This is a genomic window from Curtobacterium sp. BRB10 (assembly GCF_031844325.1).
GTDB lineage: Bacteria > Actinomycetota > Actinomycetes > Actinomycetales > Microbacteriaceae > Curtobacterium > Curtobacterium poinsettiae_A.
Genome location: NZ_JAUZVA010000003.1, coordinates 287663 through 344283 on the forward strand (window position 1 = coordinate 287663; position 56621 = coordinate 344283).

A 56621-nucleotide genomic window follows, 5' to 3' on the forward strand; every position below is an offset into this window, starting at 1 on the left:
TCGCCACGATCGACGACCGCGAACCGCTCGTCGTCGTCATCGGCGACTGCATCCTCGACCGCTGGACGGTCGGCGAGGCCGAGCGGGTCTCCCGTGAGGCCCCGGCCCCCGTCGTCCGCGTCACCGAGACCATCGCGGTGCCGGGCGGCGCGGCCAACACGGCCGTGAACGCCCGGGCCCTCGGCGCCCGGGTCCGCATGGTGGGGCTCATCGGTGACGACGAGGCCGGTGACGTCCTGCGCCAGCGCCTCGAGGCAGCCGGCGTCGACACGTCCTTCCTGGTCGAGATCCCCGGAGCCCGCACCACGACGAAGTCGCGCGTGGTCGGCGGTGACCGCGTCGTGGTCCGGGTCGACGAGCTCGCCGCGACGCCGACCGCCGAGCACGGCGAACGCCTCGCCCGCTCGGTGGCCCGCGCCGTCCGGTGCGCCGACGCCGCCGTCGTGTGCGACTACGGCCTGGGTGTCCGCGCCGAGGACGTCGTGCCCGTGCTCGACCGTGACCGTCCCGGCGCCGTCGTGGTCGACGCCCACGACCTGACCCGCTGGGCCGCGCTGCACCCCGACCTCGTCACGCCGAACGCCGGGGAGACCGCCGCGCTGCTCGACACGGAGCTCGGAACGGGTGCCGACCGCGTCGGCACCGTCGTCGCCGCCCGTGCCGACGTGCTCGCCCGCAGTGGTGCCCGTGCCGCGGTGGTCACGCTCGACCGCGACGGCACGGTCCTGCTCGAGCCAGGGTCCGACCAGGGGTTCCGCACGCGGGCCACCCCCGCCTCGGAGCAGCAGGCCTCCGGCGCCGGCGACACGTTCTGCGCCGCCGCGACCGTCGCCCTCGCCGTGCAGGCGCCCCTGCGCGACGCCGTGGCGGTCGCCCAGGCCGCGGCCGACGTCGTCGTCCGCGAGGCCGGCACGTCCGTCTGCACCGCCACGGCCCTGCTCGAATCGGTGACCGCGCCGGCCGCGACCGTCGTGGACCACGACGAGCTCGCCACCGCGGTCGAGGCCGCACGCCGGGCGGGCCGACGCGTCGTCTTCACGAACGGCTGCTTCGACGTCGTGCACCGCGGGCACACCACGTACCTGCGGCAGGCCCGTGACCTGGGCGACCTGCTCGTCGTCGCGTTGAACGACGACGACTCGGTGCGCCGCCTGAAGGGCCCGGAGCGGCCGATCAACCCGGCCGAGGACCGCGCCGGCGTGCTCGCCGCGCTGGCCTGCGTCGACCTGGTCACGGTGTTCGCGACGGACACCCCCATCCCGCTCATCGAGCGGCTGCGCCCCGAGGTCTACGTCAAGGGCGGCGACTACTCCCCCGAGATGCTGACCGAGACCGAGGTCGTGCGCGGCTACGGCGGCGAGGTCGTCATGGTCGACTACGTGCCCGAGCACTCCACCAGCGCCGTCGTGCGCCGGATCCGCGAAGCCGCTGCGCGGCCCGAACCGGACCCGGCACCGTGACCGCCCGCTGGTCCGGGTCCTGGGCGAAGGCCCCCGATCCAGCGGACACGAGCACGGTCGACGTCGACGTGCTCATCCCGACCGTCGGCCGGCCGGCCGAGCTCGCCACGACGCTCGCCGGCCTCGCCGCCCAGACCGACGTCGACCTGCGCGTCGTGCTGAGCGACCAGTCCGCGGACGGAGACGCCGCCGGCGCGCCGGCGGTCGCCGCCATGCTCCGCGTCCTGGAGGCCCAGGGCCGATCCGTCACGCTCCTCACCCACCCGGAACGGCGTGGCCTGGCGGAGCACCGGCAGTTCCTGCTCGACCACGCCGAGGCCGCCGCGGTGCTGTTCCTCGACGACGACGTCTGGCTCGAGCCGGGGTCGATCGCGCGGATGCTCGACGCGCTGCGCACACTGGGCTGCGGGTTCGTCGGCAGCGCCGTGCAGGGCCTGTCGTACCTGCAGGACCGCCGCCCCCACGAGACCGCGGTGTTCGAACGGTGGGACGGCCCCGTCGTGCCCGAGGTGGTGCGCCGCGGCACCCCCGGCTTCGACCGCTGGTCGCTGCACAACGCCGCGAACCCGACGCACGTCGCCGCCGACCTCGACCTGCACCCCGGCGAGTGGGTTCCCTACCGCGTCGCGTGGGTCGGTGCCTGCGCGCTGTACGACCGCCGTGCGCTCGAGGAGGTCGGTGGCTTCCGGTTCTGGGACACCCTGCCGCCCGAGCACGCCGGCGAGGACGTCGTCGCGCAGTGGCGGGTGATGGAACGGTTCGGCGGTGCGGGCATCATGCCCTCGGGTGCCGTGCACCTGGAGGCCCCGACCACCGTCGTCGACCGCCGTGTGGACGCACCCGACGTGGTCTTCGCGGACGGGAACGTCATACCGCGGTAGGGGGTGGTCGAGACCACCGCGGGATGGCTGCGGCGCGCCGGATCCGTAGCGTCGTCCCCGTCGACGAGTTCCGTCGCCGGGAGGGAGCACCCCGTGTTCGACCAGATCACCCCGCTCGTCGTCGAGCTGGCCGCGAGTCCGCTCGTCTACGTCGTCCTCTTCGCCCTGTGCCTGGTGGACGGCTTCTTCCCGCCGGTGCCGAGCGAGGCCGCCCTCGTCGCGATCGCCGCCATCGCCGCGACGTCTGGACAGCCCGTGCTCGCCGTGGTGCTCGTCGCCGCCGCCCTCGGAGCGATCGCCGGCGACTCGATCGCGTACTGGATCGGGCGCCGGATCGGGTTCGCTCGCCTGGCCCGGTCGAAGCGACCACGGATCGCGGCGGCCTTCGCGTTCGCCGAGCGGCAGATGCAGCGCCGCTCCGCCAGCCTCATCCTGACCGGGCGCTTCATCCCGGTCGGCCGGGTCGCCGTCAACACGACCGCCGGCGCGACCCGGCTGTCCTACCGCCGGTTCCTGGCGATCAGCGCGATCGCGGGGCTGGCGTGGTCGGCGGTGTCGATCGGGATCGCCCTGGCCGCGTCGAGCGTGCTGCACGAACCGATCGTCGCCGCCCTGGTGTCGATGGTGGTCGCCGCCGGGCTCGGGATCGCGGTCGACCGGGTGCTCGGTACCATCAGCCGCAGGCGCGAAGCCCGCGCCACAGCCACAGCCACAGCCACACCCGCCACAGCCACCGCCCCCACCCCCGAACCCTGCCTCGCCCGAACCGGAGAGACCGCCCGCCCGTGACCGTCGTCCCGAAGCCCCGACCCACCTGGGTCCGGCCTGCCGCGCAGATCGGCTTCGTCGGCGTCGTGGTGTCCCTGTTCGCCGTCGCCGCACCCGTGACCGCGGTGTTCTACGGCGTCCCCGTGCCGCTCGCGTTGCTCGTGACCGCGGTGCTGTCGGCGAGCATCGGCCTCGCACCGCTCTTCCCCCGCACGGCGTCGGGCGCGCACCTCGTCGCCCTCGCCGGCCTCGGCATCCTGACGGCACCCGGCACCGTCGGGCCCTGGCCGGTCTCGGTCACGAGCATCATCGGCCTGAGCGTGCTGCTCGTCGTGCTGGGTGTCCGCACCACCTGGCGGCTCACCGCGGTGGTCTGGGTCGCGGCGACGCTGCTCACCCTGCTGCTCATCGGCGTGACGCCCGACCGGTGGGGGCAGGTCGACGTCTGGGCGACGAGCTTCGTGGTGAGCGCCGGCGACACCCTCGTCGTGGCGGCCGCCGCGGTGGTCATCGGGCAGCGCCGGACCGTGCGCGAGGAGCTCGCCGCCGCCCGCCGCGACACCGAGCTGGAGCAGGCCCGACGCCGGACGGTCGAGGAGCGCTCCCGGATCGCCCGTGAGCTCCACGACGTCGTCGCCCACAGCATGTCCGTCGTGCACATGCAGGCCGAGTCCGCCCCGTACCGCGTCGCGGACCTGCCGCCGGAGGCCCGGACCGAGTTCGCCGCGATCGCCGAGACCTCGCGCACGGCCCTGCGGGAGATGCGGCAGCTGCTCGGCACCCTGCGTGGCAACTCCGACGCCGAGCGTGCGCCGCAGCCGCGGCTCGCCGACCTGCACGCGCTCGTGCAGGCCACCCGCGCGGCCGGCATCCCCGTCGAGCTCCGACTCGACGAGGGGCTCGACCCAGACCTCGACGACGTCGACCGGCTCGCACAGCTCACCGTGTACCGGGTCGTGCAGGAGGCGCTCGGCAACGTGGCCCGGCACGCGCCCGGTGCGACCACCGTGGTGACTGTCGGGAGGCACGGGCCGGCCCTCACGGTCGAGGTCGCCAACACCGCGCCACCGGTCGGCAGCGTGCCCGGTGCGCCGCCGGACGACGGCGGCTTCGGCCTGGCGGGGATGCGCGAGCGCATCGCCGCGCTCCGCGGCACGATCGACCACGGGCCGGACCCGGACGGCGGCTTCCGCGTCGCCGTGCGCCTGCCCATCCGGCCCGCCGCGACCACGTCGCAGCCGACGGGCGACGGGGCGAGCCGATGACGCGGGTGATGGTGGTCGACGACCAGCAGATGTTCCGTGTCGGACTGCGGGCGATCCTCCAGGCCCAGGACGACGTCGAGGTCGTCGGCGAGGCCGCGAACGGGGCCGAGGCGGTCGTGATGGCGATCCGGCTCCGGCCGGACGTCATCCTGATGGACGTCCGGATGCCGGAGCTCGACGGGATCGAGGCGACCCGGCGGATCACCGCGGCGCCCGCGGAGTCGCCCGTCCGCGTGGTGATGCTCACGACGTTCGACATCGACGACTACGTGTTCGACGCGCTCCGTGCCGGGGCGAGCGGGTTCCTGCTCAAGGACGCGAGCGCCGAGGAGCTCGTGCAGGCCGTGCGGACCGTCGCAGCCGGCGACTCCCTGCTCGCACCGAGGGTGACCCGGCACCTCGTCGAGGCCTTCGTCGCCGGTCCGCAGCCGACGGCCCCGCGGACCGAGGTGCTCGACGTGCTGACCGACCGGGAGCGCGACGTGTTCCTGCTGATGGCGCGGGGGCGGTCGAACGGGGAGATCGCGGCGGAGCTGTTCATCGCGGAGCAGACCGTGAAGACCCACGTCGGTCGGGTCCTGGCGAAGCTGCAGCTGCGGGACCGGGTGCACGCCGTCGTGCTGGCCTACGAGAGCGGGCTGGTCACGCCGTCCGCGTGAGGTGCGGGCCCGAGACGTGACCGCAGACGGACGGGAGGCCCGGTGCCAGCTGGCACCGGGCCTCCCGTCAGCGGGTGGTCGCGACTCAGGCGGCGAGGTGCGCCTGCAGGAACCAGCGGTCCTTGGTCAGCGCGCGCTCGATCTCGATCGCGACGTCCTGGCTGTTGAGGTCGACCTCGTCGAGGCCGTCGACCGCACGGCGGACCTGCAGCAGCGCGGCGTCGATCTGGGCGATCACCTCGGTGATGGTGACGTCGGAGTTCTGGAAGCCCTGCGACAGCGGCGGCAGGGTGGTGTTCGCGGCGACGGTCGCGATGCGCGAGTCGACCGGCAGGCCGAGGGCGACGATGCGCTCCGCGGCCTTGTCCGCGTAGTCCTGCGCGTGCTCGACGATCTCGTCGAGGAGCTCGTGCACGCCGACGAAGTTGCGGCCACGGACGTGCCAGTGGGCCTGCTTGCCGTTGACGACGAGCGCCTCGAGGTCGATGACGACGGGGGCGAGGAACTGGGCGACCCCGGCGGCGAGCTCCGGCGTGGTCGAGAACGGGGACGTGGTGCTCGGGGTGGTGGTGCTGCTCTGCGTGGTCATGTCGTTTCCTCCTGCATCGTGGCTCCGCCCGATCGCTGGCCCTGTCCTGACCTGTCGGGTGCTGCCGATGGTCACAACCATGCCCGCCTCTTTTGCATGCCGCAAGGAAGAGCAGGCTGCCCTTACCCGCCGTACTCGACCTGGACCTGCTGGCCCGCGTCGGTGAGCTCGAGCTGCACCACGGATCGTGCACGCTCGATCCACGGGCTGTCCGCGCAGCCGATCCACACCGAGGTGCGGGGCTCGCAGCCCGTGACGCACCACTCGGCTGCCCACCCGGTCAGGGCGTGTGCGAGTGCTTCGCCGTGGTCGGCGAAGACCAGCGGGGCGACTGCCGAGCCGCGGGCGCTCCGGACCAGCCAGGTCACGGTGACGCGCGGCGGGGCCGGCAGGATGCGGATCTGCTCGTCGAGGGCGACCTCGACGAAGACCTGCCCGTAGGCGTTCTCCGGGAGTTCCTCGAGCATCCGGTGGATCTCGACGAGGTCCTCGGCACCGCCCGCGATGAGGATGCGTTCGCTGGGCTGTCGCCGGGTCCGTGCCATGTGGCAACGGTAAGGGAAGCCTTACCTCATCACAAGGGGGAACGACCGGTTCCGGCGATGTCCACAGCGGGCACACCGAGTTCGTGCGACAGGAACCGCCACATCCACGACAGCGCGACGGTGTTCGTGAGCCCCGGGACGCCCTGGGCGATCTGGGTCGCGACGCCGTCGCTGTACGCGGCGAGCTGCAGTGCGACGGTGTCTGCGTCGACGTCGACGAACACCCCGGCCTCCACCCCGCGTCGGATGACCCGCACCAGGCACGCCTCCCAGACGCGGATGCGTTCGGCGTACTCGGCGGCCACCTCGGGCCGCCGGACCACCGCGGTCCAGTAGTCGGACCAGATCCGCCAGTGCTGCCGGACCTGCTCGGTGTCACCGAACAGCGGGGCGACGAGCATCCGCAGCCCCACCAGCACGTCGGGTTCGGCGTCGACGGCAGCGACGATGGCGCCGTAGAAGCGCTCCGTCTCGAGCACGACGACCTCGTTCAGGATCTCCGCGACGCTGCCGAAGTGGTAGGTCACGGTGCCGACGGAGACGCCGGCCTCGGCCGCGATGTCGCGCAGTCCGGTGGCACCGACGCCGTTCCGGACGATCACCGCGCGGGCGGCCTCGACGATCATGGCGCGTCGGACCTCCGGCCGCTGCCGCACCCGTGCCGACGCGGTCACGCCGACGTCCGTGCGACGTCGTCGACGAAGGTCCGCTCGGTGACGAGCACCTCGGGTGCGTCGGGTCCGCCGTCGCGGGCCCAGGCGCGCACGGTGTTGACGACGTGGAAGGTGTCGGCGTCGGCGGTGATCTCGGACGTCGTCTCGAGGCGCGCGGCCCACTCCTGCTTCGTCAGCTCGATCGCCCAGTGGGAACTCGCCCGTGCGCTGGTCGGGTCGTCGGAGCGGATCCGGTACGTCTCACGGGCGTCCTCGGTGAACACCAGGCCGTCCGGGTAGACGCGCCCGCCGCCGTACCCGGGGTCGACGTCGAGCGTCCACTCCCCCGTCTCGACGTCGTGCGTCACCGTGCGCTGCGGCAGCGGTTCGGCCGGCGCGACGCGCTCGATCACGAGGGGCTCGGACCGTTCGGGCTCGGCGAAGACCACCCCGTCGTCGGTGGACCGGTTCCAGGTGGGCAGGGTGACGCTCGAGGCGGTCGGGTCGATCGTCACGGTGGCGTCGATGCCGTGCGGCCACACCCACGGCCAGTAGGACGAGGAGACCGCGATGCGGAGCCGGTGTCCGGCGGCGAACCGGTGTCCGGTCGAGACCAGGCGCACGGGCAGGTCGGCGGGCGTCCCGGGCACGAGCACGTCGTCGCGATCCATGCCGTCGCGCTTCGCGGCGTTCAGCACCCCGCGGGTGACGAGCGTCGACGAGCCGTCCGGTGCGACGTCGCAGAGCCGGACGGTCAGGGTGGCCCGGGGCTGGTCGCTCGTGACGGACAACCGCACGAGCACGTTGCCGAGCAGGTCGAAGGCCTTGCCGACCGGCAGGTCGAAGGTGACCGACCGGCCGTCCTCGGCGCGCTGGTCCGGCGGCAGGTCGGTGGCGTTGCCGAACGGGAAGAACCGACCGGCGTCCATCCCGGTGTGCTGCGGCGACCGTACGACGACCGGCCCGAGGTCGCCGCCCCGCAGTGCGGCGAGGGGCAGGACGCGCTCGTGGGTCGCGGCGGAGGGCCACGCCTCGGCACCGATCCAGCGACCGCGGCGATCGGCGTAGTACGGCGCGGGGGCTTCGCCCTCGTTGATCCAGGCCCGCAGTGCGGGGTCGTCCTCGACGCCGGTGTCCACCCCGAGCAGCCAGCGGTCCCACCACCGCAGGGTCTCCTGCAGGAACCCGATCGACGGCCCCGGTGCGAGTCCACGGTCCGGGTACTGGTGCGACCACGGGCCGACGATGCCCTTCACGGGGGCGCTGACGTGGTCGACGAGCCGGAGCACGGCGTCCCGGTAGGGGTCCGCCCAGCCACCGACGGCGAGCACCGCGGCGCGGATGCCGTCGTAGTCCTCGGCCGCGCTGCCGTGCCGCCAGTAGTCGTCGCGCTCCTGGTGCGCCAACCACACCGGCGTCATCGGGCGGTTCGCCTCGAGGCGTTCCCGCCAGCGGTCGATCCACCCGTCGCCGACGACCTCGGGCCGGGGCGGCCGGGAGTTGAAGGCGAACATGGTCGCGCCCCAGGCCGCCATGTCGATGCCGAGCACGGCGCCGCCGACGTAGTGCACGTCGTTGTCGTACCGGTCGTCCGTCGAGCAGACCGTCACGATGGCCTTGAGGGCTGCGGGTGCCCGGGCTGCGAGCTGCAGTGCGTTGAAGCCGCCCCACGAGATGCCGAACATGCCGACGGCGCCCGTCGACCACGGTTGCTCGGCGAGCCAGGCGATCACGGCTTCGCCGTCGAGCAGCTCCTGCTCGCTGTACTCGTCGTCGAAGAACCCGTCGGACGAGCCGGTGCCGCGGATGTCGACCCGCACCGAGGCGTACCCGTGCTGGGCGTACCAGGGGTGCCGCTCCGAGTCTCGCGGCGCGGTCCAGTCGTCGAGCCGGTACGGCAGGTACTCGAGCAGCACCGGCGTCGCACTGCTCGGGCCACCCGGGTGCGTCGGCGACTGCGACGGCGCCCAGATCCGCGCGTGCAGCCGCACACCGTCGGGCATCGGGATCCACTCGTCGCGGACCGTGACGCCGGCGGGCAGCGAGCCGGGGTCGCCGATGGCGGTGAAGGTGGCGGCGGTGCCGTCGTCGGTCGTCATGCGTCCTCCCAGTTGCGGGTGCGGTGTCCGTCGCCGTGGTCGGTCCAGCCGTCGGCCTGCCGCCAGCGCGGCACCCCGTCACCGACCTCGGGCAGGGTCGTGCTGCCGGGTTCGAGCGTCGCCGCGAGCAGCGTCGCCGTGTACGGGTGGTTCGGGCCGGTGAACACCCGCTCGGTCGGACCGATCTCGACGATCCGGCCACCGGTCATCACCGCGACCCGGTCCGCCACGCCCCGCACCACGGCGAGGTCGTGGCTGATGAACAGGCATGCGAGGCCCCGTTCGCGCTGCAGGTCGGCCAGCAGTGCGAGGATCCCCGCCTGCACCTGCACGTCGAGCGCCGTGGTGATCTCGTCGGCGATCACGAGCGACGGCTCGGCCGCGAGTGCGCGCGCGATCCCGACGCGCTGGCGCTGCCCACCGGACAGCTGCGCGGGCAGGCGGTCGGCGTACTCGGGGCCGAGCCCGACCTGGGTGAGCAGGGCCCCGACGCGCTCGCGCGAGGACGAGCCGCTGAACAACCGGAGCGGCCGCGCGACGGCTGCACCCACGGTGCGCCGCGGGTTGAGCGACGTGTCCGCGTTCTGGAACACGAGCTGCACGGCGCGCCGCAGGTCGGCTGCCCGTCCGGCGATCGGCTCGCGCAGGTCGCCGCGGGTCGTGCCGTCGTCGTACGTGAACGTCCCCGACTCGGCCGGCACCAGGCCGGCCAGCGCCGTCGCGAGCGTCGACTTGCCGCTGCCCGACTCGCCGACGACGGCGAGCGTCTCGTGCGCGGCGATCGAGAACGAGACGCCGTCGACGGCGGCCGGCAGGCCGCGGCCGTAGCGGACCACCAGGTCGTCCGCGGTCACCACGGGACGGGCGGGACTTCCGGGAGGCGCGGTGCGGGTGGCCGTGGAGCCGACCGGCCCGGGGACGGTCGCGTCATCGGGCACGTGCCCCGATCCTCCCCCCGTCGGCACGGCCGCCTCGCCGCTGGCGCGTCGAACCGGAACCGGCGACGTGGGCCCAGGCCGCCGCCCGTCCGGCACCGCGGCCAGCAGGGCGCGCGTGTACTCGTGCTGCGGCGCGGCGAAGAGCGCCGCGGTGGCGGCGTGCTCGACGACCTCGCCGTCGCGCATCACGGCGATCTCGTCCGCCATGGCGGACACCACCCCGAGGTCGTGGCTGACGAGCAGGACGGCCATGCCGAGCTGCCGACCGAGGTCGGCGACCAGGTCGAGGACCGCGGCCTGGGTGACGACGTCGAGGGCGGTGGTCGGTTCGTCGAGGACGAGCACCCGCGGCCGTGCGGCGACGGCCATGGCGATGGCGATGCGCTGCTGCTGGCCGCCGGACAGCTGGTGCGGGTACCGGCGGACGATCGCGTCGGGGTCCGGCAGCCGGACCAGCCGGACCAGCTCGGCGACCCGTTCGGGGCCGTCGGGCTCGCCGTGGGCGCGGAGGGCCTCGCGGATCTGCTCGCCGACGCGCATCGACGGGGTGAGTGCCTGTCCGGCGTTCTGGGCGACGACCGAGGCGGTGCCGCCGCGGAGTGCCCGGCGGCCGGCCGGCGACAGGGCGAAGACGTCGGCGCCGTCGACGCGGACCGTCCCGCCGTCGATCGCGGAGCCGGCCCGTAGGTGTGCGAGCAGTGTCCGCGCGACGGTGGACTTGCCGCTGCCGGACTCCCCGACCAGGCCGAGGGTGCGACCGGCCTCGATCGCGAACGAGACACCCCGGACGACGGGGACGCGTCGCTTTCCGGCGGCGTACGAGATGGACAGACCGTCGACACGGACGATCGCGTCGGGCACGGTCGTCGTCGCGGCGGACGTCGTGCCGGTGTCGGTGCGGGTCATGCGCTGACTCCCTGCTTCGCACGGTCGACACCGAGCGACTTGCTCAGGCCGTCGGCCGCGAGGTTCAGTCCGATCACCAGCGTGGCGAGCGCCACGATCGGGGCGAGGGTGCCGAGCGGCACCACGGTGAGCGCGGTGCGGTTCTCCTGCACCATCAGGCCCCAGTCCGGGGTCGGTGGGTTCGCGCCGAAGCCCAGGAAGGACAACGACGCGACGAGCAGCACGATCCACGAGGCCCGCATCGCGTACTCGACGAGCACGACGTCGAGCACGTTCGGCAGGATCTCGCGGAACACGATCGACAGCGGCCGCTCGCCCCGGGCGCGGGCCGCGGTGACGTAGTCCTGCGTGATCACGGTGCGGGCGGCGCCGCGGACGACCCGGGTCACCGCGGGGGCGTAGACGACCGTGACGGCGAGGACGATGACCCAGAGGCCGGCGTCGAAGACCGTCACGACGACCAGGAGCGCGAGGATTGACGGCACGCTGAGCAGGGCGTCGACGACGCGCATGACGACCTCGTCGAACCAGTTGTCGGCGTAGGCCGTGACGCAGCCGAGCACGGTGCCGACCGCGACCGCGATCGTTGTGGCGAGGAAGGTCACGGACAGCGCGTACCGGCCGCCGTTCAGGGTGCGGGAGAGCACGTCTCGGCCGTACTGGTCGGTGCCGAGCCAGTGCGTCCACGTCGGACCGGCGAGCACGTCGCCGGCGTTCGTGGCGAACGGGTCGTGCCCGGCGATGACCGGCGCGAGCAGGGCGAGGACCACGTGCAGGGCGATGAGGCCGAGGCCGATGCTCAGCGCCGTCGACCCGCGCAGCGGTGCGAGCGCGCCGGCGAGCACGTCGCTTCCGACGCGGCGGCGGGGTGCGGTGGCGGTCATGCGGCGGCCTTCCTGGTGCTGCGGGCGCTGCGGGCGCTGCGGGTGCGCGTGCGCGGTCGTCGCTGGCGGGTCCGCAGCTTCGGGTCGAGTGCGAGCCCGACGAGGTCGGCTGCCAGGTTGCACACGACGTAGATCAGGGCGCTCAGCAGGGCGATCGCCTCGATGGTGGGCAGGTCGCGGTTGAACACCGACTCGAGCATGAGCTTGCCCATCCCCGGGTAGTTGAAGACGTTCTCGACCACCACGACACCGCCGAGCAGCCACGCGACGTTGAGCGCGACGACGTTCAGCGTCGGGAGCAGGGCGCTCGGGACCGCGTGCTTCCAGACCACCCGGCGCATCGTGAGGCCCTTGAGCTCGGCCGTCGTGACGAACTCCGACGCCATCACGTCGATGGTCGACGAGCGGGCCGTCCGCACGATGTAGGCGGCCATCGCGAGGGTCAGCACGATGATCGGCAGCCAGATGGTGGGCAGCAGCTCGGCGACGGTGGCGTCGCTCCCCCGCAGCACGACGGCGGGGAAGACCGGCAGGCCGATCGCGAACAGCAGCACCAGGACGGTGGCGACCATGAACTCCGGCACGCTCATCACGACCAGGCTGACGATCGAGATCACCTTGTCGCTCGGACGGCCGCGGCGGACACCGGCGACGACCCCGAGCGTCAGGGACACCGTGACGCCGACGAGCATCGCGGGCACGGCGATGAGCATGCTGTTCCGGAAGGCCGTGAACAGCGTCGGGGCGACCGGTTCGCCGCTGACGAGCGAGGTGCCGAAGTCGCCGTGCACGGCGCCTCCGAGCCACTGCAGGTAGCGGAGCCAGACGTTCTGGTCGAGACCGAGGGTCTCGCGGAGCTGCTTCACGGCGTCGGGGGTGGCGTTCTGCCCGAGCAGCTGCTGGGCGACGTCACCGGGGAGTGCCTGCACCGCGAGGAACACGAAGAGCGAGGCGAGCACCACGGTCAGCACGGCGATGCCGATGCGGCGGAGGACGGGGACGAGGACGTCCGACGGCGTGTTCGTGGTCGTCATCGGCGCAGTCCGATCCGCAGGTAGTTGAACTCGAAGCCGTACTCCGAGTAGTTCACGACGTCGCGGGACAACCCCACGAGCCGGTCGCCGAACATCGGCGTCATGTCGGCACCGTCCTCGACGACGAGCCGCTGGGCGTCCTGGTACAGGGTGAGTCGCTTCGCGTCGTCCATCTCGGCGCGGGCGTCGTCGAGCAGCCCGTCGAAGGTCTCGTTCGACCAGGCGCTCTCGTTGTACGACGACCCCGAGCGGAAGATCTGGTTGAGCAGCTGGTCGATCGGCCGCCCCGTGAACCAGTAGCTCACCATGAGTGGCTTCTGCATCCAGATCTGCGTGTAGTACGAGTCCGAACTCGCGTTGCGCACGGTCAGACGGATGCCCGCGTCGGCGACGGCGTCGCGGTAGGCGACGGCCATCGGGGTGAACACCGACTCGTAGCTCGACGTGTAGATCGCGGCGCGGAAGTCCTCGCGCCCGGCCTGCTTGAGCAGCGCCCGGGCCTTGTCCGGGTCGTACTCGCGGTGGTCGTCGACGAACGCGGCGAGCTGCGGCGGCACGGGGTTGTCCCAGCCCGCCGAACCGGTGCCCTGCAGCGCGGTGTCGACGATCTTGCGGGGGTCGTAGGCGAGCTTCATCGCCTGACGCACCCGCGGGTCGCTGAACTCGTCGCTCGTGGCGAGCATCGGGATCGTGTACCACTGGGCGTTCTTCGACCTCGCGACGGTGGCGCGGTCGGACGCCGACACCACCCGGGCCGTGGCGAAGTCCAGGTTCGTCTGCGAGATGAGGTCGATCTGCCCGGCGAGCAGGGCGTTCACCCGCGCGGTGGTGTCCTGGATCGAGTAGAAGTCGATGCCGTCGAGCGCCGGGCGGCCGGCGAAGTGGTCCGGGAACGCCTCGACGCTGCCGGCACCGGCCGGGGTGAACGACGACAACCGGAACGGCCCCGTCCCGATCCCGGTGCGGCCGATGTCGGCGATCGCGTCGGCCGGCACGATGTAGCACTGGTAGGCGGTGAGCAGCGACGGGAACTCGGCGTTCGGCTTCGTCAGCGAGAAGCGCAGCGTGTACGGGTCGACGGCGCGCATCGAGTCGGCGTCCATGACCTCGCCGAGCACCCCGGCCTGCGGGCTGCCGGTCTTCTCGTCGAGGATGTGCCGGATGCTCGCGATGGCGTCGTCGGCGGTGAACCGGGACCCGTCGTGGAAGACCACGCCCCGGCGGAGCGCGAAGGTCCACTCGGTGCCGTCGGCGTTCGCGGACCACTCCTCGGCCAGGTCCGGCACCGGGGTGCCCTGCTGGTCGAGCTTGACGAGCCGGTTGTACAGCGCGCCGAGGTACTCGTAGGCCGACAGCGAGCTCGCGGAGTCGAGGGTCTCGGCGGCGGACGCGGCGGGCCGTGCGATGCGCAGGCGCCCGCCGCGACGTGCGACGCCGGTGGCTGCGGCCTCGGGGATCGTGGGGGTGCCGGCGGACGCGCCGGAGCTGCATCCGGCGAGGGTGAGCAGGCCGAGGCCGGCCAGACCGGCGGCGCCGGTGATGAGCGCCCGACGGCTCGGACCGTGGGCGCCTCGGGGTTCGGGGACGATGGGCTGCATTCGGGGTGACCCCTCCTGTAATCGTTCCGGTGAACGATAGAGGTCCCGGGCCGATCCCCCAAACCCGCTCCCGACGCGCGGGTCACCACCGCGTCCGACCCGATCGGCGAGCCCACGCGGATCCGCCGCCGCGCACGACCGTTCCGTCCACACGTGGAACGTTTACCAACCCGTTACACGGGCGCGCCCGGTTCGCGGCATGATCGGGAACGACTGACGTCCGACGAGGAGGACCATGGCCACGTTCACCCGCGGGTTCGGCGGTCGACGCGACGACCGCGACGACACCCGCATCCCGCCCGGTCAGACCCTGGTCCGCGACTGGCCCGTCCTGTCCGCCGGGGCGACGCCCGACATCGAGCCGACCGACTGGGCCTTCTCGATCCGCACCGAGTCCGGCCTGCACCAGTGGACCTGGGACGAGGTGCACGCGCTCGGCGTCGAGGACGTCACCGTCGACATCCACTGCGTCACGCACTGGACCAAGCTCGACATGCCGTGGCGGGGTGTCCCGCTCGACCGCCTGTTCGCGGACGTCGAGACCGATCTCGACTACTGCATGGTGCACAGCTACGGCGGGTACACGACCAACGTGCCGCTCGACGAGCTGCTCGACGGCAAGTCCTGGATCGCGTTCGAGGCCGACGGCGAGCCCCTGACGCCCGAGCACGGCGGACCCGCCCGCCTGCTGGTCCCCCACCTGTACTTCTGGAAGAGCGCCAAGTGGGTGCGCGGCATCGTCATGCAGTCCGACGACGAACCCGGCTTCTGGGAGAACGCGGGCTACAACCTGCACGGCGACCCGTGGAAGGAAGAGCGGTACTGGTGACGCTCCCCGACACCGGCCTGGAGGCACGGATCGCCCCCCTCGCTCGTCCCGCCACGCGCCGACGGCCGGCCTGGCACGCCGCCACCGTCGCGTCCGTCGGCCGCGAGACGACCAACGCGCGCCGGATCGTCCTCGACGTCCCCACCTGGCCGGGCAACGACCCCGGGCAGCACCTGGACCTGCGGCTGACCGCCGAGGACGGCTACCAGGCACAGCGCTCGTACTCCATCGCGTCGGCCGGCCCCGCGACCGACGTCGTGCTCGCGGTCGACCGGGTGGACGGCGGCGAGGTCTCGCCGTTCCTCGTCGACGCCATCGAGGTCGGCGACGCGCTCGAGGTCCACGGACCCCTGGGCGGTTGGTTCGTCTGGCGGCCGGCCGAGTCCAACCGTCCGGTGCAGCTCATCGCCGGCGGCTCCGGCATCGTGCCGCTCGTCGCGATGGTGACCGCCCACGCCGAGGCGGACGACCCGGCGCCCTTCCGGCTCCTCGCGGCCGTCCGCACACCGGACGACGTGTTCTTCCGTGCGGAACTCGACCAGGCGCTCGCGAGCCGGGCACCGCTCGAGGTGACCCACGTGTACAGCCGCACCGCGCCTCCAGGCTCGACCGTGCCGGCCGGCCGGTTGACGCGGGACGCGCTCGCTGCGGCGGTGTTCCCACCGGACGCGGGCGCCCTGGTCTACGTGTGCGGATCGACGCCGTTCGTCGAGCAGGTGCTGCGCTGGCTCGCCGAACTCGGGCACGACACGAGCGACGTGCGTGCAGAACGGTTCGGGGGCAACTGATGGTCGTCGTGGACGGCAACGCGCTGGCGGGGACCCTGGCGCACAGCCTGGGGCCCGAGCCGACCGCGGTCGCCCTGCGGTGCGCCGGGTGCGGTTCGCTCGGGGTGCTCGGGCAGACCACCGTCTACCGCACCGCGATGGGATCGGTCGCGCGCTGTCGCGGGTGCGACACGGTGCTCGTCACGGTCGTCGAGTCCGGAGCCCGGCGGTGGGTGGGGTTGCCCGGCGCCCGGACGATGTCGGTGTCGGTACCGGACGGCATCGAGTAGCACAAGGCTCCCGCGGCGCGTCGTGCGGGTTTCTTGCGGGTTCCCGCAACACTGGATCCGGTTCCCACCCGACCGGCGGACGGCTCCGGATACATCCTCGGAACTGCGTCAGGCCACCCACCCGGCGCGGACCAGTGGGGGCAGGGTCGCCTCCGCGCCCGGTGGGCGCGGGTACCCGAAGCCTGCGCTCGCCGGGCCCCCACCAGACACGACAGAACCCCCGGTCGCTCTGGTGAACGACCGGGGGTTCCGGTGCTGTTTGGTTCTCGCTCTCGGTCGTGTCAGACCCGAGCGGATGACGAGATTCGAACTCGCGACCCTCACCTTGGCAAGGTGATGCGCTACCACTGCGCCACATCCGCATTCGCACGCCGTGCTGGCCGTGCGGGGATGACTCTACCCGATGACGGGCGGCATCAGCGGTTCCGGTCCTGTTCCGGGCGTGTCCGGCGCGGCGCGGGCGGTCCGTCAGGTCGACGGAGTTCGATCGGACCATGAGCTACGTGCACGACAATCCCGGCGGGACCGAGGCCCACGGCGTCGACCTGGTCGACGGTGACGCCCCCGCGATCCGGATCCTGGTGCACGGCGACCTGCCGACCACGATCGAGCACGAGGGTCGCACCTGGCTCGCGACGGGCGACGCCCACGACGCGGGCGACGACGACACCCCGCCGATCGCGATCTACCGCCCGGTCTGAGCCGACCCAGGGCGGCCCAGTCAGTGACCGCGGACGTCACCCGTCAGGATCGCGTGCTCGACACCCGCTGACAGCTCGTCGTGCAGGGCGTCCGCGAAGAACTCGCCGGCACCGAGGCTGATGAGGTGCGCGACCGCGGCCTCCGCAGCCGGGAACCCGGGCTCCCACTCGTCGTGCAGGAACGCGCGGACGTGTCCGGACTCGTGCACGACGACCACGCCGATGTGCTCGTGCCGGCTGCCGTCCTCGAGCACGGCGTCGAAGACGATGGGCTCGGTGTCCTCGCCGAGTTCCTCGAGCAGGACGGTGCCGGTGCCCGGCCACTCCGTCCGGTACGGCGGCAGGTCGGGTGCGTGCAGGTGCCCGGCGAGCTCGTCCGACGCCGATTCGATGTGCCCGGTGGACAGGTACTCGTCGACGACGTCGTGGATGCGGGCGTGCAGGTCCGGCTCGTACTGCCACCAGCGCTGGTGCACGGTGCGGAGCCACTCCTGGGTCGCGGCGTCGGCCGAGGCCGAGATCCCCACGAGCTGCGGTGCGGTACCGGGCGAACCGACGACCTCGAGCTGTTCGTCGTGCGTCTCGACCGTGATCGACCCGGTGGTCTCGTCCGCGTGCACGCCGTGGACGTCCTCGGGCGCGGCGGCCCAGATGCTGGCGGGGAGCTTCGGCGGCAGGTCGAACGGCACCGCGATCGCCGGCTGTGTCATCGCGTGGTCGATCGCGTCGCCGAGGTGCACCTCGTCCGACCGGGACCCCATCACGATGCCACCTGTCGGCGGCGCGAGCGACAGGCGTTCCAGGTCGTCCGGCGCGGCGTTCATCGAGGTGAGCACCGCGGTGTCGGCCCACTGCACGAACGCGCCGGCGGACCGGTCGTCCTCGCCGAACGGCACGTCCCACGCCGTCGGGTCCGCGAGCACCCACGATGCGGTGCGACCGGCAGGACCGCGGCGGACGGCGTCGACGATCGCGGGCAGCAGTCCGGGCAGCCCCCGGTACGCGGGACGGACCGTGAGCCGGTCGACGGCGAGCAGGTCGGGCTTGCCGAGCATCTCGGCGGCGTGGGTCTGCAGCGAGAAGAACGTCTCCCCCGTCGCGTCCTGCGCGGCGACGGCGGACGCGAAGGACCCGGCGACGTCGGAGACCTGGTAGCCGAGCACCAGCGCCTCGAGCGACTCCGGCGCACGGCTGCTGAACGCGGTGACCTCGGCGACGGAGACCGCCTCGGTCTCGTCGTCGTCGGTGATCGGGACGCGGACGTCGATCACCCAGCGGTCGACGTCCTGCCCGGGGTAGGCGTCACCGTCCTCGTCCGAGATCGTGATGTGCACCAGGCGCAGGGAACCGTCCCAGGCGTCGTGGACGTGCTGGGCGATGGCGGCATCGGGGTCGTCGTTCACGGACGCAACGGTACCGGTGCCACGAGCCGTGCCGCGGCACCTCGGTACGCTGACCGGTGGACCACGAGCAGACGGAGGACCACGATGCCCGCACTCGGAGACGGCCGCGCCGACGGCGTGTGGTGCACGCTCGGCGAACCCCGAACCACCGCCCAGATCGCGCAGAACGGGTTCGCCTGGCTCGGTCTCGACGCCCAGCACGGCGCCTTCGACGACGCCACACTCCTGGCGACGATGCCGGCGCTCGCCGCGGTCGCACGGCAGGTCCCCGTGGCCGTCCGGGTCGCCGAGGGCTCGGACGCCGCCATCGGCCGTGCGCTCGACCTCGGCGCCGACATCGTGATCGTCCCGATGATCGAAACCGTCGAGCAGGCCGAGCACGCCGTCCGTGCCGCGCACTACCCGCCGCGGGGCCGACGGAGCTGGGGGCCGATGGCGGGACTCTGGGGCGGTGCGGCACCGTCCGCCGCCGCTGCCGACCCCGAGGTGTGGGTGATGCTCGAGACACCCGAAGGCCTCCGTGCCGCTGAGCAGATCCTGGCGATCCCGGGCGTCACGGCGGTGTTCGTCGGTCCCTTCGACCTGTCGATCGGACTGGGCATCGAGCTGGACGCACTGCTCGCAGCCGACGACGGAGCCGTAGCTGCCGACGACCTCGCCGACGGCCAGCACCGCCCGGCCGCACTCCCCGCGATCGTCGCCGCAGCCCGCCGCGCGGGCAAGCACACCGGCGCCTTCGCCGGTGACCTGGACCGCGCCGAACGGCTCCGCGCACTCGGGTTCGACCGCGTCGCCGTCGTCACCGACGGGACCCTGCTCGCCCACGGCGCGGCCGCGGTGCTCGGCGAAGCGGCCACCGGTCGCACGTCGTACTGACGGGTCGTCGGCGGCGGACGCAGCAGGGAGCGGTCCTCGTCCTCGTCGCCGAGCCGACGCGGGGCTCGGCATCACCCTCGACGAGGTGCGGGACCTCCGCTCGCCACCGGGGTCAGGCCGACTCGGGCGCGTCGAGGTCGCGCAGGTCGAGCACGAAGCGGTAGCGCACGTCACCGCGCGCCAGGCGTTCGACGGCCGTGGCGACGGCGGCGGCGGGCAGGACCTCGACGTCCGCGACGATGCCGTGCTCGCCGCAGAAGTCGAGCAGGTCCTGGGTCCAGTGGTGGCCGCCGCTGCCCGCCGACGCGAGGCGCTTGCGCCCGATCAGCAGGTCGGTCGTCGCGATCGTCACCGGGCCGAGGTGTCCGAGGCTGAAGAGCGTGCCGTCGAGGTCGAGCACCCCGAGGTACGGGCCCAGGTCGTGTTCCACGGCGACGGTGTCGAGCACGACGTCGAGGGAGCCGCGTGCGGCGTGCATCGCCGCAGCGTCGGTCGACACCACGACGTGGTCGGCCCCGAGCCGCTCGGCGTCCGCGGCCTTGGCCGGCGTCGTGGTGAACGCGGTGACCTCGGCGCCGAGCGCTCGCGCGAGCCGGACCGCGAGGTGCCCCAGACCGCCGATCCCGATCACGCCGAGGCGGGTCCCCGGGCCGACCCCGACGGAACGCATCGGTTCCCAGACCGTGATGCCGGCGCACATCAGGGGTGCCACGGACGCCGGGTCCAGCGCGGCCGGACGGTGGTACACGAACCGGTCACGCACGACGTACCGACCCGCCCAGGCACCGGCTGTGACGGAACCGTCGACACGGTCGCGCCCCGCGTACGTCAGCGTCGGGAACTCGACGCAGAAGTTCTCCTGGCCTCGGCGGCACATCGCGCAGGTGCCGCACGAGTCGACGATGTTGCCGACCGCGACGGGGTCCCCGGTGCGGAAGCCGGTGACCGCCGCGCCGACGGCGACGACCTCGCCGACGAACTCGTGGCCCGGCACGAGCGGGAAGGTGCCGCCCTGCTCCGGTGGCGTGGCGAGGGCGTGCAGGTCGCTGTGGCAGACCCCGCAGAACGTCACGCGGACGTCGACGTCGTCGGGACGGAGGTCGCGTCGGAGGAGCGGGGCCGGGTGGAGGGGATCGTGGAGCGAGTCGGACACGAGTGCGGTGGTGAGCATGGACTCGATACTACCTACTAGTTGGTAGACGCCTAGGATCGATCGTGTGAGCACCGCAGACGACACCCGCGCACGCATCCTCGACGCGGCCACCACCGAGTTCGCGGCGCACGGCATCGCCGGCGCGCGGGTCGACCGCATCGCCGAGCGTTCCGGCATGAGCAAGCCGATGATCTACACGTACTTCGGCGCCAAGAGCACGCTCTTCGACGCCGTCTTCCGCGCCCACGTCCTCGGCAACGGCGACCGCGTGCCCTTCGACGCCGCCGACCTGCCCGGGTACGCGGCCCGGTTGTACGACGACTACCTGGCCGACCCGGCGCTCGTGCGACTCCTCATGTGGAAGCGCCTCGAGCAGGACGGCGCCGGGTACCTGTACCCGGGGTTCGAGGAGCACGACGAGCAGCACCTGCGGGAGATCGCGGCCGAACAGCGCGCCGGACGTGTGCGAGACGACCTCGATCCGGTCGACCTCTGGGCACTGCTCATCGCCAGCGCGGCGACCTGGGCCCAGGGGTCCATCACCGTGGTCGCGACGGCGGAGGACTCCCCTGCCGAGCACGACCGGCGGCGGGATGCGCTCGTGCGTTACGTCGAGGGCGCGCTGCGACCGCCCACCTGAGCGGGGCCGACCGCCGCGCCCGGTCCGACCGGCGCCGCTGCTCCGATCGCGGTCGCGAAGGCGGCGACCTCGTCGGCGAGCGTGCGCGGGACCTGCCACGCGGTGAAGTGGCCACCTTGGTCGAGGTCGTGCCAGCTCCGGACGTCGCGGTACGTGCGCTCCCCGTACGACCGGGGCAACCCGCGCTCGCCGGTCTGCACGGCAACCGCGACGGGCACCTCGACGATCGGAAGTTCCGGCTGCCGCGGGTGGTCGAGGTACGGCCGGAAGGACGACCCCGTGCTCCGGGTGAACCAGTAGAGCGAGACGGTGCGCAGCAGCTCGTCGTCGGTCCACCACGATCCCTCGCCGGACCAGGCGAGCAGTTTCTCGGTGATCCACGCGGCCAGGCCGAGCGGCGAGTCCATCAGGGCCGCTGCCAGGACCTCCGGCCGGGTCGCCTGCACCTTCGCGTAGCCCAGCGCACTCGCCCACTCGGCGTCGTGCTGCCGCAGCCATCCGGCTTCCTCGTCCGTCAGGTCCTGTGCGCGTGACGGCGGCGGGAACGCGGCATGGGTCGCGAAGAGCCCGATCACCGAGTCCGGGTGCAGCGCGGCCAGCCAGTCGCTCGTCGTCGACCCGACGTCCTCCCCGTAGGTCACGCCGGTCGTGGTCGAGCACCTCCGTCATGAGCGCGTGCATCAGCTCGGCGACCACGGGGCCTGTGAACGGGCGTCCCGCAAGCGGAGCCGAGGCGCCGAAACCGGGCAGCGACGGGACGACGACGTCGAACCCCGCGGTCCGGCCGTCAGCGAGCCGGACGATGCGTCCGGAGAGCGCACGGGCGAACGGGAGCATCTCGACGAACGAGTACGGCCAGCCGTGGAACGCGATCACCGGGATGTGCACCGTCGGGTCCCCAGCCGCCGTCAGCCGGGCGAAGTGCAGCTGCTGCCCGTCGACCTCCGCCTGGAACTGCGGCACGGTAGCCAGCTCGTCCTCGGCGCGACGCCAGTCGAACGCGGTCCGCCAGTGCTCGAGCAAGCCGGCCAGGCGCTCCATCGACAGCGCGCTGCCGGCTGCCGCATCGCTGATGAGTCCCGGAACGCTCGCCCGCTGCAGACGGGCGTGCAGGTCGTCGAGATCGGCATCGGACACCTGGAGGCGGATCGGGCGCATGTGACGGACGCTAGCGGCGCCGACCGACACCGCGGGGAACACCACCACGACGGGGTACTGCCCAGCCGGTCCTCCTCGCCGTACGCTGGGCATCGGGCCCGGCCCACCGGGCTTTCCTCGCCTCCCTGAACGGACCACCGACGTGACCCACACCGCACCAGCCGCCACTCCCGCTACGGCCCCGGCGACGACCACAGCGGTTGCACCGCTGAGCCTGCTCGCGGTGGTGGCGATCGCCCTCGCGTTCGTGGCACCGATCGGTGGGCTCGTCGTCGGGTTCCTCGCGCGGCGCGACGTCCGACTGACCGGAGACCGGGGCGACGGGATCGCGTTCGCGGCGATCCTGATCGGGGCGACGCTGACCCTGTTCGGGATCATCGTGCCGCTGTTCCTCGGCGGCGCGGGGGTCCTCGACCTCGACCTCCGGCTCTGAGCGCCAGCGGCCGATCGCTACCCTGACCGTGTGGGCAACGAGGATGACGTCACGACGCTGATCCGGCCGGCGACGCGCGCCGATGCGGATGCGATCGCCCACCTGCACACGGTGTCGTGGCGGGAGACCTACGGACGGTTCGTCGACGACCCGGACGCGAGCCCGTGGTTCGACGCGGGTCGCCGGGTCGACATGTGGCGGTCGACGCTCGCGAGCCCTGGTGTCCGAGGGAGCGTCCGCGTCGCCCTGGACCGCACCGGACTCGTGGGGTTCGCCGCAGCGCAGTCGACTCCGGAGCCGGATGCCGTCCGCCCCGAGGAGCTGACGACGCTCTACGTCCTGGCCCGTGCGCACGGGACCGGAGCCGCCCAGGCGCTCCTCGACGCCGTGCTCGCCGATCGTCCGGCGTCGCTGTGGGTGGCTGCGGACAACCCGCGTGCGCACGCCTTCTACCGGCGCAACGGGTTCGCACCCGACGGGGCCGAGTCGGCGTTCGGCCCCATCCCGCGGACCGTCCGCCTGGTTCGCTGAAGCGTCAGTCCACGGCCGGCGCGGAGATGTCCCACACGGTGGTCTCCTCGTACTGCTCGGACCACCCGCGGCGCATACGGGCGGCGGCGCGGTCGAACGCGTCGACGACGTCGGTGTCCGTGGTGAGGAGCGCCTGCAGACGGAGCCCGTCGTAGAGGGCGAGGAGCTGCTGCGCACCGCGGATCGGGTCCATCGTGGCCGGCTCGCGCCCGGCACGGACGTCCTCCCGCAGTGCTGTCCGCACGGTCTCCCGGAACTGCCCGTACGCGGACCGGTAGTAGTCGGCGCCGTCCGTCGACGGGTCGGTCGAGATGGCGAGCGTCGCGGCGATCAGACGCATGAGCGCCGGGTCCTCAGCGTGTGCGGAGAGCAGCGCGTGCAGGAACGCGACGGTGCCCTTCTCGCCCGCGAGCGGCAGCAGCGGGGCCGACACGGCGCGGGTCCACCGCATCACGGCGGCGGCCAGCAACGCGGGTTCGGACGGGAAGAGCTCGAGGATCTCTGCGGGTCGCATCCCCGACCGGGACGCGACGCTGTCGAGCGAGAACCGGGACAGTCCTCCGTCGTGGATGACCGCGATCGCACCGTTGATCGCTCGGGTGCGCGGAACCTCTTCATCCACGGCGTTCTGGTTCGTCAGCGGGGCCAGCGGGTGCTTCCGGAACCAGTCCAGCAGGGCACGCGCGCGCGACGCACCGAACGCCGGGTCGGTCGGACGGCCGGCGCTGAACAGGTCGCTGAACCCCGGGACGTCGTGCATGAGCGGGTCGAGGGACTGGAAGGCCATCGACCAGTCGGGGAACGAGCGCTGGGTGATCGGCTCGTCGAGCAGCACCCGGACGTTGGTGTGCCGCGGATCGGCTCGGACCTGCTCGAAGCGCTGCCGGACGACGTCGTCCTCGCCCTCGATGATCCCGATGCAGTTGTCGTCGCGGTGCGCGAGCATGCCCGTGACCCCGAGCCGGGTGTTCTTCTCGCGCCCGACCGCGAGGATCTGGGCGAGTTCGGAATCCGTGATCGGACGGGTCTGGGTGCTGGTGTAGACGAGCGATCGCATCGTGCTGCTTCCTGGTCGAGCGGTCCATCGGCGGGAGGGAGGCGCCGCCGTGTCGAACCCGAATCGACACGCCGGCACCTCGCGGTCACCCTAACCAGGGGTGACCGCCTTCACTGCGACGCGAGACGGTCCGTGGCTGCTCGGCATCCGGGGATGCCGACCAATGAATGGAACCACCCAGCCGTCGCCAGCGGTACCCCCACAACGGGGAACGCACGTTCTCCGGCTGTTCCACAGGATACGCGTCAGCGGGCGCGGTCGCCTGAAGGGGGCGTCTCGACGATGCGTTCACCGGTCGTCGGGTCCCACCCGACGGTGCGGGGCTCCGCTGCTCGCGTCCGCACTGTTCGTGTGGCTGGCGACGCGGATGGGACGAGGCTCCGGCAACGCGCGACTCTGGCTGGCCATCATCGCCGGGCTGACCGCCTGCAGCGCAGTGGTCACGATCGTCACGGACGGCGCGGACTGGGGCCTCGTCGATGCCGTGTGCATCGTCGTCGCGGCGGTGCTCAGCTACCTGCCCAGCGCTCGACCGTACTTCCCGCGCGAGGAACGACGCCCGGCGTTGGGCATGCAACCATCCAACCAGCGGTCTGGTGCGAGGCCCTAGGGGCGGTAGTCCTCGCGACGTGGCGGGACCTGCGCCGCGTGCGAATCGGTGAACGGCTTCGCGCCCCGCATCCCGCCCATCGTCTTCGCGATGGTCGTGAGCAACCAGCCCAGTGCCCGTGCCAGGATGCTCAGGATGCTCAGGATGCTCAGGATGCTCATGGTGCCCCCTCGTCGGACGAGCCGTCGCGGCCGTCGCTGAGCCCACGGTACTGCCGAGCGTTGCTGCAGGGCGAATGACCTCAGGCCTGCGATCGGTCCTGATCGGGGCCGGCTCCGGACGGCAACCGCGATGCCACGAGCGTCCCGACGAGTGCCACCACCGCGAACGCCGCGAACCCGAACGGCAGCCCGATCGTGCTGCCGACACCACCGACGACGAGCGGTCCGACGGCGTCCCCGGTCTCACGTCCGAGTTCCGCTGAGCCCATGGTGCGACCGAGGCGATCCGGCGGAGTCGTGCCGGCGAGGTGCGCGAACGCGACGGGTGTCAGCGTGGCGACACCGGCTCCGGCGAGCAGGGCCGCGATGAAGACGGCCACCGCCGATGGTGCGACGGCGACCACCAGGAACGCAGCGGCCACCGCGGCCGTCCCGGCCACACCCGCCACCCCGGTGCCGAGACGCCCGGCGTCGTGCAGACGTCCGGCGACGGGCTGCACGAGCGACGACGTCACCGCGAGGACGGCGACCGCGAGCGTCGACACCAGGAGCGGGATGCCGACCTCGGTGCCGAGCGCGGGGAGCATCCCGGTCAGGGCGCCGATCGCAGCGCTGCCGACAGCCAGGACGACGACCGGGATCAGGAACTGGCGGTCCGTGGCCGCTCGGACCATGACGGCGAGCGTGGCCCGCTGCCGGGGCAGTGGCACGATCGGCTCGACGGCGACGAACACTGCGAACGCCGTCACGAGGGCCATCACGACGAGGATCCCGAAGAGCCACTGCGTGCTGCCGAACTGCACCACGACTGCACCGATGACCGGCCCCCCGGCGTAACCGAGACCCTTCCACGAGCCGTACCGACCGAAGTACGTCCCGCGACGGTGCGCCGGCACGAGGCGGGCGACCGCGGCGGACGACGCCGGCGAGAACGCGGAGGCTCCGGCACCCTGCAGCAGACGGGCGAGCCCGAGCCAGAACGGACCGGTCCCGAAGACGCCGATGAGTGAAGCTGCCGCGAACACCACGAGTCCGCCGACGATCACCGGTCGTGGGCCGATGCGGTCGGACAGGGCACCGAAGACCGGCTTGAGGATAAGTTCGGCGACGTCGTACAGCGCCAGGAAGAGCCCCAGCCACGCGAGCGTCAGGCCGAGTTCGAGGTGCTCGCCGCCGACCGCCGCCGCGATGCCGTTCGCCCCGAAGGCGGTCACGAACCCCGCTGCGTACAGCGGAGCGAGCCGAGGGGGCGTGGTCGTCGACAGGGCGGTCACGTGACCACCCTGGCCGACCGCGCTCTGGTCCACCAGCTCCTCGTGGTCGACACGCGGGCCGGCGAACACCGCGCGCCCTGCGGTGAGGCCGGTCGGCTCGATCTGGACCATTCCGGTCGGCACCGGGCCCCGTCGCTACCGCTCGCGGCGGCCCGGGCCGCAGCGTCGCAGGCGTCCACGCACCATCGCGGGCCGGAATGACCGGGAACGCCAGCAGCCGGGGACGAACGAAGCCCCCGGCCGGACCTGATGGTCCTGCCGGGGGCTTCGTGGTGGTGGGCGATACTGGGATCGAACCAGTGACCTCTTCCGTGTCAGGGAAGCGCGCTACCGCTGCGCCAATCGCCCAAGTCCCTGCGTGGACCGGGGTCCATCAAGGTCTTGGAGGGTGGATCTGGAGGTGGGGACGGGATTCGAACCCGCGTGGACGGCTTTGCAGGCCGCTGCCTAGCCTCTCGGCCACCCCACCATCGAGGTTCACGTCTCCGTGAGTACCCGAACGGTGGGATACCCTCTGGTGAGTCGCGGGCCTTCGAGAAGACCCACACTCGAGCGGATGACGAGATTCGAACTCGCGACCCTCACCTTGGCAAGGTGATGCGCTACCACTGCGCCACATCCGCACTTGTCGTTCCGCTGTCGCGGCGACGACGTAAACTCTATACGCACCGGGGCACTTCCGCCAAAATCCTCCCCGTTCACCGGGCGTGTCCCCCGAGTTCATGCGGATCGGGGCGGTTCGACACCCCCTGGCGGCAGCGCGCCACACCCGGGCCGCGCGATGTGTTCGATGCACCGCCGGACTTCCGCTAGTATCGATCCGCACGAACAGTGCAGGGGGCGATTGGCGCAGTTGGTAGCGCGCTTCGTTCACACCGAAGAGGTCATCAGTTCGAGTCTGGTATCGCCCACGCAGCAAGAAACACACCACTGACAAGAGCCCGACGCAGCAGCGTCGGGCTCTTGTCATCTCCCCGGTCCGCCGCTCGCGGGCCGGACCACCAGCACGATCGGACGAAGGGGCGCATGACCGACGTCGACCTCGAGTTCGCACGGGTCCGAGCGGTCCTCGACCGTCCCACCCTGCGGCTCATGTCCCGGCCGACCAGCGCCACCGTCCTCGCCGTCTTCCGCACGGTGTTCGACCGAGACGTGCAGTACGTCCCCGCCGACCGCATGCACCTGCAGGTCGAGGAGCACGTCGCGCGTCTGCAGGCCGCGGGTGCGCGGGTCCCCGCGAGCGAGCAGAACGAGGGCGACGATGAAGCCCGACCGAACGGTCGCGCGCTCTGCCGCGAGTGGGTCGCGGCGCAGTGGCTCGTCCGCTCGAACTCCCCCGACGGCGACGAGCAGTACTCCCTGACGAGCCACGCCCTCGAGGCGCTGAGCCTCGTCGACGCCCTGTCGGCCGACCGCGCCCTGATCAGCGAGAGCCGGCTGGCGATGATCGTCGACGCGGTGCACCGGTGGGCGGCACGCGCCGAGCCCGACCCCGACGTGCAGATCCGCCGGATCGACGCCCAGATCGCCGAACTGCAGGCCGAACGGGAACGCCTGGAGCACGGCGACGACGTCGTGGCCGTCGACGACGACCGGATGCGCGACGGGTACACGAACATCTCCGACCTGATCCGGCAGCTGCCGAGCGACTTCAAGCGCGTGGAAGAGGCGGTCGCGACGATGCACCGCTCGATCGTCGAGGACTTCCGGCAAGAGGTCCGCCCGATCGGCGAGATCCTCGACGACTACCTGGCGCGCACCGACAACCTGATGGAAGCGACGCCCGAGGGCCGTGCCTTCGAGGGCGCCTTCGAGCTCCTCCGCGACGACGCCCTGCTCCTGCGGCTCCGCGACGACATCGCGACGATCCTGGCGCACCCGTTCGCGCAGGGCCTCGGCGCCGGCGAGCGTCGTGCCTTCCGCAACACGGTGACGATCCTGCGCCAGGGCATCGAGGACGTGCTCGCCCAGCGCCGTCAGCTGACCGCCACACTCCGCGACCAGATCGTCGCCCACGACGTGGTGCGCGACCGCGAGCTCGACGCGGTGCTCCGCTCGATCAACCGCGGCCTCGCCACCCTGATGGACCAGGGCGGTGCGCGCGACCGCATCCCGCTGCCGCTCCTGCCGGCGGCCGCCGAGGTCGGCACGCTGCGCGAGCGCTTCTACGACCCGGACGCCGAGTCCGTGCCGCCGCCCATCGAGGAACCCGACGACGACGTCTTCGAGGACCTCGACGTCGAGATGCTCCGCAAGCACGGCGGGCCACTCCTGACCGAGCTGCGCGCGGCGCTCCGCTTCGCCGAGGCCGACTCCAGCGTCGACGCGTTCCACGGGCTGCCGCCCGAGCAGCGCCGTCCGGTCGAGCTCTTCGGCCTCGCACACCTGCTGACGGGGCGCGACGACTTCGAGTCGGCCGCCCACGTCGCCGAGCACCGCACGGTCCGCCCCGACGGCACCACGATCACCTTCCACATGCCCACCGCTGCGCTCGACGACGAGCACCGTCCGGTCGGCGACACACACGACGAGAACGCACAGGAGGCACGGTGAGCGACACGACGCCGGCACCGGTCGACGACACGGTCCCCTACGACGACCCCGCATCCGTGATGCAGGACGACGAGCGCGACGAGTCCAGCTTCGCCCTCTTCGAGGGCGACGAGGGCCGGCTCGACGAGCACCAGCGCCGCGCACTGGTGGCCCTGCTGCGGCACTCGTACGTCAGCTCCCGCACGCACCCCGACGAGTGGCGTGCGGTCCTCGACGCCGAGTACCAGCTGCGGTCCCGCCTGAACGACCTGTTCCTCGAGCTCCACGTCGACCGTGACCGCGAGGTCGCCTGGAAGCGCCAGGCCCGGTCGGAGAGCCAGCGCCGCACGTTCCCGACCCTGCTCCGCGACCTGCCGTACACCCGCGAGGAGACGATCGTCCTCGTCTACCTGCGGATGCGACTGCGCGCCGACGCCCGACCGGGCCCGGACCAGGTCGTCGTGGACCGCTCCGAGATCCTCGGGCACGTGGCGGGCTTCCGTCCGGCGACCGCGACCGACCGCACCCGCGACGAGGGCCGGGTCGCCAAGGCCATCGAGCGCCTCGTCACCGCGCGCATCCTCATCCGCACCTCCGACCCGGACCGCTTCCGGGTGGCGAGCGTCGTCGAGGTGCTGCTCCCCCTGGAGCGCCTGCTCGAACTGGACGCCTGGTTGCGGACCACCACCGCGCAGGGTGAGGCGACCGCCCCGGGCGGCGAGCCGACCGACGGGGACGACCCGCGCCTCCCGGCAGACGGCGAAGCCGAGACCGACACCGACGACGAAGGCGAGACGGAAGCGTGAATGACACGTTCGAGATCCCGGCGCTCTTCGACACGGTCGCGCAGTGGCGCGCCGAGTCGATGCAGGTCGTCAACTGGGGTGGGTTCCACGGCCACCGGCAGGTCGAGCTGTCCGGCACGGCGACGCTCATCTCCGGCGCCTCGGGCACGGGCAAGTCCACGCTGATGGACGCCTACCTGGCCGTGATGATGCCGTCCGACGTGCCGTTCAACGGCGCCTCGAACGACGCCACCACCGGGCGCGCGCGCAGCGCCGACCAGCGCAACCTGCTCACGTACCTGCGCGGCAAGGTCGACACCCGTCGCGACCCGGAGACCGGCAGCCTGCGCGACGTGAACCTGCGCGGCGACGACCAGACCACCTGGGGCGCTGCGGCGGTCACGTTCCGGAACGACGACGAGCGGCGCTTCACGGTGCTGCGTGCGTACATCGTGCCGAAGCGCGCCCGCGGGGTCGGCGACATCCAGATGACCATGGCGACGGTCGACGACACGTTCGACCTGCGCCGGCTCGAGGAGTTCGTGCCGTCGCGGTTCCACCACCTCGAGCTGACCGGCCGGGTGCCGGGGCTCGTCATCCGCGACACCTACCAGGAGCTCGCCTACACGCTGCAGACCCGGCTCGGCATCGGCGACTCCGGCGGCGGCAACCGAGCGATGCGCCTGCTCGCCCGGATCCAGGCCGGCCAGCACCTGCCGACCGTCGACGCGCTGTACAAGTCGCTCGTGCTCGAGACCCCCGGCACGTACGAGGCGGCCGACCGGGCACTCGCGCACTTCTCCGCCCTCGACGAGGCGTACGAGGCGATGGACACCGAGGAGCGCAAGGTCCGCATCCTCTCCCCCATCACCGACCTGCACGACGAGATCGCGCGCGCGACCGAGGCCGCAGCGGCGCTGGACGGCATCGCGACCGGCGCCGAGGTGTCGCCGTTCGCGCACTGGACGGCCTCTCGGAAGCGCGACCTGCTCGACGCCGAGGTCGCGCGCAACGCCCGGGAGCGCACGGCATCGCGGGCCGAGGTCGCCGCGGCCGAGGCCCGGCACGCCGCCGTCGAGATCGAGCTCCGCGACGCCGAGGCCCGGCTCCGCGACCAGGGCGGCAACGCGCTCGCCCAGCTCGAGGACCGCATCGAACGGCTCACCCGTGAACGCGACGCGGTGGTCCGCACCCGCGCCACCTTCGACGAGCGCACCGCCGTGCTCGGGCTGTCGGCGTCGCTCTCGTCGGAAGCGGGCTTCACCAGCGCGCAGCGGGCGTCCCACGACTTCCTCGGCACGTACGCGGACGCACGCTCGTCGTTGGACGACCGCCGCGACGCCCTGACCCGCGAGGAGTACCCGCTCCTCGACCGCGAACGGTCCCTGCGGCAGGAGCGCCAGTCGCTCGAGCACCGGCAGGGCGCCATGCCGCTGCCGATGCACGAGGCCCGGCTCGCGATGGCCCGCGCCGCCGGCATCGACCCGACCGAACTGCCCTTCGTGGCGGAACTGCTCGACGTGCTGCCCGGCGAGGAGCGCTGGCGCACGGCCATCGAGTCCGTCCTGGCGCCCGTCGCCCGGACGCTGCTCGTCGACCAGGACCGCCTCGGCGACTTCAGCGAGGCCATCGACGCACTGCACCTGCCCGTCCGCGTGCAGTTCGAGGGTGTGCCGACCGGCCCGCACCTGGACCTCGACGGCGACCCGGCGATGGTCTCCGGCAAGCTCGCCATCAAGCCGTCGCCGTTCAGCACCTGGGTGCGCGAGCGGATCGAGTCCGACCGCACCGACGCCCGCTGTGTCGCCTCGGCGTCGGACCTCGGCGGTGGTGGCCGTCGGGTCACCGAGTCCGGGCAGCTGCGTGACGGCCGTCGTGGCGCCCACGGTGACCGCCGGCAGTCGAACGTCATCGGCTTCACGAACGAGGCCCGCGTCGCCGCGGTCGAGCAGGAGCTCGCCTCGATCGCGCAGGACCTCGCCACGCTCGAGGCCCGCCGCACCGACGTCGCGCAGGACCTGACGGCGCTCGACGTGCTCCGCGCCGCGCACCAGCACGTGGTCGACGCCACGTGGGCCGCGATCGACGTCGACGGGCTCGGCACGTCCCTGGCCCGGCTCGACGAGGAACGGCAGGCGCTGCTCGCCGCCGACGACGGCCTCCGGACGCTGCGGGCCTCGGTCGCCCGGCTCCGGAAGTCCCTCGACGAGGCGGCCGACCGTCGCTCCGCGGCGCGGCTGTCCGTCCAGCGGCTCGAGGAGCGCCACGCGGTGCTCGTCGACGGCCAGGACGCCGCCGCCGAGATCCTGGAGCGCTTCGAGTCCTCGCCCGGTTCGCTGCCGGACGACCAGCAGGCCCGCCTGCTCGAGGAGACCTTCGAGGAGATCGGCGCCCCGGACGGCGTCGACGGCTTCGACGACGCCACGCGACGGCTGAAGCGCCGGCTCGAGGAGCGGCTCACGCAGGCGCTCGACGGTGCCGCGGCGGCCTCGACCTCGTTGACGCTGACGTTCCAGCGGTACCAGGACGCCTGGCCCGACCCGAACCTCGGCACCGGTGTCGCGTCGTACCCCGATTACCACGCGATCCTCGACCAGATCGTGGCGACCGGCCTGCACGCACGTCGGAGCGAGTGGCGTCGACGCCTGTCGCAGTGGAGCGGCGAGGACCTCGTCCCGCTCGCCGGCGCCTTCGACCGCGCCGTCGTCGAGATCGAGGAGCGCCTCGAGCCGGTGAACGAGATCCTGCGGGAGCTGCCGTTCGGTGCCAACCGGGACCGTCTGAAGATCCAGATCCGTCGGGTCACGCGCGAGGACGTCACCGCCTTCCGCCGCGAGCTCCGCGCCCTGTCGGCGTCGGTCGACACCGAACTGACCGACGACGTGCTCGAGACCCGGTTCCGCAGGCTCCGACGCTTCATGGCGGTCATCCGCCCCGACCCGGACGCCGCCCGGGGCCGTACCACCCAGCGCGACGCGGTACTCGACGTCCGCCGGCACATGGAGATCACCGCCGTCCGGTACGACACCGACGGCAACGATCTCGGCGTGTACTCGTCGCTCGGCGACAAGTCCGGTGGTGAGACGCAGGAACTCGTGGCGTTCATCGTCGGTGCCGCGCTGCGCTACCAGCTCGGCGACGAGACCCGTCCCCGGCCCCGGTTCGCGCCGGTGTTCCTCGACGAGGCGTTCATCAAGGCGGACTCGGAGTTCGCCGGCCGCGCGGTCACCGCGTGGCTCCGGCTCGGGTTCCAGCTCGTCGTGAGTGCGCCGCTCGACAAGGTCACGGCGCTCGAACCGTCGATGGAGCGACTCCTGTCGATGCGCAAGCACCCCGAGACGGGCCACTCGTCCATCACTGAGATCGCCCGGGCGGAGCCGGCCGCCGTCTGACGCGGCCGGGTCTGATCGTGCGTGTCGGCTGGACGTGCGTGTCCGCTGGTCGAGGCACCCCGCTCAGGTTCGCCGAGGGGTCACGAACCGTCGCCTGGCGGCGCCGCCGCCGACAGTTCGCGACCACCCGACGCGCCGCAGGCGGGGTGTCCTGACCACCCGGTCAGCGGCCTGGAGGCGCGGCGCGGGCCCGCCACGGGCCTCCCGGCCGTCGTCTCGCCGGTCGCAACACCCCGCTCAAGTTCGCCGAGGGGTCACGACGCGTCGCCTGGCGGCGCCGCCGCCGACAGTTCGCGACCACTCGACGCGCGCAGGCGGGGTGTCCCGACCACCCGGCCCGCGGCCTGGAGGCGCGGTGCGGGCCCGCCACGGGGCTCCCGGCCGTCGTCCCGCCGGTCACAACACCCCGCTCAAGTTCGCCGAGGGGTCACGAACCGTCGCCTGGCGGCGCCGCCGCCGACAGTTCGCGACCACTCGACGCCCGCAGGCGGGGTGTCCCGACCAGCCGGCGGCCGGGCCGTCAGCGCGTCGACAGGTGCCGCACAGACGTTCCATGACCGCTCGCCGCTACGGTGGTGGCGTGTTCGGACGCCGCCGCTCCCCCAGTACCCGCCCCGACGACAGTCCCGGTCTCGGCATCGGGGCCCTCGTGCAGGTCGTCGACACCGATCGGGGTGGCGAGCAGTGGGCCGACGAGCCGATCGGGGTGATCGTGGCTCCAGGCGGCAGCCAGATCGGAGGGACGCAGCGCACGTGGACCGTCGCCTTCGAGGAGCCCGTGTACACGAAGGACGGCCGCGGCCCCTTCGAGCGCGCGACCGTCCTGAGTCGTCAGCTGGTGCCGGTCACGACCGACAGCGGCGAGTAGTCCGGGTCAGGGACTCAGTACTCCTCGGAGCCGCTCTTCATCATGGCCGCGACGGCCATGCAGCACCCGACGCCGCCGAGGACGCCGACGCCGATGATGATCCCTGCGATGAGTTCGAGCATGGGTGGTGACTCCTAGGTTGCGTCGGCGTGTGGCTCCGCCCAGGTTACCGGATGCCGCACATGAGCCGCAGCACCGGCTTGGCCAGGAGCAGCAGGACCACGCCCACCACGACGGCGACCAGGCCGAGGATCGTGAAGTACGGTGCCTCGTTCGCCGGGTCGTAGTAGCGGGACAGCACCCCGGTGACGGCGGTGCCGAGCGACACCGACAGGAAGAACAGCGCGACCATCTGCGTCTGGAACTTCGGCGGCGCGAGCTTCGTGGCGACGGACTGGCCGACGGGCGAGAGCAGCAGCTCCGCCAGTGTGAAGACCAGCAGGATGACGACGAGCGCGAGCAGGGGCGTGCCGTTCTCGCCCGAGCCGGTGAACGGCAGGAAGAGCAGGAACGCGAGCCCCATGATCCCGGTGCCGAGCGCGAACTTCGTCGGGGTGGACGGCTGGCGGTCGCCGAGCTTCGTCCACAGCGCCGCGAAGACGCCGGACAGCACGATGATGAAGACCGGGTTGATCGACTGTACCCACGAGACCGGCATCTCCCAGCCGAACAGCGAGCGGTCGAGGCGCTCGTCGGAGTAGACCGTCACGACGGTGAACTGCTGCTGGTAGAGCGACCAGAACACGGCGCTGCCGATGAACAGCGGGATGAACGCGAAGACCCGCGACCGCTCGTCACGGGTGATGCCACTCGACAGGATCACGACGAAGTAGCCGATGGTGGCCAGCACGACGACCGCCACCACGACGGTGGGCAGGTTGCCGACGGTGAGCAGGCCGGTCAGCACGGCGACGACGATGACGACCAGCGCGACGACCACGCCGGCACCGATGAGCGGCAGGCGGCGGCGGTCGACGGGGTTCGCCACCTGGCGGACGACCTCGGGCAGCTTCCGCCGCCGGATCGCGTACTGCACCAGACCAGCGGCCATGCCGACGGCGGCCAGACCGAAGCCCCAGTGGAAGCCGAGCGAGCTCTGCAGCAGCCCGGTGAGCAGCGGTCCGAAGAACGCCCCGAGGTTCACGCCGAGGTAGTAGAGCGAGAAGCCGGCGTCGCGGCGCGGGTCCTCGCGGCTGTAGAGGCCGCCGACGATCGTCGTGGCGGTGGCCTTGAGTCCGCCGGAGCCGAGCGCGATGAGCACGAGGCCGACCCCGACCCCGGCCACCCCGGGGATGAGCGCGAGGGCGATGTGCCCGAGCATCACGACGATCGCGCTGCCGAACAGGGTCCGGTCCGCACCGATCAGCCGGTCGGCGATCCACGCCCCGATGATCGTGAACAGGTAGACCGCGCCGCCGTAGGCACCCATGATGCCGGTGGCGATGCCCTTGTCGATCCCCAGGCCGCCCTGCGTGACCGTGTAGTACATGTAGATGAGGACGATGCCCTGCATGCCGTAGAACGAGAACCGCTCCCAGAGCTCCACGGCGAACGGTGTCGAGAGCTCGAACGGTTGCCCGAAGAAGGTGCGTCCGGGACGGCTTCCGCGGTCCGCGGGGGTGGTACGTGACATGGCGGCCAGTCTGCCCCTGGCGGGGTGCGCACGCCGAATCGTCGAACACGGCTCAGGTCTTTGGAGGGTTCCCACGACCTCGTGACGGCACCGACGACACGGGCTTGTGCGGCCCGCACGGCGTTCCCGCCACTGTCGGCACCGGTGTCTAGCGTGGACAGTGCAACACGGACACCGCAGTTCAGGAGGACTCCGCCCATGGTCGACACCGCACCCGCCCAGCGCACCACCCCCGCCAGCGGCAACGACACCGCGACGGACGTCGACGCGCCGAACGCCGACGCCGCCGGCGACCCGGCAGCGGGCACCCCGACCGCCGGCACGGACACCGACGTCCGCATCGACGTCGAGCTGGTGCAGGAACTCCTGCTCGGACGCTGGGCCGAGGACCGCCGGATCTCCCGGCGGCTCGCGCTCGATCCCGCGATGCAGAAGATCGAGGGCCAGCCGATCCCCGAGCACCGGGCCCGCGTGCTCGAGCAGCTCCTGACCCTGGTGGACGCCGGGGCGATCCAGCGCCCCTACCCAGCCGAGTTCGGTGGCCAGAGCAACCACGGCGGCAACCTGGCGGCGTTCGAGGAGCTCGTCACCGCCGACCCGTCGATGCAGATCAAGGCCGGGGTGCAGTGGGGACTGTTCGGGTCCGCCGTGCACCACCTGGGCACCGAGGCGAACCACCGCGAGTTCCTGCCGGGCATCGTCTCGTTCGAGGTCCCCGGCTGCTTCGCGATGACCGAGACCGGCCACGGCTCGGACGTGCAGAGCATCGCCACGACGGCCACGTACGACCCCGCGACCGAGGAGTTCGAGATCCACACGCCGTTCCGCGGTGCCTGGAAGGACTACATCGGCAACGCGGCCCTGCACGGCCACGCCGCCGTCGTGTTCGCGAAGCTCGTGACCGCGGGCGTCGACCACGGCGTGCACGCCTTCTACGTCCCGCTCCGCGACGCCGACGGGGCGTTCCTGCCCGGCGTCAGCGGTGAGGACGACGGTCCGAAGGGCGGCCTGAACGGCATCGACAACGGCCGGCTCGCGTTCGACCACGTCCGGGTCCCGCGCACGAACCTGCTGAACCGCTACGGCGACGTCGCCGCGGACGGCACCTACTCGTCTCCGATCGCCTCGCCCGGCCGCCGGTTCTTCACGATGCTCGGCACCCTGGTGCAGGGCCGGGTCTCGCTCGACGGCGCCGCGGTCGTGGCGCAGAAGATCGCGCTGCAGATCGCCCTGACGTACGCGATGCAGCGCCGTCAGTTCCCGACCGGTGACGGCACCGAGGGCGTGCTGCTCGACTACGGCCGGCACCAGCGCCGTCTCATCCCGCGCCTGGCGACGGTGTTCGCGCAGTCGTTCGCGCACGAGAAGCTCCTGCGCACCTTCGACGACGTCTTCAGCGGGCGCGAGGACACCCCGGAGCGACGGGAGGACCTGGAGACCCAGGCGGCGGCGTTCAAGTCGATGTCGACCTGGTCGGCGCTCGACACCCTGCAGGAGGCCCGCGAGGCCTGCGGCGGTGCCGGGTTCCTCGCCGAGAACCGTCTGACCGGGCTCCGCGCCGACCTCGACGTCTACGTGACGTTCGAGGGCGACAACACCGTGCTGCTGCAGCTCGTCGGCAAGCGCCTGCTGACCGACTTCCGTGCGAAGGCCCCGAAGGACCCGGCGTCGACCGCGAAGTTCGTGGCGGCCGTCGCGGCGTCGAAGCTGGCCGACGCGTCCGGGATCCGCCGCCTCGGCCAGACCGTGGCCGACCGCGGCTCGCTGGCCGCGAGCGTCGCCGACCTGCAGGACCCCCGCACGCAGCGCGAGCTGTTCGCCGGTCGGGTCGACACCATGGTCGCCGAGATCGGCATGCGCCTGGCGTCGGCCGGCAAGGACCGAGCCCGCGCCGCCCGACTGCTGAACCGCTCGCAGCACGAGCTCATCGAGGCGTCGAAGGCGCACGCCGAGCTCATGCAGTGGGACGCCTTCACCGAGGCGCTCGACGAGGTGACCGAGGGCGACACCCGTCGTGTGCTCGTCTGGCTGCGCGACCTGTTCGCGCTCGGCCTGCTCGAGCAGCACCTGGACTGGTACCTGCTGCACGGCCGTCTGTCGGCGCAGCGTGCCCGTGCGGTGTCGGCGTACATCGACCGGCTCGTCGCCCGGGTCCGGCCCATCGTGCCGCAGCTGATCGAGACCTTCGGGTACGAGCCCGGTCACGTCCGCGCACCGATCGCGCTCGGTGCCGAGCAGGCCCGACAGGACGAGGCACGCGCCTGGTTCGCCACCGAGGCCGCCGCGGGCCGGCTGCCCGAGCAGGAGAAGAAGCCCCGCCCGTGACGGACGCGCAGCCGCGCCCGTGACGGGCGTGGCTGCGTCGGACCGCTAGGACTCGGTCGGTCCAGACGGAGTCGGGCCGTCCGCGGCAGCCCCGCTACGTGCCCCGAGCGCCGCGCGCAGCTGCGCCTCGGCGTCGTCACCGGCAGCGGCGGCCTCGGCGTTCGCCTCGGCGACCGCACGCACGACCTCTTCGCGTTGGATCTTCACGCCGCGCGGGGCGTCGATGCCGATCCGGACGCCGTCGCCCCGGGAGTCGAGCACCGTGATGACGATGTCGTCGCCGACGAGGATCCGCTCGCCGACCTTCCGCGTGAGTACCAGCACCCGTTCAGCCTAGCGACACGACGGGGAGCCCCAGCAGGTCCACCGACCCGGGCGTGGCGGTCTCGCCCGCACCGATCGCGACGACGCCGACCACGGGCAGCCTCGAGGCCACCGCGTCCACCATCGCGGCCGAGTCCGCGGGCTTCCGCCCGACGTCGACCACGACCCACACCTGGTCGGCCTGCAGCGCGTCGCCGGTCACCCGGTCGTCCCACGCGGCGACGGCGAGCACGGCGTGACCGTCGCGGACACCGTCGGCCCGCGCCAGGATCGCCGCACGGCGGTCGGCGGCGTCCGTCGGCCGGAGCGCGTGCCGCACCGCGAAGAGCCCGGCGGCCGCGTCGACGTCGTTCGGCCGCCCGACCAGGAGCACCAGGTCACCGTCCGCGGACCGGACGGCCGGCGCGGTGGAACGGGCCACCGGTGCGGGCGATGGCGCGTCGAGGACGCGGGACGGGCCTCCCGACCGGGTCTCGACGACCGGCTGCGCGACGGCCGCCGCCCGCGTGCCGACCACCGTCTGCGCGTCGACGGCGGCCTGGAGGCGCGGGTCGACCCCGGCGGGCACGTCCGGATCGGACCGCGAGCGCGCCGGGCGCGGGGCGCTCGGCGTGATCCCGTCCGCCTGGAACCCGTCGAGCACCGACGCGAAGGCGTCGGCCCGCGTCGTCGCGGTGCCGTCGGTGCCCGCGATGCGTGCCTCGGCCGCCTCGGCGTCGGCGAGCAGCGCGGCGATGCCGACGCGCTGCACGGGCGAGTCGGCGATGGCCACACGGGCGACGGGCTGGTCCCCCGGTTCCGGCACCTCGACGGTCGCCTCGACGTGCGCCTTGCGGAACAGTCCGCCGAAGCCCGGCGTGGTCACGCGTTCGGCCGCGACGATGCGCGCACCCGCGCCGAACTCGGTCCGGACCGCGTCGCGGACCGACTCGAGCGTGGCGCCGCTACGCTGCAATCGGGTCGGCGGCACGGACCACTCCCACGGTCTCGATGGTGGCGCCCGCGGCGGTGGCTTCCTGGTACGACAGCACCGGGAGCCCGTTCGACTGGGCGGCGACCATGCGGTGCACGGCCGGTCGGAGCTGCGGGGCGCAGACCAGGACGGCGGAGAGCCCCTGGTCCTCCACGGAGCGGACGGCGTCGCGGACGGAGCCCAGGACCTGCTCGATGCGGTGCGCGTCGAGCACGATCTGGCTGCCCTGCTCGGACGGCCGGAGCCCCTCGAGCATCGACTGCTCGAGCATCGGGTCGATCATGATGACACGCAGGGTGCCGGCGTCGGTGTGCCGGGCGGCGAGGGCCGGTCCGAGGGCCGCACGGGCGGACTCGACGAGCCCCTCGGGGTCGGTCGACACCTTGGCGCGGAGCGTGAGGGCCTCGCAGATCCGTCCGAGGTCGTTGATCGGCACGCGCTCGGCGAGCAGGCCCTGCAGCACCCGCTGCAGTTCGGCCATCGAGAGCATGCCGGGGACGAGTTCCTCGACCGCGGCAGGGTTGACCTGCTTGACGCCCTCGGTCAGGACCTTGACGTCCTCGCGGGTGAGCAGGCGTGCCGCGTTGTCGCCGATGACCGCCTGCAGGTGGGTGACGAGCACCGAGACCCGGTCGATCACGGTCGCGCCGGTCATCTCGGCGGCGTGCCGGAGCTCGGCGGGCACCCACTTGCCGGTCAGACCGAAGACCGGCTCGACGGTCGAGGTGCCGGGAAGGCCGTCCAGGTGGTCGCCGAGCGCCAGGACGCTGCGGGCGGGCGCGGTGCCCCGACCTGCCTCGACGCCGGCGATCCGGATGGCGTAGGTCGACGGCGGCAGGTCGATCGAGTCGCGGGTGCGCACCGGCGGGACGACGATGCCCATGTCGATCGCGATCTTGCGGCGGAGCGCACGCACCCGACCGAGCAGGTCGTCGGAGGCGCCGGACACCATGTCGACGAGGTCGGGCGCGAGCAGGATCTCGAGGGCGTGCACGCGCATCTGCTCGAGCAGGTCCTCCGGGGTGTCGCCGGTCGGTGCAGCCGCCGCGAGTGCCTGCTGCTGGGCGGCGTCGGCCTCGGCCCGGGCGGCGTTCCGGCCGATGCGCCAGCCCGTGACGAGCAGGGTCGCACCGACGAGCAGGAAGGGCAGGATCGGCATGCCCGGGATGAAGCCCATCGCGATCGCGGCGACACCGGCGATCATCAGCGCGTTCCGGGACTGCGACAGCTGCGTCGCGGCCGAGGAACCCATCTCGGACTCCGCGCCGGACCGGGTGACGATCATGCCGGTCGACACCGCCATGAGCAGCGCGGGGATCTGCGTGACCAGGCCGTCGCCGATCGTCAGGATGCCGTACTTCGACAGGGCGTCGGTGACGGACAGCCCGTTCTGCAGCATGCCGATCGCGATGCCGCCGACCAGGTTGATGATGATGATGAGGATGCCGGCGATCGCGTCGCCCTTGACGAACTTCGACGCACCGTCCATCGCGCCGTAGAAGTCGGCCTCGGCGGACACCGCGGCGCGGCGCTCCTTCGCCTGCTCGTCGGTGATGAGCCCGGCGTTCAGGTCGGCGTCGATCGCCATCTGCTTACCCGGCATCGCGTCGAGGGTGAAGCGTGCCCCGACCTCGGCGACGCGCTCGGCGCCCTTCGTCACCACGACGAACTGGATGACGATGAGGATCAGGAAGATGACCGCGCCGATGATGATCGACCCGGAGACGGCGACGTGGCCGAACGCCTGGATGACGTCACCGGCGAACCCCTCGCCGAGCACCAGCCGGGTGGACGCCACGTTCAGGCCGAGCCGGAACAGCGTCGCGACGAGCAGCAGGGACGGGAACACCGAGAAGTCGAGCGGCTTCTTCACGAACAGCGTCGTGAGCAGGATCACCAGTGCCAGCAGGATGTTGATGATGATCAGGAAGTCGAGCAGGAAGGACGGCACCGGCAGGATCAGCAGCAGGATGATGCCGACGATGAACACCGGGACGACGAGCTTCGGCAGGTCCTTGCGGTTCATGCGGGGAGTCCTTCGGTCTGGTTCTCGGCGATGCGCGGTGTGCGGAGCTTGCGGGGGCGGAGGTCCCCGGTCAGGGTGGCGGGGTCGATGACGCTCGCGACCTCGTCCGGTGTGGTCGGTCGCGGCGGCGCGTGTGTGCCGGCCGCGGTGCCGCGGGCCTTGAGCGCCATCACGAAGGACAGGACGCGGGCAACCGGGGTGTACAGGTCGACGGGGATCTCGTGCCCGAGCTCGCACGCGGCGTGCAGTGCCCGGGTCAGCGGGACGTCGCGGACGATCGGCACCCGCTCCTCCTCGGCACGGGAGCGGATGACGTCGGCGACCGGGCCGGCCCCCTTCGCCACCACGCGTGGCGCGGACTTCCCGGGCTCGTACTTGATCGCGACGGCGTAGTGGGTGGGGTTCGTCATCACGACGTCCGCGGTGCCGATGGCCTGGATCATCCGGTTGCGGCTCATCGCGAGCTGACGGGACCGGCGCTGCGACTTCACCAACGGGTCGCCGTCGCTCCGCTTGTTCTCGTCCTTGACCTCGCGCTTGGTCATCATCGTGCGCTTCCGGTTGCGGCGGATCACGACGAACACGTCGAGTGCTGCGAGGACGAGCCCGGCGACGATCGCGGCGCGCAGCAGGGTGCCCGACCCGGCGGCGGCGGCCTCGAGCACGGCCGACAGCGGCAGCGAGCCGCTCGTCATCAGCACCGGCATGAGTCCCTGCACCGCGAACCACAGGACGAGCCCGACGACGGCGGTCTTCAGCAGCGCCTTCGCCCCGTTCCAGAGCGCCTGGGTGCCGAAAACGCGCTTCAGTCCGGCGACTGGATCGAAGTGGTCGGGATGCGGCGTCATCTTGCGGAAGTGCACCCCGCCCTGCGTGACGGCGGCGGCGAGCACCGCGACCGCGACGACCGCGAGCATCGGGCCGAGGGTCGCCCCCATCGATCCGAGGGCGTCGGCGAGCAGGGCCCGCACGGCACCGAGCTCCGGGTCCTCGATGACCCGCTGCACGGCGAGGAGCTGGTCCTGCCCGGCGGCCGCGGCGTTGCCGATCGCGGCCGGGATCATGAGCGCCGCGACGGCGATCCCGATCCATGCCCCGAGGTCCTGCGAGCGACCGATCTGGCCCTTCTCGTGGACCTCGCGCATCCGCTGCTGGGTTGCCTGTTCGGAACGTTCCCCGCTGTCGGACACGTCGTCACCCCCGTCCCGTGATCGCCTCGACGGCGTCGCCGGTCAGCGACGACACCACCGAGGGCAGGGCCATGAAGAGCGCGCCGGCGAACAGGACGGTCAGGCCGATCTTGATCGGGAAGCCCATCTGGAACGCGTTGAGCGCCGGTGCCACGCGGGTCAGCAGCCCGAGGCCGACGTCGGCCAGGAACAGCACGACGACGAGCGGACCGGCGATCTGCAGGGTGGCGAGGAACATCTGCGACATCGCGGTCACGAGCATCGACGCGAGCCCGTCCACCGCGAAGGTGCCGGTGAGCGGCACGGCGTCGAACGACCGCACCAGACCACCGACGATGAGCTGGTAGCCGCCCGAGGTGAAGAGCAGCGCGAGCGCGGTCATCTGGAACAGGCGGGTGAACTGGGCGCCGTTGACCTGGGACTGCGGGTCGAACGCCTGCGCGAGCGTGAACCCGCCGAACAGGTCGATGAGCGCACCCGCCGACTGCACGGCGGCGAACACCAGGAACACCAGGAACCCGAGGGACAGCCCGACGACGAGCTGGCTGAGCAGGGCGAGCAGGAACGGCCCCGTGTCGAGTGACTCGTAGCCGACGGCGACGCGCGGGGCGACACCGATGGCGAGCCCCAGCCCGAGGATCACCTTGACCGTGCCGGGGAACGCCCGGTACGAGAACGGCGGTGCGATGACGAAGAACGCGACGAGCCGGACGCCGGCGAGCATGGTCGCCTCCAGACGGTCGGCGTCGATGCTGAGCTCCATCAACCGGCCCCGAGCAGCTTCGGGATCATGTCGAAGGCGACGTGCGTGAACGCGATCATCTCCGAGATCATCCAGTTGCCGCAGATCACCAGGGCGATCGCGACGGCGACGGCCTTCGGCACGAACGAGAGCGTGACCTCCTGGATCTGCGTCACCGACTGGAACAACGAGATCGCGAAGCCGACGACGAGCGAGGTGACGAGGACCGGGGCGGCGAGCTTGCCGGACACCAGGAGCGCCTGGAGCACGAGGTCGATGACGGCCTGCTGGTTCATGCGTGCCCCCTAGACAACGTGGTAGCTCTCGATGAGCGACGTGATGATGAGGCCCCAGCCGTCGACCAGCACGAAGAGCAGGATCTTGAACGGCAGCGAGATCATGACCGGCGGGAGCATCATCATGCCCATCGACATCAGGGCCGCGGAGACGACGAGGTCGATCACCAGGAACGGGATGAAGATGACGAACCCGATGATGAACGCGCTGCGGAGCTCGGAGATGATGAACGCCGGGATCACCGTCGTCATCGGCACGTCCGCCATCGACTTCGGGTTGTCGAGCCCGGCGGCGCGGGTGATCAGGGCGACGTCCTCGTCGCGGGTCTGGTGGAGCATGAAGGTCCGCAGGGGCTTCGTGCCGATCTCGACCGCCTGGTTGAAGTCGAGGTGCCCGGCCAGGTAGGGCTGCAGGGCGTCGTCGTTGATGTGCCCGAGCACCGGTGCCATCACGAACAGCGACAGGAACAGTGCCAGTCCGGCGATCACCTGGTTCGGCGGGATCGACTGCAGCCCGAGCGCGTTCCGCGTCATCGCGAGCACGACGAAGATCTTCGTGAACGACGTCATCATGAGCATCAGCGCGGGCGCGACGCTCAGCAGCGTGATGCCGATGAGCGTCACCACGGCCGACGACGGGGTGCCGTCCGGGCCGTTCACGCTGACGCTGAAGTCACCGGTCGCGGGGGCGGTCGGGGTCGCCGGGGCGGTGGGTTCGACGACACCGGCGGCGTGCGCACCGGTCGTCGTGAGCATCAGGAACCCGGCCACGACCGCCAGGCCGAGCAGGACGAGGGCGACGAGTCGACCCGACCGTGCCAGCCGGTGCGGCCCTGCCGCGGTCACCCGGCCCGCCGGTTCCGCAGCGCGGCCGCGGCCTGGCGCCAGGTGTCGACCGACAGGATCGAGCCCTGCAGCTGCTGGGCGCTCGGCACGGCGCGCTGCGGGCGACGGTTGCGCGGGCGCATCGGCAACGGCGCGACGGCGCTGGTCGCGTCGGTCGCCCGGGTCACGTCGTCCGTGCCTGCCGGGAGGCCCGTGGCCGCGTCCGACTGCTGTGCGAGTTCGCGACCGAACGCGTCGGCCGACGGGGCGGGACGCACGGGCAGCGCCACCGGTCCGGTCACGATGGTGAGTTCCGGCGCGGGCGCCTGCCCGCTGGTGAGCAGGTTGACGCCGTGCTCGGACACGCCGAGCACGAGCCGCTCCCCCTCGACGTCGACCACGACGACGCTCGCCTTGCCACCGATGCCCTGCCGACCGACGACCTCGACGGTCGCCGCACGACGGCCAGACGGCTTGCCCGAGAAGCGCTTGCGGCTCGCGCGGTGCAGCACCCACATGAGGGCGAGCACGACGCCGAGCGAGAGCGCGACGCGGAGGGTGACGACCAGGGTGTCCACGTGCGGATCAGACCGTCTCGGCGACGTCGAGGATGCGGGTGATCCGGACCGCGTAGTCCTGGTCGACGACGACGACCTCGCCGTGCGCGATGAGGCGGCCGTTCAGCAGGACGTCGGCGGGGGCGCCGGCACTGCGGTCGAGCTCGACGACGGCGCCGGGCTCCATGCCGAGCACGTCGCGGACCGACATCCGGGTGCGGCCGATCTCGACCGTCAGGGTCATCTCGACGTTGTTGATCCGGCCGAGGTTGCCGGCGGGCAGGTTCGCCACGACCGGTGCGGACACCGTGCCGTTCTCGCGGATCCGGATGCCGAACCACCCGGCGGGCAGGCCACCGGCGGTGAGTTCGAACACGACGGTGTCCGGGTCGGCCAGCAGCGACGCGGCCGACTCGCGGTTCGCCTCGCCGAGCACGCCGACGCCGAGGACCCCGGCCGCGGCCTCGAGCGACGGACGCAGCACGTCCGTGACGGCCACGATGCCGTGGTCGGTGCCTCCGGCGGCCGTGATCGACTCGAGGTCGGTGAGCACGAGCGCCAGGTCGGCCGAAAGGCCGCCGACGAACGACGCGACCACGGCGTCCGTCGCGGCGTCGAGCACGACCGGTGTCGCGCCTCCAGGCAGGAGCACCGCGGTCAAGGGGGCGGCCGTCGGGAGCTGCGCCGCGAGCGACTCGGCCGCTGCGGTGTGGAGGGTGGTCGTTTCGGTCATCAGTGCTGCTCCGTGCTCGTGGTGGTGACGACGATGCCGGCGAGGCGCGAGCCGTTCGCGCCGACCGCGGCGGTGCCGACGGGTTCGCCGTCGACCGCGATGGTGAGGGGCCGGTGCTGCGGGTGCGGCAGCGGCAGGACGTCGCCGACCGCGAGCCGCAGGACCTGCGTCGGCAGGACCCCGGCCGGGGCGAAGCGCAGGCTGACGCCCACGGGCACGCTCTCGAGCTGCGCGTCGAGCAGGGCTCGGGCGTCGGCGGGCGACACGTGCGCGGCGGCCTCGCCGAGCTGCGGCAGGACGGCCTCGGCCGGCAGCGCCAGCGTGCCGGGGGCGATGCGGTCGCCGACCCGGATCGAGAACGAGGCGACGATCACCAGGTCGCCCTTCTGCGCGGCCTGGGCGAACTGGCTGTTGAACTGGAACCCGCCGACCGTGACGTCCTGCGCGAGCAGCCCGCCGAACGAGTAGCGGAGGTCGTCGAGGGCGTCCTCGACGATCTTGCGGACCAGGGCCTGCTCGATGGGCGTGAAGGTGCGGTCCGGCGTCGGCAGCGGCTTCGAGGCGCCCAGTGCGTGCGACACCCACGTGAGCGCAGCGTCGAGCGGGACCTGCAGCACGCCCTTCGGGGTCAGGCCCGTGATCGGCAGCAGCACCATGCCGGTGAGCGCGGGCAGCGACGCGGCGTACTCGTCGTACGTCGTCATCTCCACCTGCTCGCAGGTGACCTGGCTGACCGCGCGGACCTTCGCCGTCAGCTGCGTGCCCCACTGGCGGGCGAACGTCTCGAAGGCGAGCTCGAGGACCCGGGCGTGCTCACGGGCCAGCGTCGACGGGCGCGCGAAGTCGTACACCTCGGGCGCTGGCAGGGTCTCGGTCACGGGTGCGTCTATCGGTCACCTGTGGGCCACCCGTCAGTGCTGTACCCCGTAGTGGGGCGGTGGCGTCAGCGCTGCCGCGCGCCGCGCGCCGCGTGTCTCGGCCCTGTTGCACCCCGTGTCTCGGCCCTGTTGCACCCCGTGTCTCAGCCCTGCTGCGCTCCCTGTCTCAGCCCTGCTGCGCTCCGTCCTGTGCCTTCGCCAGCGCCGGCATGAGTGCGCTGACGTCCTGGTCGGCGTTCGACAGGACCACGATGTCGACCCGACGGTTCAGCGCGAGGTCCTGTTCGGTGCCGCCCTTCGCCAGCGGTCGGCTCGACCCGAAGCCGACGCTCTGCACGTGGTCGCCGGGCATCCCGCCCCGCTCGACCAGGTCGCGCAGGACCCCGGTCGCCCGGGCGGCGCTGAGCTCCCAGTTGGTGGCGTACGGCGCGGTCGAGTTCCGCTGGTCGGCGTGCCCCTCGACGCTGACGTCGTGGTCGGAGGTCTTCAGCACCGGCGCGATGGCGTCCATGATCGACCGCGCCTGGTCGGACAGGTCCGCGCTGTTCGTGCCGAAGTACGTCTCGCTGCCGATCAACCGGACGATCAGACCGCGGGCGTCCACGGTGAACTGGACGTTCTCGGTCTGGCCCGCCTTCGCCAGGTTGTGCTGGATCGCACGCTCGAGCTTCGTCAGGTCGTCGAGCTCGCGCTTCGCCTCGGCGAGGTCCTGCTTCGTCGCCGTCGTCGGCACCACCGTCGACGCGGGGTCGACGTTGGTGTCCTTCGTGCCCGACGAGGCGGTCGAGTGGTCGGCCTGGGACTTGTCCGTCGAGTAGCCGGATCCGTCCTCGACCTGGTCCTTCGTCACGACGGTGCCGCTCGCGGTGTCGATCTTCTGCGAGTCGACCTCGCCGAAGCCGGTGGCGAGCGACTGCTTCAGCTGGATGTACTTCTCCTGGTCGACGGTGGACATCGCGAAGAGCACGAGGAACATGCACATCAGCACCGTGATCATGTCCATGTACGACGCCATCCAGCGCTCGTCGGGGTGCTCGGCCTCGTCGTGGGACTTCTTCGCGCGACCGCGGCCGCGGCCCCGGGGGTCGGCGCTCACGGTCAGGCCGCCAGCTGCTGGTCGTCGGCCGCGTCGGCCTTCTTGCCGGCCTTGCCGGCCTTGCCACCCGTGTCGGCGCGGGCGGCGGGCGGGACCATGGCCTTCAGCCGCTCACCGAGCAGGCGGGGCTGGCTGCCGGCCTGCACCGCGAGCAGCCCTTCCATCAGGAGCGTCTGGCGGTCCGACTCGAGCTGGGCGAGCTTGCGGAGCTTGCCGCCGATCGGCAGCCACATGAAGTTCGCGGTCAGCAGGCCCCACAGGGTGGCGACGAAGGCGCTGGCGATCAGCGGTCCGAGCTCGTCGGGCTTGCCGAGGTTCGCGAGCACGTGGGTCAGCGAGACCACGGTGCCGATGATGCCGACGGTCGGGGCGAAGCCGCCGAGGCCCATGAAGAACGCGCTCGCGCTCCGGGTCGGGGCCGCGTTCGACTCGATCTCGTCCTCGAGCAGGATCCGCAGCTCGTCGCCGTCGGTGCCGTCCGCGATGTTCTGCAGTGCCTTCTTCATGAACGGGTCGTCGTGCTTGTCGGCCTCCTGCTCGAGGGCGAGCAGGCCGTTCGCGCGGGCGGTCTCGGCGAGCCCGACGACGTCGTCGATGACCGACGCCGGCGGGGTGACCTTGCCGGTGAACGCCTTCGGGACCGCCTTGAAGCTGGCGATCGCGTCCTTCAGCGTGGTGCTCGCGATGCCGCAGCCGATGGTGGCGCCGAACACGAGCAGCATCGGGGCGGGCAGGAAGAGTCCACCGAGCTCGACGTGCTCCATCTGGACCATGCCGAACAGGGCGCCGAAGGCGAGCAGGATGCCGACGATCGTTGCGATGTCCACGTCAGCGACCCCCGTCCAGCGCGCGGCCGTGCTGCGTGGAGCGGAGCGCGGCGACCGGGGCGAGCGTGGGCTGCGGGCCGGTGTTCGTGTTCGAGCGGGGGGCCTGGTCGGTGCCGTAGGCCATGCCGACGATGCGTGCGCGGTACGCGGCGATCAGGTCGATGACGTCGGCCATCGACTCCCGCACGATGTACTTCGCGCCGTCGACCATGATGAGCGTCGTGTCCGGCGTCTCCTGGATGCGCTCCACGAGATCGGGGTTCACAGCGAATCCGCTGCCGTTCAGTCGTGTGACGACGATCATGGCCCGTCCTGGTTCTCGATCGTCCCGCCGCCGTCCGTGGGGCGGGATGCGGGCCCGTCCGTGGGCCTGCACGGAGGACTATCGGCGGGTGCGACGGGTGCGTTAGCGGCCGTCACTAGCCTGGTTCGGTGATCGATGCCTCGGACCTGCTCGCCCACCCGCGTGGCCGGCGCTTCTGCCTGGAACTCGTCAGCGGTGTCCAGGACCCCGACGACCCGGCCGCCCAGCGACTCGGCGACCTGCTCTTCTGGGCGGAGCACCATCTCGGCGTCGAACGCGGCGACGGCCGAACGCTCTTCGGCATCGGTGGTGCGGTCGAACCCGAGCCGGCTCCGGACCTGGCAGCAGTGGCGAGCGCTCTCGCGGCGGTGTCCCTGCCGCCGGTGGGCGAGGACGACGTCGTGGTCGCGCTCGAGTCGACTGCGGACAGTGCGCTGTGGTGGCAACAACCCGATGCGCTGGACGCGCTCCTCGCTCGGACGGAACTGCTCGCCGCGCTCCGACGGCTCGCTCGGTGGGCTGTCGACAGCCCGGTCGTGCGCCGGCTCTTCGACCCGCAGGGCGGAGCATGGACCGTCGAGTTCGACGAGGACGACCAGCCCCGACGTCCGGGAGCGGCAGAGGCGCTCGCCGACTGGTCCCAGGAGCTGCGTCGTGAGGACTCCGGAGGGAACCCGGGGGTGGCCAGCGGGGTGTGGTGGACGACCCCGCCGTGGCCGCTCGCGCAGCACACGCGAGCGCCGTTCCCGTCCGCCGGGCCGCTGGCACTCTGGGCGGTCGAGGACTCCTTCGGGCAGGAACACGCCGTCGTCTCGGCCGTGCCCCCCGATGCCGCGGCGCGCGTGTGCACCGTCGACGGTCCCGCCGACTGGGCTGCGCTGTGCCGCCGATGGCCGCTCGACGTGACGCGGACCACCCGACGGAACGACTGGGCCGTGGCGACCGGACGGCAGGGTGACTGGGTGCTGCCGGACTGGTCCGCGGTGGCCACCGAGTACGACGTCGTGCACCTGACCGTCGCGGGCTGGTTCCGCACGTCCGGGCTCGCCGTGCCGGTCGACGGCAGCCGCGCGAGCGTCGTCGCAGGGTGGACGCCGGACTCCGCGTACCGGCTCACCGACCGGGGAGCCGGGGACGAGGCCGTCACGGGCGATCCCGAGACCTGGTCGCGTCCGGGCAACGCAGGGGTCTGGCGCCGTCTCAGCTGATCCCCAGGAAATCGCTGCATCCGATCGGGCTGCTCCGGCGGTAGTGGGGGTACGACGTCGAGGACGACGTCGTCCGCACCGGCCCGGACAGGCCCGAAGGAGACACGTCATGCGCAAGACACTCGCCACCGGCCTCAGCGCCGGTGTCCTGTTCGCCGCCGCTGCGGCCGTACTGCCCGCGACCGCTGCGACCGCCGCCACCGGCGAGGCGACGCTCTCGGTCCTCCACGCCGTGCCGGACGTCACCGTCGACGTCTACCTCGACGGCGAACGTGCCATCGACGACTTCACCCCGGGCACCCTCGCCGGCCCGATGATGGTGCCGGCCGGTGCACACCAGCTCGCGATCACCGCCTCGGACGCCACCGACGCGTCGAAGCCGATCATCGGCCCGGCGGACGTCTCGTTCGACGCCGGTGGCAACTACACCGCCGTCGCCCACGACGCCACGGACGGGTCACCCACCGCCACGGTGTTCACCAACGACACCTCGGCCGTCGCGGCCGGCCAGGGACGCCTGGTCGTCCGGCACGTCGCCGCCGCACCGGCCGTCGACGTCCTCGCCGGTGGGAAGGCCGTCGTGTCGAACCTGTCGAACCCCGACGAGCAGGCACTCGAGCTGCCGGCCGGCACCGTGTCGGCGACCGTCGCCGCCACCGGGACCACCGACCCCGTGATCGGCCCGGCGGACGTCGCGGTCACCGCGGGCTCGTCGACCATCGTCTACGCCTGGGGCAGCCTGGACGACGACGACCTCGCCCTCGCCACGCAGACGATCGCGGACCTCGCTGGCACGCCGAACGGCGTCCCCGCCGGGAACGCCGGTCTCGTGGCCACGAACGACCAGGACCCCCTGCCCCTGGTCGGCGCAGCGGCGGCCGCACTGGCCGCCGCTGCCGCGATCGGGGCCGTGGTGCTCCGCCGCCGGCACGCGGCGACCCGCCGCTGAACGTGCCACGCCCCGTGCGGTCCGCCACGGTGACGCTCGTCGTCGCCGTGGCGGCCGCCGCCCTGACCGGGTGCTCGTCGGCCGGGACCACCCCCGGCGGGCAGCCGTCCGTCCTGCCGACCACCACGCCCACACCGGTCCCGTCCGCGTTCTCGACCGAGGTACCGCAGCAGGCCGCGACCATCCCCCCGGTCCGGGACGCCCCCGCCCCGACCACCATCACCGTCGACCACGCGGGCATCAGCGCGCCGATCCGCCCCGAGGGGGTCGACGAGGACGGCGCGATGGCGCTCCCGCCCGACCCGGCGACCGCGGGCTGGTACCGCTTCGGTGCCGCACCGTCGTCCGCCGAGGGCACCGTCGTCATCGCGGCCCACGTCGACGCGGTCGGCTACGGCATCGGCCCGTTCTCACGGCTCGGCGACGCCCCGTCCGGCACCCGGGTCACCCTGACCGACGCGGACGGTGCCGAGACCACGTGGCGGATCGACTCCGTCAGCATGCTCGAGAAGCAGGGACTCCCCTGGGGCGAGGTGTTCCGTGACGACGGACCACGACGGCTCGTCCTGGTGACCTGCGGCGGGACCTTCGACGCAGCCACCGAACACTACGAGAGCAACCTCGTCGTCACCGCGGTCCCAGCCTGACCGTGGCGACGATCCGCCCCCTACGATCGGATCGTGGTCGACGACGACCACGCCAGCGACAGGAAGACGTGACGACCATCCTCCCGGACGACAGCGAGCTCTCGGACGCGTTCCGCGCCGGGGGCGAACACGCCCTGCGGGCCGTCTACGAACGGTGGTCGTCGCTCGTGTACTCGCTGGCCCTGCGTGCCCTGGCCGACCCGGCCGCCGCGGAGGACGTCACACAGCAGGTCTTCGTGAAGGCCTGGCAGCGCAGCACGAGCTACGACCCCGGCCGCGCCCCGCTCGGCGCATGGCTGGTCGGCATCACCCGGAACTGCATCGCCGACGCGCAGAACGAGCGCCGACGGCACGCCAGCGCCGCCGACCCGGACGTGGTCGAGGAGACCACCCCGGCGCCGGAACCGGCCTTCGACCTGGCCGAGCGCGCACTCGTCGCCGGCGAGCTCGAGCGGCTCGACGAGGTCCCACGACGCGTGATGCGGCTGGCGTTCTACGACGACCTCAGCCATCGTGAGATCGCCGAACGGCTCGAACTGCCGCTCGGCACCGTCAAGAGCCACATCCACCGAAGTCTGGCTCGGCTCCGAACACGTCTGGAGGTGATCGAATGAAGCACGTCGACGACGAGACGCTGGCGATGCTCGCGGTCTCCGACCAGGTCGCCGCGGACGACGTCGCCGAACACCTGGCGTCGTGCGACCGGTGCCGCGACGAAGTGGCCGCGCTGCAGCGGGTCGCCGCGGTGACCCGCGCGTCCGAGGACGTCACGCTCGCGGCGCCCCCGGAGCACGTGTGGGACCGGATCGCGGCCGAGATCGCCCGGACGCCACAACAGGCTGCGGTGCCGGCGACCGAACCCGGACGAGCGGGCGAACACGCATCCGAAGGGGCGGCCGTCGGCAGCCGGTCCGACGCGGAGCACCACGCCGGGGCCCGCCGGCCCGGATCCCGTCCGCGTCGTCGCCGAACCCTCGCCACCGCGATCGCCGGCGTCGGCGTGCTCGCCGTCGTCCTCGGCATCGGTGTGGCGTCGGGGATCGTCCCCGGACTCCCCCGCGGCGACACCGAGACCGTCCTGGCGAACACCGAGCTCGAAGCGCTGCCCGGTTGGTCGGGGACGACCGGCCGTGCCGAGCTCGAACGTGACCGGGACGGCCGGGTGACCCTGCTCGTCGACCTGCACGGAGAGCGTGGTCGCTCCGGCACCGGTCCGCTGCGCGAGGTCTGGATGATGCGGTCGGACCTCGGCGGACTGGTGAGCGTCGGCTACCTCGACGGCGACCAGGGCCGCTTCACGGTGCCCGACGGCGTCGACACCGCGGAGTTCCCGGTCGTGGACGTCTCGGCCGAGGCCGACGACGGTGATCCGGCGCACTCCGGTGACTCCATCGTCCGGGGCACCCTGACCGATCCCTGAGCAGTTTCGTCCCCCGAAATTCCCAACTGTGACGTATTCGAGACCTCCGGGCGCGCGTCGGGGGCCGATCTTCCACTGCTTTATCTCATGAGCGTGTTAGCGTGGCGCGCATGACCGACACCACCACCGTCGTCTCGCCGGCATCTCCGGCGACCGCAGCACCCCTCCGTGAGGTCGGCGCCCTGATCCGGGGCGCCCGCAAGGGCCGCAGCATGACGCAGGCCCAACTCGCCGAACGCGTCGGCACCAGCCAGAGCGCGATCAACCGCATCGAGCAGGGCGGCCAGAACCTGTCCCTCGAGATGCTCACCCGCATCAGCGACGCCCTCGACCAGCAGATCGTCTCGATCGGCGGCGCCCCGCAGCGTGCCCACCTGCGCGTCCAGGGCGGCCGGAAGCTCAGCGGCTCCATCGCGGTGAACTCGAGCAAGAACGCCGCCGTGGCACTGCTCTGCGCCTCGCTGCTCAACCGCGGCGTGACCCGACTGCACAAGGTCGCCCGGATCGTCGAGGTCGACCGCATCATCGACGTGCTCCGCAGCCTCGGCGCGAGCGTCACCTGGTCGGAAGACGGCGAGACCCTCGAGATCGTCGCCCCCGACGACCTGCACCTCGACGCGATCGACGCCGACGCCGCCCGCCGCACCCGCAGCGTGCTCATGTTCCTCGGCCCGCTCAGCGGCCGGTACGAGTCCTTCCGTCTGCCCTACGCCGGCGGCTGCGACCTCGGCACCCGAACGGTCGAGCCGCACCTCATCGCACTGCGTCCGTTCGGCGTGGACGTCGAGGCGACCTCCGGTTGGTACGAGGTCGACGTCGCCAACCAGGCCGTCCCCACCAAGTCGGTCGTGCTCACCGAGCGCGGCGACACCGTGACCGAGAACGCGATCCTGGCCGCTGCTGCCCGCGACGGCGAGACCGTCATCCGGAACGCCAGCCCCAACTACATGGTGCAGGACCTCTGCTTCTTCCTCGAGCTGCTCGGGGTGCAGATCGAGGGCATCGGCACCACCACGCTCCGCATCACCGGCAAGAGCCGCATCGACGAGGTCGTGGACTACTGGCCGAGCGAGGACCCGGTCGAGGCGATGAGCCTGCTGACCGCCGGCATCGTCACCGCGTCGACCCTCACCGTGACGCGTGCGCCGATCGAGTTCCTCGAGATCGAGCTCGCGACCCTGGCCGAGATGGGCCTGCGCTTCGACGTCAGCGAGGAGTACGCCGCCGCCAACGGCCGTACCCGCCTCGTCGACATCACGGTGCACCCGTCCGAGCTGCATGCGCCGATCGACAAGATCCACGCGATGCCGTTCCCCGGCCTGAACATCGACAACCTGCCGTTCTTCGTCGTCATCGCGGCCATGGCCGAGGGCACCACGCTCGTGCACGACTGGGTGTACGAGGGCCGGGCGATCCACCTGCTCGACCTCACCCGCCTGGGCGCGAGCGTCACCCTGCGTGACCCGCACCGCCTCGACGTCACCGGTCCGACGCACTTCTCGGGTGCCGAGATCAGCTGCCCGCCGGCGCTGCGGCCCGCCGTGGTGATCCTGCTGGCGATGCTCGCGGCGAAGGGTGAGAGCGTCCTGCGCAACGTCGGCATCATCGCCCGTGGCTACGAGCAGCTGCAGGAGCGCCTCAACTCGCTCGGCGCGTCCATCGAGACGTTCCACGACTGACGCTGAACCCCCGCAAGACACCGGTGTTCGCCGGTTGAACACGCGCAGACCGCGGTTCAACACGCGAACACCGGTGTTTTGCGTTTCCCCCCGACTGCCCGTCCCCGCAAGTGGGGACGGGGCGTCACCCGTCTGACGGGGTCCCCACGGGCCTCCAGGCCGATGCCCAGGAGCGCTCCATGCGCCGCCCAGCCCGACCGTGCTGGATGGGCAGATGGCCACGAGATCTCTCCTGACCGTCCCCCTGCTCATCACCGTCGCGGCCGCCGCGGCGGCCTGGCTGGCGCTCGGCCCCGCCGCAGCGCTGGCCTTCGTCGCCCTCGCGTTCCTCGAGATCGCGATGGCCGCGGACTCGTCCGTGCCGATGGCCGGCATCGCCGGCCGGCTGCACTCCCCCGCCCGTCGACTGTTCCTGTCGCTCGGCATCGTCGCGGGCGTGCTCGCGATGCGCCTGCTCCTGCCGCCGGCCGCCGTCGCGGTCGGTGACGCGACCGACCCGGCGAGCTCGGTGGAGGAAGCCGTCTTCGCGCCCGGCTCGTTCTCCGCGCACCTGGCCGAGGTGCGTCCCGCCCTCGCCGCCTTCGGCGCCGCGTTCATCTGGCAGGTCTTCGCCGAGTACCTGTTCAACACCGACCGCGCGTCCCGCAGGTCGTGGCTGGGCAGCCTGGAGGCGAGACTCGCTTCCGTCGCGCGACCCCGTGTGTGGTCGCTGGTCACCGCTGCGACCGGGGTCGTCGTGACCTCCGTGCTCGTCGGCGCGCGTTCCGGCTGGGTCGCCGGTGCGCTGCTGCCGGTCGCGCTCGGCGGGGTGGCCGGCATCGCCGCGTACCTCGTGTCGAAGCGGACGGCGGCGTGGGCTCTGCGCAGCGGCCCCGGCGGCGGGTCGGACACGGCGTCGATCGGGGTGGGCCGCGGAGCCTGGCGCATCCACCTCTACGCGTCGACGGTCGTGTTCGAGCGGGGGCTCGTGGTGTTCATGCTCTTCGAGATCCTCGACGGCGTGTACAGCTTGTCCGGCTCCGGGCCGCTCGGGTCGGACGGGCTCGGGGCACTCGAGCAGGCCGCGGTCGCCGTCGGTGCGATCGGGGTCGGGGCGGTGTTCCTGGCCCGCCTGACCTCGCGGGTCGACGAGGCCGCTGGCCTCAAGCGGCTGCGGTACCTGAAGGCCGGTGCGGCGTACGTCCTCGGGGTGCTGTCGGTGCTGCTGTGGGCGAGTCTGCTCGTGCCGATCCCGGGCGTCGTCGTGGGGTGGTTCGGGACCGTCGTGATCGGGTCGGCGCTGGTGAGCTCCCTGCCGTGGCGAGCGTGGTGGCGGCGGGTGGTGCGGCGGCCGCGGGCGGTGTGAGCGGCGGCTCGTGACGCGTCGTGCGGTGTCGTGCGGCGCGTCGTTCGGCTGTGGTGCGGCGCGTCGTCCGGCTGTTCTGGAAGGATCCACCGTGGATCGGCGTTGACTGGCGGGTCGGACGACGATCGGAGTGCACGTGCTGGGACCGGAACTGGTGGTCGTGCTCGGCCTCGCCATCGCACTGACGGCGGCCGTGGCCGACCGGATCCGGATCGCACCACCCGTGCTGCTCCTGGTCTTCGGCGCGCTGCTCGGGCTCGTGCCGGAGTTCGCGGACGTCGAGCTCCCCGCCGAGGCCGTGCTGCTGCTGTTCCTGCCGGCGCTGCTGTACTGGGAGAGCCTGACGACGTCGCTCCGCGAGATCCGGAAGAACCTGCGCGGCATCGTCCTGATGGGCACCCTGCTGGTCGTGGTGACCGCCGGTGCCGTCGCCGTGCTGCTGCACCTGCTCGGGATGCCGTGGGGGCCGGCCTGGGTGCTCGGCGCCGCGGTCGCCCCGACCGACGCGACCGCGGTCGGTGTGCTCACGAAGATGCTGCCGCGGCGGAACGTCACGGTGCTCCGCGCCGAGAGCCTGGTGAACGACGGCACCACCCTCGTCGTCTACGGCATCGCGGTGGCCGTCACCGTCGGCACGCAGGAACTCACCTTCTGGGGTGTGTCCGGCATGCTCGTCCTGTCCTACATCGGCGGGGTCGCAGCCGGCCTCGCCGCCGCCTGGATCGGGACGATGGTGCTGCGGCGCGTCGACACCGTCGTGCTCGAGAACCTCGTCACCCTGCTCGTGCCCTTCGCGGCCTTCCTGGCCGCCGAGGCCATCGGCGCCTCCGGCGTGCTCGCCGTCGTGGCTGCCGGCATCGTCGTCAGCCAGGTCGGCCCCAAGCTCGACCGTGCCGAGACCCGCC

The 56621-nt window shown here is 72.3% G+C and carries 55 protein-coding genes, 5 tRNA genes and 1 pseudogene (2 of these 61 running past the window's edge); 28 read left to right on the forward strand and 33 right to left on the reverse strand.

Features of this window, described 5'->3' with window-relative positions; genetic code table 11:
* The 5 genes from rfaE2 to Q9R26_RS08150 form a co-directional block, all read left to right on the forward strand.
* On the forward strand, positions 1 to 1460 hold the 3' portion of the coding sequence (gene rfaE2, locus Q9R26_RS08130; protein WP_259577827.1) for a D-glycero-beta-D-manno-heptose 1-phosphate adenylyltransferase. It extends 34 nt beyond the left edge of the window; the window shows 1460 of its 1494 coding nt (coding positions 35-1494); the start codon falls outside the window, past its left edge; it ends in the stop codon at positions 1458 to 1460.
* Positions 1457 to 2341, forward strand: a complete 885-nt coding sequence (locus Q9R26_RS08135) for a glycosyltransferase (RefSeq protein ID WP_311226974.1) — start codon at positions 1457 to 1459, stop codon at positions 2339 to 2341. Before rfaE2 ends, Q9R26_RS08135 begins: the two co-directional genes overlap by 4 nt.
* Positions 2342 to 2434: 93 nt before the next feature.
* Positions 2435 to 3130 (forward strand): DedA family protein, encoded by a 696-nt coding sequence (locus Q9R26_RS08140; protein ID WP_311226975.1) that lies wholly within the window; start codon positions 2435 to 2437, stop codon positions 3128 to 3130.
* Positions 3127 to 4374, forward strand: a complete 1248-nt coding sequence (locus tag Q9R26_RS08145) for a histidine kinase (protein ID WP_311226976.1) — start codon at positions 3127 to 3129, stop codon at positions 4372 to 4374. The genes Q9R26_RS08140 and Q9R26_RS08145 overlap by 4 nt, the downstream gene beginning before the upstream one ends.
* Positions 4371 to 5033 (forward strand): response regulator transcription factor, encoded by a 663-nt coding sequence (locus tag Q9R26_RS08150; protein WP_111057143.1) that lies wholly within the window; start codon positions 4371 to 4373, stop codon positions 5031 to 5033. The genes Q9R26_RS08145 and Q9R26_RS08150 overlap by 4 nt, the downstream gene beginning before the upstream one ends.
* 85 nt (positions 5034 to 5118) lie before the next feature.
* Here Q9R26_RS08150 and Q9R26_RS08155 read toward each other — a convergent pair whose 3' ends face one another.
* The 8 genes from Q9R26_RS08155 to Q9R26_RS08190 form a co-directional block, all read right to left on the reverse strand.
* Positions 5119 to 5622: a Dps family protein gene (locus Q9R26_RS08155; RefSeq protein ID WP_071244661.1), complete on the reverse strand. Its 504-nt coding sequence runs from the start codon at positions 5620 to 5622 to the stop codon at positions 5119 to 5121.
* A gap of 122 nt (positions 5623 to 5744) precedes the next feature.
* On the reverse strand, positions 5745 to 6167 hold the full coding sequence (locus Q9R26_RS08160) for an SIP domain-containing protein (protein WP_209134438.1): 423 nt from the start codon (positions 6165 to 6167) through the stop codon (positions 5745 to 5747).
* Positions 6168 to 6196: 29 nt separating this feature from the next.
* Positions 6197 to 6841 (reverse strand): TetR/AcrR family transcriptional regulator, encoded by a 645-nt coding sequence (locus Q9R26_RS08165; RefSeq protein WP_182066855.1) that lies wholly within the window; start codon positions 6839 to 6841, stop codon positions 6197 to 6199.
* Positions 6838 to 8919 (reverse strand): CocE/NonD family hydrolase, encoded by a 2082-nt coding sequence (locus Q9R26_RS08170; RefSeq protein WP_311226977.1) that lies wholly within the window; start codon positions 8917 to 8919, stop codon positions 6838 to 6840. Before Q9R26_RS08170 ends, Q9R26_RS08165 begins: the two co-directional genes overlap by 4 nt.
* Positions 8916 to 10763 (reverse strand): ABC transporter ATP-binding protein, encoded by a 1848-nt coding sequence (locus Q9R26_RS08175; protein ID WP_311226978.1) that lies wholly within the window; start codon positions 10761 to 10763, stop codon positions 8916 to 8918. The genes Q9R26_RS08170 and Q9R26_RS08175 overlap by 4 nt, the downstream gene beginning before the upstream one ends.
* Positions 10760 to 11647 (reverse strand): ABC transporter permease, encoded by an 888-nt coding sequence (locus tag Q9R26_RS08180; protein WP_311226979.1) that lies wholly within the window; start codon positions 11645 to 11647, stop codon positions 10760 to 10762. The genes Q9R26_RS08175 and Q9R26_RS08180 overlap by 4 nt, the downstream gene beginning before the upstream one ends.
* Positions 11644 to 12681: an ABC transporter permease gene (locus tag Q9R26_RS08185; RefSeq protein ID WP_311226980.1), complete on the reverse strand. Its 1038-nt coding sequence runs from the start codon at positions 12679 to 12681 to the stop codon at positions 11644 to 11646. The genes Q9R26_RS08180 and Q9R26_RS08185 overlap by 4 nt, the downstream gene beginning before the upstream one ends.
* The gene (locus Q9R26_RS08190) at positions 12678 to 14279 is read right to left on the reverse strand and encodes an ABC transporter substrate-binding protein (protein ID WP_311226981.1); all 1602 of its coding nucleotides are present in this window, start codon (positions 14277 to 14279) and stop codon (positions 12678 to 12680) included. The genes Q9R26_RS08185 and Q9R26_RS08190 overlap by 4 nt, the downstream gene beginning before the upstream one ends.
* 235 nt (positions 14280 to 14514) lie before the next feature.
* Here Q9R26_RS08190 and Q9R26_RS08195 point away from each other — a divergent pair, with 235 nt between their 5' ends.
* From Q9R26_RS08195 to Q9R26_RS08205, 3 genes are read left to right on the forward strand one after another with little or no spacing between them, the layout of a single operon-like run.
* Entirely contained in the window at positions 14515 to 15108 is a 594-nt protein-coding gene (locus tag Q9R26_RS08195; RefSeq protein WP_209134446.1) for a molybdopterin-dependent oxidoreductase, read from the forward strand.
* Positions 15105 to 15896: a ferredoxin reductase gene (locus Q9R26_RS08200; RefSeq protein ID WP_311226982.1), complete on the forward strand. Its 792-nt coding sequence runs from the start codon at positions 15105 to 15107 to the stop codon at positions 15894 to 15896. The genes Q9R26_RS08195 and Q9R26_RS08200 overlap by 4 nt, the downstream gene beginning before the upstream one ends.
* The gene (locus tag Q9R26_RS08205) at positions 15896 to 16165 is read left to right on the forward strand and encodes a DUF6510 family protein (RefSeq protein ID WP_311226983.1); all 270 of its coding nucleotides are present in this window, start codon (positions 15896 to 15898) and stop codon (positions 16163 to 16165) included. The genes Q9R26_RS08200 and Q9R26_RS08205 overlap by 1 nt, the downstream gene beginning before the upstream one ends.
* Before the next feature lie 290 nt (positions 16166 to 16455).
* Here the strand turns inward: Q9R26_RS08205 and Q9R26_RS08210 are convergent.
* Positions 16456 to 16527 (reverse strand) — tRNA-Gly (locus Q9R26_RS08210).
* A 132-nt stretch (positions 16528 to 16659) separates the two neighbouring features.
* On the opposite strand from Q9R26_RS08210, the gene Q9R26_RS08215 reads away from it, so the two are divergent.
* On the forward strand, positions 16660 to 16866 hold the full coding sequence (locus Q9R26_RS08215; RefSeq protein WP_027465565.1) for a hypothetical protein: 207 nt from the start codon (positions 16660 to 16662) through the stop codon (positions 16864 to 16866).
* A gap of 20 nt (positions 16867 to 16886) precedes the next feature.
* Here the strand turns inward: Q9R26_RS08215 and Q9R26_RS08220 are convergent, their stop codons facing one another.
* On the reverse strand, positions 16887 to 18269 hold the full coding sequence (locus Q9R26_RS08220; protein ID WP_311226984.1) for a hypothetical protein: 1383 nt from the start codon (positions 18267 to 18269) through the stop codon (positions 16887 to 16889).
* A gap of 84 nt (positions 18270 to 18353) precedes the next feature.
* On the opposite strand from Q9R26_RS08220, the gene Q9R26_RS08225 reads away from it, so the two are divergent.
* Positions 18354 to 19145: an aldolase/citrate lyase family protein gene (locus Q9R26_RS08225; protein ID WP_311226985.1), complete on the forward strand. Its 792-nt coding sequence runs from the start codon at positions 18354 to 18356 to the stop codon at positions 19143 to 19145.
* 112 nt (positions 19146 to 19257) lie between these two features.
* Here the strand turns inward: Q9R26_RS08225 and Q9R26_RS08230 are convergent, their stop codons facing one another.
* The gene (locus Q9R26_RS08230) at positions 19258 to 20316 is read right to left on the reverse strand and encodes an NAD(P)-dependent alcohol dehydrogenase (protein WP_311226986.1); all 1059 of its coding nucleotides are present in this window, start codon (positions 20314 to 20316) and stop codon (positions 19258 to 19260) included.
* Positions 20317 to 20362: 46 nt separating this feature from the next.
* On the opposite strand from Q9R26_RS08230, the gene Q9R26_RS08235 reads away from it, so the two are divergent.
* Entirely contained in the window at positions 20363 to 20938 is a 576-nt protein-coding gene (locus tag Q9R26_RS08235; RefSeq protein WP_262138090.1) for a TetR family transcriptional regulator, read from the forward strand.
* Here the strand turns inward: Q9R26_RS08235 and Q9R26_RS08240 are convergent.
* On the reverse strand, positions 20905 to 21579 hold the full coding sequence (locus Q9R26_RS08240; protein WP_311226987.1) for a hypothetical protein: 675 nt from the start codon (positions 21577 to 21579) through the stop codon (positions 20905 to 20907). The two genes, Q9R26_RS08235 and Q9R26_RS08240, sit on opposite strands and share 34 nt — an antisense overlap.
* Positions 21580 to 21832: 253 nt before the next feature.
* Positions 21833 to 22189, reverse strand: a pseudogene (locus tag Q9R26_RS18600) (epoxide hydrolase N-terminal domain-containing protein); the annotation flags it as partial.
* 49 nt (positions 22190 to 22238) lie between these two features.
* On the opposite strand from Q9R26_RS18600, the gene Q9R26_RS08250 reads away from it, so the two are divergent.
* Together Q9R26_RS08250 and Q9R26_RS08255 are read left to right on the forward strand one after the other, a co-directional pair.
* A complete protein-coding gene (locus Q9R26_RS08250) occupies positions 22239 to 22529 on the forward strand; it encodes a hypothetical protein (protein ID WP_209134460.1) in 291 nt (96 codons plus the stop codon).
* 30 nt (positions 22530 to 22559) lie between these two features.
* Positions 22560 to 23060, forward strand: coding sequence for a GNAT family N-acetyltransferase (locus Q9R26_RS08255; protein ID WP_259577795.1), 501 nt, complete (start codon positions 22560 to 22562; stop codon positions 23058 to 23060).
* A 4-nt stretch (positions 23061 to 23064) separates the two neighbouring features.
* Here Q9R26_RS08255 and Q9R26_RS08260 read toward each other — a convergent pair whose 3' ends face one another.
* Complete coding sequence (locus Q9R26_RS08260; RefSeq protein WP_209134462.1) at positions 23065 to 24117, reverse strand: BLUF domain-containing protein; 1053 nt, start codon at positions 24115 to 24117, stop codon at positions 23065 to 23067.
* A gap of 367 nt (positions 24118 to 24484) precedes the next feature.
* Between Q9R26_RS08260 and Q9R26_RS08265 the strand changes: the two genes are divergently transcribed.
* Positions 24485 to 24727: a hypothetical protein gene (locus Q9R26_RS08265; protein ID WP_311226989.1), complete on the forward strand. Its 243-nt coding sequence runs from the start codon at positions 24485 to 24487 to the stop codon at positions 24725 to 24727.
* Here the strand turns inward: Q9R26_RS08265 and Q9R26_RS08270 are convergent.
* From Q9R26_RS08270 to Q9R26_RS08290, 5 genes are all read right to left on the reverse strand, one after another.
* The gene (locus Q9R26_RS08270) at positions 24724 to 24888 is read right to left on the reverse strand and encodes a hypothetical protein (RefSeq protein ID WP_311226990.1); all 165 of its coding nucleotides are present in this window, start codon (positions 24886 to 24888) and stop codon (positions 24724 to 24726) included. The genes Q9R26_RS08265 and Q9R26_RS08270 overlap by 4 nt on opposite strands.
* Positions 24889 to 24968: 80 nt before the next feature.
* On the reverse strand, positions 24969 to 26285 hold the full coding sequence (locus Q9R26_RS08275; RefSeq protein WP_311226991.1) for an MFS transporter: 1317 nt from the start codon (positions 26283 to 26285) through the stop codon (positions 24969 to 24971).
* Between the two features lie 150 nt (positions 26286 to 26435).
* A tRNA-Val gene (locus tag Q9R26_RS08280) sits at positions 26436 to 26510 on the reverse strand.
* 47 nt (positions 26511 to 26557) lie between these two features.
* A tRNA-Cys gene (locus Q9R26_RS08285) sits at positions 26558 to 26631 on the reverse strand.
* 82 nt (positions 26632 to 26713) lie between these two features.
* Positions 26714 to 26785 (reverse strand) — tRNA-Gly (locus Q9R26_RS08290).
* Positions 26786 to 27000: 215 nt separating this feature from the next.
* Here Q9R26_RS08290 and Q9R26_RS08295 point away from each other — a divergent pair.
* The 5 genes from Q9R26_RS08295 (at position 27001) to Q9R26_RS08315 (ending at position 33739) form a co-directional block, all read left to right on the forward strand.
* A tRNA-Val gene (locus Q9R26_RS08295) sits at positions 27001 to 27073 on the forward strand.
* 115 nt (positions 27074 to 27188) lie between these two features.
* Positions 27189 to 28715 carry a DUF3375 family protein gene (locus Q9R26_RS08300; RefSeq protein ID WP_311226992.1) on the forward strand — a complete coding sequence of 509 codons (1527 nt, stop codon included), beginning with the start codon at positions 27189 to 27191 and terminating at the stop codon, positions 28713 to 28715.
* Positions 28712 to 29500, forward strand: coding sequence for a DUF4194 domain-containing protein (locus tag Q9R26_RS08305; RefSeq protein WP_311226993.1), 789 nt, complete (start codon positions 28712 to 28714; stop codon positions 29498 to 29500). The genes Q9R26_RS08300 and Q9R26_RS08305 overlap by 4 nt, the downstream gene beginning before the upstream one ends.
* Entirely contained in the window at positions 29497 to 32871 is a 3375-nt protein-coding gene (locus Q9R26_RS08310) for an SbcC/MukB-like Walker B domain-containing protein (RefSeq protein WP_311226994.1), read from the forward strand. The genes Q9R26_RS08305 and Q9R26_RS08310 overlap by 4 nt, the downstream gene beginning before the upstream one ends.
* 553 nt (positions 32872 to 33424) lie before the next feature.
* Positions 33425 to 33739 (forward strand): hypothetical protein, encoded by a 315-nt coding sequence (locus Q9R26_RS08315; protein ID WP_209134471.1) that lies wholly within the window; start codon positions 33425 to 33427, stop codon positions 33737 to 33739.
* Between the two features lie 166 nt (positions 33740 to 33905).
* On the opposite strand, the gene Q9R26_RS08320 is transcribed toward Q9R26_RS08315, so the two are convergent.
* Positions 33906 to 35372 carry an oligopeptide:H+ symporter gene (locus Q9R26_RS08320; RefSeq protein ID WP_311226995.1) on the reverse strand — a complete coding sequence of 489 codons (1467 nt, stop codon included), beginning with the start codon at positions 35370 to 35372 and terminating at the stop codon, positions 33906 to 33908.
* A 198-nt stretch (positions 35373 to 35570) separates the two neighbouring features.
* On the opposite strand from Q9R26_RS08320, the gene Q9R26_RS08325 reads away from it, so the two are divergent.
* Positions 35571 to 37697 (forward strand): acyl-CoA dehydrogenase, encoded by a 2127-nt coding sequence (locus tag Q9R26_RS08325; RefSeq protein ID WP_311226996.1) that lies wholly within the window; start codon positions 35571 to 35573, stop codon positions 37695 to 37697.
* 45 nt (positions 37698 to 37742) lie between these two features.
* On the opposite strand, the gene csrA is transcribed toward Q9R26_RS08325, so the two are convergent.
* The 13 genes from csrA to Q9R26_RS08390 all read right to left on the reverse strand — a co-directional run bounded on the left by csrA (position 37743) and on the right by Q9R26_RS08390 (position 48468).
* The gene (gene csrA / locus Q9R26_RS08330) at positions 37743 to 38021 is read right to left on the reverse strand and encodes a carbon storage regulator CsrA (protein WP_311226997.1); all 279 of its coding nucleotides are present in this window, start codon (positions 38019 to 38021) and stop codon (positions 37743 to 37745) included.
* A 4-nt stretch (positions 38022 to 38025) separates the two neighbouring features.
* The gene (locus tag Q9R26_RS08335) at positions 38026 to 38991 is read right to left on the reverse strand and encodes a hypothetical protein (protein ID WP_311226998.1); all 966 of its coding nucleotides are present in this window, start codon (positions 38989 to 38991) and stop codon (positions 38026 to 38028) included.
* On the reverse strand, positions 38966 to 41020 hold the full coding sequence (locus tag Q9R26_RS08340; protein WP_209134477.1) for a flagellar biosynthesis protein FlhA: 2055 nt from the start codon (positions 41018 to 41020) through the stop codon (positions 38966 to 38968). The genes Q9R26_RS08335 and Q9R26_RS08340 overlap by 26 nt, the downstream gene beginning before the upstream one ends.
* Entirely contained in the window at positions 41017 to 42210 is a 1194-nt protein-coding gene (locus tag Q9R26_RS08345) for an EscU/YscU/HrcU family type III secretion system export apparatus switch protein (protein ID WP_311226999.1), read from the reverse strand. The genes Q9R26_RS08340 and Q9R26_RS08345 overlap by 4 nt, the downstream gene beginning before the upstream one ends.
* 4 nt (positions 42211 to 42214) lie before the next feature.
* Entirely contained in the window at positions 42215 to 42973 is a 759-nt protein-coding gene (locus Q9R26_RS08350) for a flagellar biosynthetic protein FliR (RefSeq protein ID WP_311227000.1), read from the reverse strand.
* A complete protein-coding gene (gene fliQ / locus Q9R26_RS08355) occupies positions 42973 to 43248 on the reverse strand; it encodes a flagellar biosynthesis protein FliQ (RefSeq protein ID WP_182065447.1) in 276 nt (91 codons plus the stop codon). The genes Q9R26_RS08350 and fliQ overlap by 1 nt, the downstream gene beginning before the upstream one ends.
* Positions 43249 to 43257: 9 nt before the next feature.
* Entirely contained in the window at positions 43258 to 44094 is an 837-nt protein-coding gene (gene fliP / locus Q9R26_RS08360) for a flagellar type III secretion system pore protein FliP (RefSeq protein WP_027465540.1), read from the reverse strand.
* Positions 44091 to 44651, reverse strand: coding sequence for a flagellar biosynthetic protein FliO (locus Q9R26_RS08365; protein ID WP_311227001.1), 561 nt, complete (start codon positions 44649 to 44651; stop codon positions 44091 to 44093). The genes fliP and Q9R26_RS08365 overlap by 4 nt, the downstream gene beginning before the upstream one ends.
* A 7-nt stretch (positions 44652 to 44658) precedes the next feature.
* Positions 44659 to 45363, reverse strand: coding sequence for a flagellar motor switch protein FliN (gene fliN, locus Q9R26_RS08370; protein ID WP_111022848.1), 705 nt, complete (start codon positions 45361 to 45363; stop codon positions 44659 to 44661).
* A complete protein-coding gene (locus tag Q9R26_RS08375) occupies positions 45363 to 46241 on the reverse strand; it encodes a flagellar motor switch protein FliM (RefSeq protein WP_311227002.1) in 879 nt (292 codons plus the stop codon). The genes fliN and Q9R26_RS08375 overlap by 1 nt, the downstream gene beginning before the upstream one ends.
* 166 nt (positions 46242 to 46407) lie before the next feature.
* Positions 46408 to 47337 (reverse strand): flagellar motor protein MotB, encoded by a 930-nt coding sequence (locus tag Q9R26_RS08380; protein ID WP_311227003.1) that lies wholly within the window; start codon positions 47335 to 47337, stop codon positions 46408 to 46410.
* A 2-nt stretch (positions 47338 to 47339) separates the two neighbouring features.
* Positions 47340 to 48164 (reverse strand): motility protein A, encoded by an 825-nt coding sequence (locus Q9R26_RS08385; RefSeq protein ID WP_071244627.1) that lies wholly within the window; start codon positions 48162 to 48164, stop codon positions 47340 to 47342.
* Position 48165: 1 nt separating this feature from the next.
* On the reverse strand, positions 48166 to 48468 hold the full coding sequence (locus Q9R26_RS08390) for a flagellar FlbD family protein (protein WP_182065435.1): 303 nt from the start codon (positions 48466 to 48468) through the stop codon (positions 48166 to 48168).
* Between the two features lie 128 nt (positions 48469 to 48596).
* Between Q9R26_RS08390 and Q9R26_RS08395 the strand changes: the two genes are divergently transcribed.
* The 8 genes from Q9R26_RS08395 to Q9R26_RS08430 form a co-directional block, all read left to right on the forward strand.
* Positions 48597 to 49676: a hypothetical protein gene (locus Q9R26_RS08395; protein WP_311227004.1), complete on the forward strand. Its 1080-nt coding sequence runs from the start codon at positions 48597 to 48599 to the stop codon at positions 49674 to 49676.
* Between the two features lie 109 nt (positions 49677 to 49785).
* The gene (locus Q9R26_RS08400; protein WP_311227005.1) at positions 49786 to 50625 is read left to right on the forward strand and encodes a DUF4397 domain-containing protein; all 840 of its coding nucleotides are present in this window, start codon (positions 49786 to 49788) and stop codon (positions 50623 to 50625) included.
* A gap of 14 nt (positions 50626 to 50639) precedes the next feature.
* Positions 50640 to 51272, forward strand: coding sequence for a class F sortase (locus Q9R26_RS08405; protein WP_311227006.1), 633 nt, complete (start codon positions 50640 to 50642; stop codon positions 51270 to 51272).
* 68 nt (positions 51273 to 51340) lie between these two features.
* Positions 51341 to 51886, forward strand: coding sequence for an RNA polymerase sigma factor (locus tag Q9R26_RS08410; RefSeq protein ID WP_071244624.1), 546 nt, complete (start codon positions 51341 to 51343; stop codon positions 51884 to 51886).
* Entirely contained in the window at positions 51883 to 52692 is an 810-nt protein-coding gene (locus tag Q9R26_RS08415; protein ID WP_311227007.1) for an anti-sigma factor domain-containing protein, read from the forward strand. The genes Q9R26_RS08410 and Q9R26_RS08415 overlap by 4 nt, the downstream gene beginning before the upstream one ends.
* 110 nt (positions 52693 to 52802) lie before the next feature.
* Positions 52803 to 54371 (forward strand): UDP-N-acetylglucosamine 1-carboxyvinyltransferase, encoded by a 1569-nt coding sequence (locus tag Q9R26_RS08420; RefSeq protein WP_176708770.1) that lies wholly within the window; start codon positions 52803 to 52805, stop codon positions 54369 to 54371.
* Between the two features lie 214 nt (positions 54372 to 54585).
* A complete protein-coding gene (locus tag Q9R26_RS08425) occupies positions 54586 to 55716 on the forward strand; it encodes a DUF475 domain-containing protein (protein ID WP_311227008.1) in 1131 nt (376 codons plus the stop codon).
* Positions 55717 to 55852: 136 nt separating this feature from the next.
* Positions 55853 to 56621: the start of a Na+/H+ antiporter gene (locus tag Q9R26_RS08430; protein ID WP_311227009.1), read on the forward strand. It continues 833 nt past the right edge of the window; only the first 769 of its 1602 coding nucleotides appear in the window; it begins with the start codon at positions 55853 to 55855; its stop codon lies beyond the right edge, outside the window.

Bases quoted from the DNA above. Each gene is read 5' to 3' on its own strand.
- Q9R26_RS08185 (WP_311226980.1), bottom strand. From the start codon at position 12,681: ATGACGACCACGAACACGCCGTCGGACGTCCTCGTCCCCGTCCTCCGC.
- Q9R26_RS08230 (WP_311226986.1), bottom strand. From the start codon at position 20,316: ATGCTCACCACCGCACTCGTGTCCGACTCGCTCCACGATCCCCTCCAC.
- Q9R26_RS08390 (WP_182065435.1), bottom strand. From the start codon at position 48,468: ATGATCGTCGTCACACGACTGAACGGCAGCGGATTCGCTGTGAACCCC.
- Q9R26_RS08175 (WP_311226978.1), bottom strand. From the start codon at position 10,763: ATGACCCGCACCGACACCGGCACGACGTCCGCCGCGACGACGACCGTG.
- Q9R26_RS08195 (WP_209134446.1), top strand. From the start codon at position 14,515: ATGGCCACGTTCACCCGCGGGTTCGGCGGTCGACGCGACGACCGCGAC.
- Q9R26_RS08180 (WP_311226979.1), bottom strand. From the start codon at position 11,647: ATGACCGCCACCGCACCCCGCCGCCGCGTCGGAAGCGACGTGCTCGCC.
- Q9R26_RS08315 (WP_209134471.1), top strand. From the start codon at position 33,425: ATGACCGCTCGCCGCTACGGTGGTGGCGTGTTCGGACGCCGCCGCTCC.
- Q9R26_RS08420 (WP_176708770.1), top strand. From the start codon at position 52,803: ATGACCGACACCACCACCGTCGTCTCGCCGGCATCTCCGGCGACCGCA.
- Q9R26_RS08400 (WP_311227005.1), top strand. From the start codon at position 49,786: ATGCGCAAGACACTCGCCACCGGCCTCAGCGCCGGTGTCCTGTTCGCC.
- Q9R26_RS08155 (WP_071244661.1), bottom strand. From the start codon at position 5,622: ATGACCACGCAGAGCAGCACCACCACCCCGAGCACCACGTCCCCGTTC.
- Q9R26_RS08260 (WP_209134462.1), bottom strand. From the start codon at position 24,117: ATGCGATCGCTCGTCTACACCAGCACCCAGACCCGTCCGATCACGGAT.
- Q9R26_RS08265 (WP_311226989.1), top strand. From the start codon at position 24,485: ATGGGACGAGGCTCCGGCAACGCGCGACTCTGGCTGGCCATCATCGCC.
- Q9R26_RS08425 (WP_311227008.1), top strand. From the start codon at position 54,586: ATGGCCACGAGATCTCTCCTGACCGTCCCCCTGCTCATCACCGTCGCG.
- Q9R26_RS08215 (WP_027465565.1), top strand. From the start codon at position 16,660: ATGAGCTACGTGCACGACAATCCCGGCGGGACCGAGGCCCACGGCGTC.
- Q9R26_RS08225 (WP_311226985.1), top strand. From the start codon at position 18,354: ATGCCCGCACTCGGAGACGGCCGCGCCGACGGCGTGTGGTGCACGCTC.
- Q9R26_RS08350 (WP_311227000.1), bottom strand. From the start codon at position 42,973: ATGGAGCTCAGCATCGACGCCGACCGTCTGGAGGCGACCATGCTCGCC.
- Q9R26_RS08205 (WP_311226983.1), top strand. From the start codon at position 15,896: ATGGTCGTCGTGGACGGCAACGCGCTGGCGGGGACCCTGGCGCACAGC.
- Q9R26_RS08190 (WP_311226981.1), bottom strand. From the start codon at position 14,279: ATGCAGCCCATCGTCCCCGAACCCCGAGGCGCCCACGGTCCGAGCCGT.
- Q9R26_RS08160 (WP_209134438.1), bottom strand. From the start codon at position 6,167: ATGGCACGGACCCGGCGACAGCCCAGCGAACGCATCCTCATCGCGGGC.
- Q9R26_RS08340 (WP_209134477.1), bottom strand. From the start codon at position 41,020: ATGAACCGCAAGGACCTGCCGAAGCTCGTCGTCCCGGTGTTCATCGTC.
- Q9R26_RS08150 (WP_111057143.1), top strand. From the start codon at position 4,371: ATGACGCGGGTGATGGTGGTCGACGACCAGCAGATGTTCCGTGTCGGA.
- Q9R26_RS08170 (WP_311226977.1), bottom strand. From the start codon at position 8,919: ATGACGACCGACGACGGCACCGCCGCCACCTTCACCGCCATCGGCGAC.
- fliQ (WP_182065447.1), bottom strand. From the start codon at position 43,248: ATGAACCAGCAGGCCGTCATCGACCTCGTGCTCCAGGCGCTCCTGGTG.
- fliN (WP_111022848.1), bottom strand. From the start codon at position 45,363: ATGACCGAAACGACCACCCTCCACACCGCAGCGGCCGAGTCGCTCGCG.
- Q9R26_RS08415 (WP_311227007.1), top strand. From the start codon at position 51,883: ATGAAGCACGTCGACGACGAGACGCTGGCGATGCTCGCGGTCTCCGAC.
- Q9R26_RS08320 (WP_311226995.1), bottom strand. From the start codon at position 35,372: ATGTCACGTACCACCCCCGCGGACCGCGGAAGCCGTCCCGGACGCACC.
- Q9R26_RS08325 (WP_311226996.1), top strand. From the start codon at position 35,571: ATGGTCGACACCGCACCCGCCCAGCGCACCACCCCCGCCAGCGGCAAC.
- Q9R26_RS08270 (WP_311226990.1), bottom strand. From the start codon at position 24,888: ATGAGCATCCTGAGCATCCTGAGCATCCTGAGCATCCTGGCACGGGCA.
- Q9R26_RS08300 (WP_311226992.1), top strand. From the start codon at position 27,189: ATGACCGACGTCGACCTCGAGTTCGCACGGGTCCGAGCGGTCCTCGAC.